Annotated in this window: 53 protein-coding genes (2 of these 53 cut by a window edge); 34 read left to right on the plus strand and 19 right to left on the minus strand. The window is 69.9% G+C overall.

What is annotated here, in order from left to right:
- Both HLB44_RS25600 and HLB44_RS25605 read right to left on the minus strand, forming a co-directional pair.
- Window positions 1-28, minus strand: partial view of a PaaI family thioesterase gene (locus HLB44_RS25600; RefSeq protein ID WP_173129326.1) — the 5' end (the start) only. Its footprint begins 428 nt before the window's first position; 28 of the gene's 456 nt are visible here — the first part of the coding sequence; its start codon is at window positions 26-28; the stop codon falls past the left edge of the window.
- Window positions 25-699 carry a transglutaminase-like domain-containing protein gene (locus HLB44_RS25605; RefSeq protein WP_173129329.1) on the minus strand — a complete coding sequence of 225 codons (675 nt, stop codon included), beginning with the start codon at window positions 697-699 and terminating at the stop codon, window positions 25-27. The genes HLB44_RS25600 and HLB44_RS25605 overlap by 4 nt, the downstream gene beginning before the upstream one ends.
- A gap of 65 nt (window positions 700-764) precedes the next feature.
- Here HLB44_RS25605 and HLB44_RS25610 point away from each other — a divergent pair, with 65 nt between their 5' ends.
- A complete protein-coding gene (locus tag HLB44_RS25610) occupies window positions 765-1469 on the plus strand; it encodes a glutathione S-transferase N-terminal domain-containing protein (protein ID WP_173129331.1) in 705 nt (234 codons plus the stop codon).
- The gene (locus HLB44_RS25615; RefSeq protein ID WP_173129334.1) at window positions 1466-2086 is read left to right on the plus strand and encodes a 2-hydroxychromene-2-carboxylate isomerase; all 621 of its coding nucleotides are present in this window, start codon (window positions 1466-1468) and stop codon (window positions 2084-2086) included. The genes HLB44_RS25610 and HLB44_RS25615 overlap by 4 nt, the downstream gene beginning before the upstream one ends.
- Here the strand turns inward: HLB44_RS25615 and HLB44_RS25620 are convergent.
- Window positions 2074-2742, minus strand: a complete 669-nt coding sequence (locus HLB44_RS25620) for a nitroreductase (protein ID WP_173129337.1) — start codon at window positions 2740-2742, stop codon at window positions 2074-2076. The genes HLB44_RS25615 and HLB44_RS25620 overlap by 13 nt on opposite strands.
- An 87-nt stretch (window positions 2743-2829) precedes the next feature.
- Here HLB44_RS25620 and HLB44_RS25625 point away from each other — a divergent pair, with 87 nt between their 5' ends.
- The 10 genes from HLB44_RS25625 (at window position 2830) to HLB44_RS25670 (ending at window position 12303) form a co-directional block, all read left to right on the plus strand.
- A complete protein-coding gene (locus HLB44_RS25625) occupies window positions 2830-4026 on the plus strand; it encodes an acyl-CoA dehydrogenase family protein (RefSeq protein WP_173129340.1) in 1197 nt (398 codons plus the stop codon).
- A gap of 424 nt (window positions 4027-4450) precedes the next feature.
- Window positions 4451-4840: a DUF2784 domain-containing protein gene (locus HLB44_RS25630; RefSeq protein WP_173129343.1), complete on the plus strand. Its 390-nt coding sequence runs from the start codon at window positions 4451-4453 to the stop codon at window positions 4838-4840.
- Complete coding sequence (locus HLB44_RS25635) at window positions 4837-5379, plus strand: protein tyrosine phosphatase family protein (RefSeq protein WP_173129348.1); 543 nt, start codon at window positions 4837-4839, stop codon at window positions 5377-5379. Before HLB44_RS25630 ends, HLB44_RS25635 begins: the two co-directional genes overlap by 4 nt.
- A gap of 9 nt (window positions 5380-5388) precedes the next feature.
- On the plus strand, window positions 5389-5709 hold the full coding sequence (locus HLB44_RS25640; RefSeq protein ID WP_173129351.1) for a hypothetical protein: 321 nt from the start codon (window positions 5389-5391) through the stop codon (window positions 5707-5709).
- The gene (locus tag HLB44_RS25645) at window positions 5697-6716 is read left to right on the plus strand and encodes an MBL fold metallo-hydrolase (RefSeq protein WP_173129354.1); all 1020 of its coding nucleotides are present in this window, start codon (window positions 5697-5699) and stop codon (window positions 6714-6716) included. Before HLB44_RS25640 ends, HLB44_RS25645 begins: the two co-directional genes overlap by 13 nt.
- A 137-nt stretch (window positions 6717-6853) precedes the next feature.
- Window positions 6854-7729, plus strand: coding sequence for a branched-chain amino acid ABC transporter permease (locus tag HLB44_RS25650; RefSeq protein ID WP_173129357.1), 876 nt, complete (start codon window positions 6854-6856; stop codon window positions 7727-7729).
- 11 nt (window positions 7730-7740) lie between these two features.
- Complete coding sequence (locus HLB44_RS25655) at window positions 7741-8817, plus strand: branched-chain amino acid ABC transporter permease (protein ID WP_173129360.1); 1077 nt, start codon at window positions 7741-7743, stop codon at window positions 8815-8817.
- Window positions 8814-9629 carry an ATP-binding cassette domain-containing protein gene (locus HLB44_RS25660; RefSeq protein ID WP_173129363.1) on the plus strand — a complete coding sequence of 272 codons (816 nt, stop codon included), beginning with the start codon at window positions 8814-8816 and terminating at the stop codon, window positions 9627-9629. The genes HLB44_RS25655 and HLB44_RS25660 overlap by 4 nt, the downstream gene beginning before the upstream one ends.
- On the plus strand, window positions 9626-10411 hold the full coding sequence (locus tag HLB44_RS25665) for an ABC transporter ATP-binding protein (RefSeq protein WP_173129366.1): 786 nt from the start codon (window positions 9626-9628) through the stop codon (window positions 10409-10411). Before HLB44_RS25660 ends, HLB44_RS25665 begins: the two co-directional genes overlap by 4 nt.
- Before the next feature lie 14 nt (window positions 10412-10425).
- Complete coding sequence (locus HLB44_RS25670) at window positions 10426-12303, plus strand: AMP-dependent synthetase/ligase (RefSeq protein ID WP_173129976.1); 1878 nt, start codon at window positions 10426-10428, stop codon at window positions 12301-12303.
- A 3-nt stretch (window positions 12304-12306) separates the two neighbouring features.
- Here the strand turns inward: HLB44_RS25670 and HLB44_RS25675 are convergent, their stop codons facing one another.
- Window positions 12307-13830: an ABC transporter permease/substrate-binding protein gene (locus HLB44_RS25675; RefSeq protein WP_173129369.1), complete on the minus strand. Its 1524-nt coding sequence runs from the start codon at window positions 13828-13830 to the stop codon at window positions 12307-12309.
- Window positions 13831-13996: 166 nt separating this feature from the next.
- On the opposite strand from HLB44_RS25675, the gene HLB44_RS25680 reads away from it, so the two are divergent.
- The 4 genes from HLB44_RS25680 (at window position 13997) to HLB44_RS25695 (ending at window position 18479) form a co-directional block, all read left to right on the plus strand.
- Window positions 13997-15544 (plus strand): 3-hydroxyacyl-CoA dehydrogenase, encoded by a 1548-nt coding sequence (locus tag HLB44_RS25680; RefSeq protein ID WP_173129373.1) that lies wholly within the window; start codon window positions 13997-13999, stop codon window positions 15542-15544.
- 26 nt (window positions 15545-15570) lie between these two features.
- Entirely contained in the window at window positions 15571-16713 is a 1143-nt protein-coding gene (locus tag HLB44_RS25685) for an MBL fold metallo-hydrolase (RefSeq protein WP_173129376.1), read from the plus strand.
- Complete coding sequence (locus HLB44_RS25690; protein ID WP_425500853.1) at window positions 16710-17519, plus strand: enoyl-CoA hydratase/isomerase family protein; 810 nt, start codon at window positions 16710-16712, stop codon at window positions 17517-17519. Before HLB44_RS25685 ends, HLB44_RS25690 begins: the two co-directional genes overlap by 4 nt.
- A gap of 135 nt (window positions 17520-17654) precedes the next feature.
- Window positions 17655-18479 carry an N-acyl amino acid synthase FeeM domain-containing protein gene (locus HLB44_RS25695; protein ID WP_173129382.1) on the plus strand — a complete coding sequence of 275 codons (825 nt, stop codon included), beginning with the start codon at window positions 17655-17657 and terminating at the stop codon, window positions 18477-18479.
- Window positions 18480-18488: 9 nt separating this feature from the next.
- On the opposite strand, the gene acuI is transcribed toward HLB44_RS25695, so the two are convergent.
- Window positions 18489-19475 (minus strand): acrylyl-CoA reductase (NADPH), encoded by a 987-nt coding sequence (gene acuI / locus HLB44_RS25700; RefSeq protein ID WP_173129385.1) that lies wholly within the window; start codon window positions 19473-19475, stop codon window positions 18489-18491.
- Window positions 19476-19512: 37 nt separating this feature from the next.
- A complete protein-coding gene (locus HLB44_RS25705; RefSeq protein ID WP_173129388.1) occupies window positions 19513-20976 on the minus strand; it encodes a M20 family peptidase in 1464 nt (487 codons plus the stop codon).
- Window positions 20977-21084: 108 nt separating this feature from the next.
- Between HLB44_RS25705 and HLB44_RS25710 the strand changes: the two genes are divergently transcribed.
- Window positions 21085-21717, plus strand: a complete 633-nt coding sequence (locus HLB44_RS25710; RefSeq protein ID WP_173129391.1) for a Crp/Fnr family transcriptional regulator — start codon at window positions 21085-21087, stop codon at window positions 21715-21717.
- Here the strand turns inward: HLB44_RS25710 and HLB44_RS25715 are convergent.
- On the minus strand, window positions 21686-22498 hold the full coding sequence (locus tag HLB44_RS25715; protein WP_217283809.1) for an ABC transporter substrate-binding protein: 813 nt from the start codon (window positions 22496-22498) through the stop codon (window positions 21686-21688). The two genes, HLB44_RS25710 and HLB44_RS25715, sit on opposite strands and share 32 nt — an antisense overlap.
- 103 nt (window positions 22499-22601) lie before the next feature.
- Between HLB44_RS25715 and HLB44_RS25720 the strand changes: the two genes are divergently transcribed.
- Window positions 22602-23426, plus strand: a complete 825-nt coding sequence (locus HLB44_RS25720) for a response regulator (protein ID WP_173129394.1) — start codon at window positions 22602-22604, stop codon at window positions 23424-23426.
- On the opposite strand, the gene HLB44_RS25725 is transcribed toward HLB44_RS25720, so the two are convergent.
- A complete protein-coding gene (locus HLB44_RS25725) occupies window positions 23420-24268 on the minus strand; it encodes a 3-hydroxybutyryl-CoA dehydrogenase (protein ID WP_173129397.1) in 849 nt (282 codons plus the stop codon). The two genes, HLB44_RS25720 and HLB44_RS25725, sit on opposite strands and share 7 nt — an antisense overlap.
- Before the next feature lie 93 nt (window positions 24269-24361).
- On the opposite strand from HLB44_RS25725, the gene HLB44_RS25730 reads away from it, so the two are divergent.
- Window positions 24362-25267: an alpha/beta hydrolase gene (locus HLB44_RS25730; protein WP_173129400.1), complete on the plus strand. Its 906-nt coding sequence runs from the start codon at window positions 24362-24364 to the stop codon at window positions 25265-25267.
- Here the strand turns inward: HLB44_RS25730 and HLB44_RS25735 are convergent.
- Window positions 25264-28308, minus strand: a complete 3045-nt coding sequence (locus HLB44_RS25735) for an FAD-binding and (Fe-S)-binding domain-containing protein (protein WP_173129403.1) — start codon at window positions 28306-28308, stop codon at window positions 25264-25266. The two genes, HLB44_RS25730 and HLB44_RS25735, sit on opposite strands and share 4 nt — an antisense overlap.
- Before the next feature lie 10 nt (window positions 28309-28318).
- On the minus strand, window positions 28319-29005 hold the full coding sequence (locus HLB44_RS25740) for a GntR family transcriptional regulator (protein WP_173129406.1): 687 nt from the start codon (window positions 29003-29005) through the stop codon (window positions 28319-28321).
- Between the two features lie 112 nt (window positions 29006-29117).
- Between HLB44_RS25740 and HLB44_RS25745 the strand changes: the two genes are divergently transcribed.
- The 4 genes from HLB44_RS25745 (at window position 29118) to HLB44_RS25760 (ending at window position 34177) form a co-directional block, all read left to right on the plus strand.
- Window positions 29118-30344 carry a pyridoxal-phosphate-dependent aminotransferase family protein gene (locus tag HLB44_RS25745; RefSeq protein WP_173129409.1) on the plus strand — a complete coding sequence of 409 codons (1227 nt, stop codon included), beginning with the start codon at window positions 29118-29120 and terminating at the stop codon, window positions 30342-30344.
- A gap of 26 nt (window positions 30345-30370) precedes the next feature.
- Window positions 30371-31345, plus strand: a complete 975-nt coding sequence (locus tag HLB44_RS25750) for a Bug family tripartite tricarboxylate transporter substrate binding protein (RefSeq protein WP_173129412.1) — start codon at window positions 30371-30373, stop codon at window positions 31343-31345.
- A gap of 372 nt (window positions 31346-31717) precedes the next feature.
- Window positions 31718-32479 (plus strand): hypothetical protein, encoded by a 762-nt coding sequence (locus HLB44_RS25755; RefSeq protein WP_173129415.1) that lies wholly within the window; start codon window positions 31718-31720, stop codon window positions 32477-32479.
- A gap of 468 nt (window positions 32480-32947) precedes the next feature.
- Entirely contained in the window at window positions 32948-34177 is a 1230-nt protein-coding gene (locus HLB44_RS25760; RefSeq protein WP_173129417.1) for an IS110 family RNA-guided transposase, read from the plus strand.
- A gap of 126 nt (window positions 34178-34303) precedes the next feature.
- Here HLB44_RS25760 and HLB44_RS25765 read toward each other — a convergent pair whose 3' ends face one another.
- The gene (locus HLB44_RS25765) at window positions 34304-35494 is read right to left on the minus strand and encodes a M20 aminoacylase family protein (RefSeq protein WP_173129420.1); all 1191 of its coding nucleotides are present in this window, start codon (window positions 35492-35494) and stop codon (window positions 34304-34306) included.
- On the minus strand, window positions 35491-36495 hold the full coding sequence (locus tag HLB44_RS25770) for a GlxA family transcriptional regulator (protein ID WP_173129423.1): 1005 nt from the start codon (window positions 36493-36495) through the stop codon (window positions 35491-35493). The genes HLB44_RS25765 and HLB44_RS25770 overlap by 4 nt, the downstream gene beginning before the upstream one ends.
- A gap of 109 nt (window positions 36496-36604) precedes the next feature.
- Between HLB44_RS25770 and HLB44_RS25775 the strand changes: the two genes are divergently transcribed.
- Window positions 36605-36907: a putative quinol monooxygenase gene (locus HLB44_RS25775; protein ID WP_173129426.1), complete on the plus strand. Its 303-nt coding sequence runs from the start codon at window positions 36605-36607 to the stop codon at window positions 36905-36907.
- 26 nt (window positions 36908-36933) lie between these two features.
- Here HLB44_RS25775 and HLB44_RS25780 read toward each other — a convergent pair whose 3' ends face one another.
- Window positions 36934-37887: an aldo/keto reductase gene (locus tag HLB44_RS25780; RefSeq protein ID WP_173129982.1), complete on the minus strand. Its 954-nt coding sequence runs from the start codon at window positions 37885-37887 to the stop codon at window positions 36934-36936.
- 16 nt (window positions 37888-37903) lie between these two features.
- Entirely contained in the window at window positions 37904-39094 is a 1191-nt protein-coding gene (locus HLB44_RS25785; protein ID WP_173129429.1) for an acetyl-CoA C-acyltransferase family protein, read from the minus strand.
- Between the two features lie 127 nt (window positions 39095-39221).
- On the opposite strand from HLB44_RS25785, the gene HLB44_RS25790 reads away from it, so the two are divergent.
- The 4 genes from HLB44_RS25790 to HLB44_RS25805 all read left to right on the plus strand — a co-directional run bounded on the left by HLB44_RS25790 (window position 39222) and on the right by HLB44_RS25805 (window position 43612).
- A complete protein-coding gene (locus HLB44_RS25790) occupies window positions 39222-39917 on the plus strand; it encodes an SDR family NAD(P)-dependent oxidoreductase (RefSeq protein WP_173129432.1) in 696 nt (231 codons plus the stop codon).
- A 110-nt stretch (window positions 39918-40027) separates the two neighbouring features.
- Entirely contained in the window at window positions 40028-40639 is a 612-nt protein-coding gene (locus HLB44_RS25795; RefSeq protein WP_173129435.1) for a PH domain-containing protein, read from the plus strand.
- Between the two features lie 29 nt (window positions 40640-40668).
- A complete protein-coding gene (locus HLB44_RS25800; protein ID WP_173129437.1) occupies window positions 40669-41658 on the plus strand; it encodes a 2-dehydropantoate 2-reductase in 990 nt (329 codons plus the stop codon).
- A 52-nt stretch (window positions 41659-41710) separates the two neighbouring features.
- Window positions 41711-43612: a PhoX family protein gene (locus HLB44_RS25805; protein WP_173129440.1), complete on the plus strand. Its 1902-nt coding sequence runs from the start codon at window positions 41711-41713 to the stop codon at window positions 43610-43612.
- Here the strand turns inward: HLB44_RS25805 and HLB44_RS25810 are convergent.
- From HLB44_RS25810 to HLB44_RS25830, 5 genes are read right to left on the minus strand one after another with little or no spacing between them, the layout of a single operon-like run.
- Window positions 43609-44013 (minus strand): hypothetical protein, encoded by a 405-nt coding sequence (locus HLB44_RS25810; protein ID WP_173129443.1) that lies wholly within the window; start codon window positions 44011-44013, stop codon window positions 43609-43611. The genes HLB44_RS25805 and HLB44_RS25810 overlap by 4 nt on opposite strands.
- Before the next feature lie 53 nt (window positions 44014-44066).
- Entirely contained in the window at window positions 44067-44894 is an 828-nt protein-coding gene (locus tag HLB44_RS25815) for a MurR/RpiR family transcriptional regulator (protein ID WP_173129446.1), read from the minus strand.
- A 31-nt stretch (window positions 44895-44925) separates the two neighbouring features.
- Window positions 44926-45930 carry a phosphate/phosphite/phosphonate ABC transporter substrate-binding protein gene (gene phnD, locus HLB44_RS25820; RefSeq protein WP_173129449.1) on the minus strand — a complete coding sequence of 335 codons (1005 nt, stop codon included), beginning with the start codon at window positions 45928-45930 and terminating at the stop codon, window positions 44926-44928.
- On the minus strand, window positions 45927-46322 hold the full coding sequence (locus HLB44_RS25825) for a phosphomannose isomerase type II C-terminal cupin domain (RefSeq protein ID WP_173129452.1): 396 nt from the start codon (window positions 46320-46322) through the stop codon (window positions 45927-45929). Before HLB44_RS25825 ends, phnD begins: the two co-directional genes overlap by 4 nt.
- Window positions 46323-46336: 14 nt before the next feature.
- The gene (locus HLB44_RS25830; RefSeq protein WP_173129455.1) at window positions 46337-47440 is read right to left on the minus strand and encodes a porin; all 1104 of its coding nucleotides are present in this window, start codon (window positions 47438-47440) and stop codon (window positions 46337-46339) included.
- Between the two features lie 208 nt (window positions 47441-47648).
- Between HLB44_RS25830 and HLB44_RS25835 the strand changes: the two genes are divergently transcribed.
- The 6 genes from HLB44_RS25835 to HLB44_RS25860 all read left to right on the plus strand — a co-directional run.
- Complete coding sequence (locus HLB44_RS25835; protein ID WP_173129458.1) at window positions 47649-48341, plus strand: response regulator transcription factor; 693 nt, start codon at window positions 47649-47651, stop codon at window positions 48339-48341.
- Window positions 48338-49717 (plus strand): sensor histidine kinase, encoded by a 1380-nt coding sequence (locus HLB44_RS25840; RefSeq protein WP_343051553.1) that lies wholly within the window; start codon window positions 48338-48340, stop codon window positions 49715-49717. Before HLB44_RS25835 ends, HLB44_RS25840 begins: the two co-directional genes overlap by 4 nt.
- A gap of 109 nt (window positions 49718-49826) precedes the next feature.
- Window positions 49827-50864, plus strand: coding sequence for an ABC transporter substrate-binding protein (locus HLB44_RS25845; RefSeq protein ID WP_173129461.1), 1038 nt, complete (start codon window positions 49827-49829; stop codon window positions 50862-50864).
- 36 nt (window positions 50865-50900) lie between these two features.
- Window positions 50901-53105, plus strand: a complete 2205-nt coding sequence (locus HLB44_RS25850; RefSeq protein ID WP_173129464.1) for an ABC transporter permease — start codon at window positions 50901-50903, stop codon at window positions 53103-53105.
- Window positions 53106-53136: 31 nt separating this feature from the next.
- Window positions 53137-54180 (plus strand): ABC transporter ATP-binding protein, encoded by a 1044-nt coding sequence (locus HLB44_RS25855; RefSeq protein WP_173129467.1) that lies wholly within the window; start codon window positions 53137-53139, stop codon window positions 54178-54180.
- A gap of 18 nt (window positions 54181-54198) precedes the next feature.
- Window positions 54199-55297, plus strand: partial view of a methyl-accepting chemotaxis protein gene (locus HLB44_RS25860; protein WP_173129470.1) — the 5' portion only. 458 nt of this gene lie beyond the right edge of the window; only the first 1099 of its 1557 coding nucleotides appear in the window; it begins with the start codon at window positions 54199-54201; its stop codon lies off the right edge, out of view.

The following is a 55297-nucleotide window of genomic DNA, read 5'->3' on the forward strand; positions in this document are numbered from 1 at the left end:
GGTCGAGGGGGAAGGTCTCTTGGGTCATGGGGTGGTCGGGTTCTCGCGCGCCACTTCGGCCAGGAAGTCGGCACGCTGCATCGTCTCGGCCTGCGACATCCAGGCCGGGTACAGGCGCTGGAAGTCGGCGACGATCCGGTCGAGCGGCATGTCGTCGAAGCTGCCGCGCTGGTGCACGTATTCCATGTGCCGGTTGCCGGCGCGGTCGAACGGGTGGTAGATCGAATCATCGCGGCCGTTGAATTCGAGCGGCAGCAGCCCGAAGCGATCGCACAGCGACAGGTTGAAGGCCGGCGTCGCCTTGCGCCAGGCACCGTCGAGCCAGATCTCGGTGTAGCCGTGCCAGTGGAACAGGTCGGTCTGCATGGTCTGGCGCATGCGCTCGGTGGACAGGTGGTTGCGCACGTCGGCGAAGCCCAGCCGCGCCGGAATGTCGAGCGCGCGGCAGCTGGCGGCCAGCAGCGCGGCCTTGGTCACGCACCAGCCGTGGCCGCGCGCGAGAACGCCGCTCGCGCGCATGCCGGCGACGCTCAGGTCGACCTGATACGGGTCGTAGCGGAAGCCGTCGCGCACGGCGTAGTACAGCGCCACCGCGCGCGACGTGTCATCGTTGCCGACGCCGTGGTCGGCGGCGAACGCGGTGACGGCGGGATGATCGCTGTCGATCAGCGCGGTCGCTGTCAGCGTGCTGGGTCTCATTCGTGACTCCTGAAGTCCGAGTTTGCGGCTACCCTGGTCGGCTCGCTGTCACCGGGGTGCCATTCGTGATTCACTTGTACTACTGGCCCACGCCGAACGGCTGGAAGGTCTCCATCGCGCTCGAGGAGCTGGGCCTGCCGTACACATTGAAGGCCGTCAACATCGGCCGCGGCGAGCAGTTCACGCCCGAGTTCACGCGCCTGAGTCCGAACCAGCGCATGCCGGCGATCGTCGACCAGGCGCCGGCCGACGGCGGGGCGCCGCTGTCGCTGTTCGAAAGCGGCGCAATCCTGATCTACCTCGCCGAGAAGAGCGGCCGGCTGCTGCCTGCGGACCTGCGCGGCCGCCATGCGGTGCTGCCGTGGCTGATGTGGCAGATGGGGGGCTTGGGGCCGATGCTCGGTCAACATGGTCACTTCCGACTCTACGCCGCCGAGAAGATTCCATACGCCATCGAACGGTATGAACGCGAGACGCGCCGCCTCTACGACGTGCTCGATGCGCAGCTGGCGCAAGGCGAGTACGTGGCCGGCGACTATTCGATCGCCGACATCGCGATCTTTCCGTGGATCATCACGCACAAGGCGCAGGGCTTGACGCTCGACGACTGGCCGCACGTGAAGCGCTGGTTCGCGCAGGTGCGCGAACGCCCGGCGGTGCAGCGCGGCACGGCGCTCGGCAAGGAAATGCGCAAGAGCGCGATGGACGACGAGGCGCGGCGCCACCTGTTCGGCGCCGCGGGAACGGTGGCCCAGGAGACACGCCAATGATCGAATTCTTCTTCGACTGCTCGAGCCCGTGGACCTGGCTCGCCTTCCACAACCTGCAGCCGCTGGCCGCCGAGCTCGGCGTCAAGGTGCAATGGAAGCCGGTGCTGGTCGGCGGCATCTTCAACGCGGTGAACCCGAGCGTCTACGAGTTCCGCGAGAAGGGCGCGCCCGCCAAGCAGGCCTACCTGAAGAAGGACCTGCAGGACTGGGCGCACCACAGCGGGCTGTCGATCGTCTTTCCGCCGAAGATCTTCCCGGTCAACAGCGTCAAGGCAATGCGCGGCTGCTGCTGGCTGCTGGCCAGCGGCGGCGAGCAGGCGATGCTGCCGTTCGCGCGAGCGGTGTTCGAGGCCTACTGGACGCGTGAGGAAGACATCGCGCAGGACAGCGTGCTCGCTGCGCTGTGCGAGCGCTGCGGCATCGACGCCCCGGCCTTCCTCGAAGCCATCGGCTCGCCGCAGATCAAGGCGCAATTGAAGGCCAACACCGACGAGGTGATCGAGCGCGGCGGCTTCGGCTCGCCGACGATCTTCGTCGGCGGCAACGACATGTACTTCGGCAACGACCGGCTGCCGCTGGTGCGCGAGGCGGTGCTGAGCAAGCTTCAGGCGCCGTGAAAGCGTGCGAATTCTTCCAGCGAGGCGCGACGTGAGACGAGCGCGTTGACCGGATGCGCCGGGTTGCGGCGCCCGATCGCCATGCCGCAGAACAGCATGCGCTCGGGCGGCAGGGCGATGAAATCGCCCACCGTGCGCGGATACGCTGCCCAGCATTCCTGCGGGCAGCTGTCCCAGCCTTCCTCGCGCAGCAGCAGCATCACCGATTGCAGGAACATGCCGAGGTCCGACCACTGCGGCGGCCCCATCCTCCGGTCGACCGAGCAGAACAGCGCCATCGGTGCGCCGAAGAACTGATAGTTGCGCGCAAACCAGGCGCGCCGCGCCGCCTTGTCCTCGCGCGGGATGCCCATCAGCGCGTACATGTCCTCGCCGACCTGGAAGCGGTAGTCGCGGTAGGGCGCGACGAGCTCCTTCGGATAGACGTCGTAGTCGCTCGGCTCGGCCTCGCCGGATTCGAAGCGGCCCTGCATCCGCAGCTTCAATGCCGCCAGCGGCTCGCCGGCCAGCACGTCGACATGCCAGGGCTGCAGGTTGCCGCCCGAGGGCGCGCGCGACGCGGCAGCCAGCACGCGGCGAATCAGCGCCGGTGGCACCGGCTCGGGCAGGAAGTCGCGGATCGAGAGGCGGGTGGCAAGCGCTTCGGCGACGGACATCGGGACTCCTCGGGTCGACCTCGGGTTGGACTCACTCGACGATAACCCGCATGCCGGCGCGCCGGATTCCTTGTCACCATCAGCCCCATGAGCCTGCTCGACGCACCGCCCGCACCCCACTACTTCAGCCCCGAGCACGAGCAGTTCCGCCGCACGATGCGCGACTGGGTGGCGCGCGAGATTTCTCCGCACGTCAATCACTGGGACGAGGCCGAGACATTCCCGCGCGCGCTGTATCGCCAGGCCGCCGAGATCGGCCTGCTCGGCCTCGGCTACCCCGAGGAGCTCGGCGGCACGCCGGCCGACGTCTTCTACTTCCTGATCGCCAGCGAGGAGCTCGCGCGTGCCGGCAGCGGCGGGCTGCAGGCGTCGCTGCTGTCGCATTCGATCGGGCTGCCGCCGGTGCTGGCGCACGGCAGCGAGGCGCTGAAGCGCCGCGTGATCCCGCCGGTGCTGGCGGGCGCGAAGATTGCGGCGCTCGCCGTCACCGAGCCCTCGGGCGGCTCGGACGTCGCGGCGCTGAAGACCACCGCCATCCGTGACGGCGACCACTACGTCGTCGACGGCGAGAAGGTCTTCATCACCTCCGGCATGCGCGCCGACTTCATCACCTGCGCGGTGCGCACCGATCCGGCGAGCAAGGGGCCGAACGGCATCTCGGCACTGCTGGTCGAGGGCGACGCGCCGGGCCTGACACGCACGCCGCTGAAGAAGATGGGCTGGTGGGCCAGCGATACCGCGCACCTGCGCTTCGAGCGCTGCCGCGTGCCGGTCGAGAACCTGATCGGCGAAGAGCACCGCGGCTTCAAGACCTTCATGACCAACTTCAACGCCGAGCGCCTCGGCATGGCCGCTCTGGCGCTGGGTTATGCCGAGGTCTGCCTGGACGAGGCGCTCGACTGGGCGCGTCAGCGGATGACCTTCGGCGCGCCGCTGTCGGAGCGCCAGGTCATCCGCCACAAGCTGGTCGACATGCTGCGCCAGATCGACGCTGCGCGCTGCATGGTCTACGAGCTGGCCTGGCGCACGGAGCGAAGCGACCACGGGCTCGAGCACGGCCGCGACGATCCGGCGCGGCTGGTCGCGCGCATCGCGCTGGCCAAGGTGCAGGCGACGCAGGCAATGCAGTTCTGCGCCGATGCAGCAGTGCAAATCCTCGGCGGCATGGGCTTCATGCGCGGCACCAAGAGCGAGCGCATCTACCGCGAGGTCAAGGTGATGATGATCGGCGGGGGCTCGGAAGAAATCATGAAGGACCTGGCCGCGCGCCAGCTCGGCATCTAGTTGAATACTGCCCACCCAATTCATTCGTTGCACTCCGTCCGAGCGTCGGATCACGGCCCTGAGCGGTCGTCGGCGCCGTACCGCGCATGCACAGACAGAGCGAGCCAAGGCCACGGGGTACCCGCTGCCGCTCGTGTCCCCCGGTCGCTCCGCTCCCTCCTCCTCTTACCTCGCCGCAGCGGGCACCCCGTGTCCTTGGCAACGGCACCGCGGTGGCGTGCGAAGAATCAGTTCCAGGGCGGTGCCGGATCAGGACGGCAGGGTGCCCTGTGGAGCGAGGTAAGAGGAGGAGGGAGCGGAGCGACCGGGGGACACGAGCGCAACAGGGCGCCCTGGCGGCCTGATCTCGCTGAGTCTTCAATCGCATTGGCAGCAATGGGCCGAAAGCTACTGCCACTCGCCAGCGCCGCCCTGGACATCTGACATGTGGCAACGCGCCGCCGCCGATGCCGTGCTGCTGCTGCACGGCGCCTTCATCGTCTTCGCCGTCTTCGGCGGCCTGCTGGTGCTGCGCTGGCGCCGCGCGGCGTGGCTGCACCTGCCGGCGGCGGCGTGGGGCGTCTTCGTCGAGGCCAGCGGCACGCTGTGCCCGCTGACGACGCTGGAGAACCGCCTGCGCATGGCCGCCGGCGATGCGGGCTATGCCGGCGGTTTCGTCGAGCGCTACCTGCTGCCGCTGATCTATCCCGAGGCGCTGACGCGGGAGCTGCAGTGGTGGCTGGCCGGCTTCGTGCTGGTGATCAATCTGCTGGTGTACGGCGCGGTGATCTGCTACGGTCGCCGGCTTTCTCGCCAGCCGCCCGCCGACCGATGATCCAATGCCTTCTTGCCGCGCTGCGCCTGGTGCTGCTGCTGACGCCACTGGGCGCCGCGCTGCCTGCGTCCGCCGCGCCGATCGACGCCCCGAACGTCGTCGAGATCTCGCCGAAGCTGACGACCTCGGGCCAGCCGACGCGCGAATCGCTGGCCGGGCTGGCGGCGCTCGGCTACGAAGCGGTGATCTACCTCGCGCCGCCGACCGTCTCCGACGCGGTGCGCGACGAGCACCTGATCGTCGGCCGCCAGGGCCTGCTGTTCGTCAACCTGCCGATCGACTTCGACAAGCCCACGGCGCGTGATGCCGACACCTTCGCCGCGCTGCTGCGCGCGCTCGGCGAGCGCAAGGTGCTGGTGCATTGCCAGGTCAACATGCGCGCCTCGTCGATGGTCTTCCTGTACCGCGCGATCCATGCCAAGGACGATCCGCGCAGCGCCTACGAAGCGGTGTCGCGGGTGTGGAGCCCAAACCGCGCCTGGCGCCAGCTGATCCGCGAGCAGCTGCGGCAGCACCGGGTCGAATTCGAACCGCTGTAGGCTTCGCGGATGAGAACCAGCCGCCTGGTCGTCGCTGCGCTGATCGCGATCCTGCTCGGTGTGGGGCAGTTCACGCCGGCGCTGTCGAACGCTTGGCGCCTGCTGACCAGCCGCGGCTTCGTGTTGCCGGCGGAATCCTCGATCTGGCGCTTTCGCGTCACGCAGATGAACGAGGGCTCCGGCGGGTGGTGGCTGTACGGCGAGGACGACCGGTACTACTACCGATTCATCGGCCGGGACGAGGCGCCTTACGAGAAGATCACGCGCCGCGAGGCGCTGCGCTGCCAGGGCTTCGATGCGCGGCGCTACGAATCCTGGTGCCGCAAGTGAAGCGGCTCGCGATCCGGCTCGCGCTCGGACTGCTCGGTCTCGCCGCGCTGGCGATCGGCTGGGTCGTCTGGCAGATCAACGATCGGCCGAGCCTCGCGCCGTATGCGGCGCACTGGCTGCCCGCCGCGGCGGCGCCCGCCTCCGGTGCAGCCCCCGCCGCGGCGCCGCTGCGCATCACCTTCCTCGGCGTCGCCACCGTGCTGCTCGACGACGGCGAGACACCGATCCTGATCGACGGCTTCTTCACGCGGCCCTCGATCGGCCGCGTCGCTTTCGGCCGCGTGGCGCCCGAGCCGGACACCATCCGCCGCATGCTCGCCAAGGCCGGGATCAAGCAGCTCGCCGCGGTGATCACCGTGCACTCGCACTACGACCATGCGATGGACACGCCCGAGGTCGCGCAGCAGACCGGCGCGCTGGTCGTCGGCTCGGCCTCCACCGCCAACGTCGCGCGCGGCTGGGGCCTGCCCGAGGCGCGCATCCGCACCGTCGACGACGGCGACCAGCTGCAGTTCGGCCGCTGGCGGCTGACCGTGATCGGCTCGCGCCATGCGCCGACCGGCTTTACCGGCGGCAGCATCGACGAGCCGCTGAAGCCCCCGGTGCGTGCGACCCGATATGCCGAGGGCGGCAGCTACTCGCTGCTGCTGCGCAACGGCGCGCGCTCGCTGCTGGTGCACGGCTCGGCCGGCTTCGTGCAAGGCAAGCTCGCGGGCCGTCGCGCCGATGTCGTGCTGCTCGGCGTCGGCGCCGTCGGCAAGCAGGACGACCGCTACCTCGGCCAGTACTGGGCCGAGGTGATCGCGCAGGTCGGCGCGAAGCGCGTGATCCCGATCCACTGGGACGACTTCACGCTGCCGCTGGACGAGCCGCTGCAGCCCGGTCCGCGCCTGCTCGATGACTTCGACCACACGATGCGCTTCCTGCTCGATGCCGGCCGGCGTGAGCAGGTCGACGTCAAGCTCGCGCCGGCGTGGGTGGCGGTCGATCCCTTCGCGGGCATCTGAATCGGGGGTGAATCGGGAAGGGGCTGTCCCGAAGGCGACACGCCTCTCGGGGCTTTCCCCGGGCGACAGCGCCGCCCGAACACCGCAGCATCGCGGGCACCGGCGCTGCACCCGACGCGCCGCGGGAGTCCCGCACCTTGGCCCTCGTGCAACTGATCATCTCCGGCGTCGCGCTCGGCTGCATCTATGCGTTGATCGCGCTCGGCTTCGTGCTGATCTACAAGGCCACCGAGACGGTGAACTTCGCGCAGGGCGAGCTGATGATGCTGGGCGCCTTCGCCGGGCTGGTGCTGATCCAGACCGTCGGCCTGTCGTTCTGGCTCGCGGTACCGCTGGCGGTGATCGCCACGATGGCGCTGGGCGTGGCGCTCGAGCGCGTGGTGATCCGGCCGATCCTCGGCCAGCCGCAGTTCACGGTCGTGATGCTGACCATCGGCGTCGGCTACCTCGCGCGCGGGCTGATCACGATGATCCCCGACATCGGCTCGACGACCTCGACGCTCGCGGTGCCCTACCAGGGCCAGGTGTGGAACCTGGGCGGCGCGGTGATCAGCATCGACCAGCTCACGGTGATCGGCACCACCGCCGCGCTGTGCGCGCTGCTGTACGCGATGTTCCGCTACACCAAGCTCGGCATCGCGATGCAGGCCGCGTCGCAGAACCAGCTCGCCGCGTACTACATGGGCATCCCGGTGCGGCGCCTGAACGGGCTGGTCTGGGGCCTGTCGGCCGGCGTCGCGGCGCTGGCCGGGCTGCTGCTGGCGCCGATCACCTTCGTGCACGCGAACATGGGCTTCATCGGGCTGAAGGCCTTTCCGGCGGCGGTCGTCGGTGGTTTCGGCAGCCTGCCCGGCGCCATCGTCGGCGGCCTGATCATCGGCCTGGTCGAGGCCTTCGCCGGCTTCTACCTGCCCGAGGGCTTCAAGGACATCGCCGCCTACGTCGTCGTGCTGGCAATGCTGGTGATCAAGCCGAACGGCCTGTTCGGCGGCGCCGCGCGCAAGAAAGTCTGACCCCCTCATCCATGCACTTCATCTTCAAGACCCGCTACGAGCAGGACATCACGCTGGTGCGCCACGGCGGCCAGGTGTTCTGGTACGGCCTGCTGATGGCGCTGATGCTCGCCGCGCCGCTGTGGGCCGGCGACTACGGGCTGTCGCAGCTGAGCTTCGTGCTGATCTATGCGATCGCCGGGCTCGGGCTGATGGTGCTGTCGGGCTACACCGGGCTGGCGTCGATCGGCCATGCCGCGTTCCTCGGCGTCGGTGCCTACGTCGAGGCCTGGTGCGCGGCGCGCGGCTGGCCGTTCCCGTTGTCGATGGCCGCGGCGGCGGCGCTGTCGGCGGCGGTCGGCATCGTCGTCGGGCTGCCGGCGCTGCGCGTCAAGGGCATCTACCTGGCGATCGCCACGCTGGCCTTCGGCTTCATCGTCGAGGAGGTGCTGGCGCGCTGGGAGAGCGTGACCGGCGGCAATGCCGGCGTGTCGGTCAAGCCGCTGCAGTTCTTCGGCATCGAGCTCGGCTCGGCCGAGGGCTTCTACTTCGTGGCGCTCGGGCTGTGCGTGCTGGTGACGCTGGGCGTGATGAACCTCTTGCGCTCGGCCACCGGCCGCGCCTTCATCGCGATCCGCGATTCGGAGATCTCGGCGCAGAGCATGGGCATCCACCTGGCGCGCTACAAGACGCTGTCCTTCGCGCTGTCGGCAGCCATCGTCGGGCTGGCCGGCACGCTCTACGCGCACCAGCTGCGCTTCATCTCGCCGGACCAGTTCGGCATCCTGCAGTCGATCGACCTGCTGCTGCTGGTCGTCGTCGGCGGCCTCGGCTCGATCCACGGTGCCTTCCTCGGCGCCATTTTCCTGATCGCGATGCCGCAGATGATCGCCGTCGCCAAGGACTGGCTGCCGGCGGCGATCGGCCAGGCCAGCGGCCTGCAGGCGGTGGTGTACGGCGCGGTGCTGATGAGCTTCGTGCTGTTCGAGCCGATGGGCCTGTACGGGCGCTGGCTGAAGGTGCGCACCTGGCTGCAGCTGTTCCCGTTCTATCGGCGCGGGATGTTCAAGCGCCAGAAGTCCTACACGAAATCGGAGCGCCTGAAGTGAGCGACATCCTGCTGACCGCCCAGGAAATCAGCGTGCGCTTCGGCGGCGTGCTGGCCGTCAACAAGGTCAGCTTCGACGTCCGACGCGGCGAGGTCTTCACGCTGATCGGCCCGAACGGTGCCGGCAAGACGACGGTGTTCAACCTGATCAGCCGGATCTACACCCCGACGCAAGGCACGCTCACTTTCGAAGGCACTCCGCTGCTGACGCAGCCGCCGCATGCGATCGCGACGATGGGCATCGCGCGCACCTTCCAGAACATCGAGCTGTTCGAGCACGCCACGGTGCTGCAGAACCTGCTGATCGGCCACCACATCCACCGCGGCGCGGGCTTCTGGAGCAACCTGCTGCACACGCCGGCCACGCGCGCCGCCGAGATCGCCGCGCGCCAGCGCGCCGAGGAGGTCATCGAGCTGCTCGATCTGCAGCACCACCGCGACGCCTTCGTCGCCGGGCTGCCGTACGGCGTGCGCAAGGTGGTCGAGCTCGGGCGCGCGCTGGCCACGGGTCCGAAGCTGCTGCTGCTGGACGAACCGTCGTCGGGCCTGAACGTCGAGGAGACCGAGGACATGGCCTGGTGGATCCAGGACATCCGCAGCGAGCTCGGCATCACCGTGCTGATGGTCGAGCACGACATGAGCCTGGTCTCGCGCGTGTCCGACCGCGTGCTGGCGATGAACCAGGGCGAGGTGCTGGCGCTCGGCACGCCGGCCGAGGTGCAGGCCCATCCCGGCGTCATCGAGGCCTACCTCGGCTCGGTCGACGACCTGTCGTCGATGCGCCGGCCGAGCGAAGAGAGGAAAGCCGCATGAGCGCCGCCGACACGCCGCCGCTGCTGGCGCTGGCCAACGTCGAGAGCGCCTACGGCCCGATCAAGGCGATCCGCGGCATCAGCCTGCGCGTGCGCCCGCAGGAGGTCGTCACCGTGCTCGGCAGCAACGGCGCCGGCAAGAGCACCATCCTGAAGACCATCTCCGGCGTGCTCGACCCGACGCGCGGCACCGTGCGCTTCAAGGACGAGGACATCACCGCCCACGATCCGGCCGAGATCGTCAAGCGCGGCCTGGTGCACGTGCCCGAGGGGCGCGAGGTGTTTCCGCTGCTGTCGGTGCACGACAACCTGATGATGGGCGCCTACACGCGCTCCGACCGCGACGGCGTTGCGAAGGACCTGGAGCAGGTCTACCGCTACTTCCCGATCCTGCGCGAGCGCCAGAAGCAGGATGCCGGGCTGCTCTCCGGCGGCCAGCAGCAGATGCTGGCGATCAGCCGCGCGCTGATGGCCGCGCCGACGCTGATGCTGCTGGACGAGCCGAGCCTGGGGCTGAGTCCGAAGCTGACGCGCGAGATCTTCGAGATCGTCGTGCGCATCAACCGCGAGCGCGGCACGACGATCCTGCTGGTCGAGCAGAACGCGCACATGGCGCTGAATGCCGCCGACTTCGGCTACGTGCTGGAGAACGGCCGCATCGTGATGGAAGACACCTGCGACCGCCTGCGCGAGAAGGAAGACATCCGCGAGTTCTACCTCGGGATGAAGGAGGCCGGCGTGCGCGGCGAACGGCGCTGGAAGAAGAAGAAGACATGGAGATGACCGAAGGAGCTCGCATGGCCGCCTCGCGCATCGTCAAGACCGACCGCCCCGGCTGGGTGCCGGCGCAGCTGCCCTTCGACACCGTGCCGAAGATGTTCTGGCACCGCGTCGCCGAGCACGGCGACGCGGTGATGATGCGGCAGAAGGATCTGGGTCTGTGGCGCGCCTACAGCTGGCGTGAGGTGGCGCAGATCGTGCGCGAGATCGGCGCCGGCCTCGTCAGCCTGGGCTTCGCGCCCGGCGAGGTGATCTCGGTGCTCGCCAACACCTGCCGCGAATGGGTCTGGGCCGACCTGGCCGGCCAGAGCATGGGCGGCGTCGTCAACGGCATCTATCCCACCGATGCGCCGGCGCAGGTGGAGTACCTGTGCAGCGATTCCGGCACCGTCTACCTGTTCGTCGAGGACGACGAGCAACTGGACAAGCTGCTCGAGGTGCGCGAGCGGCTGCCCAAGCTGCGCCGCGTCATCGTCTTCGACATGGAAGGCCTGTCGCGGCTGGAGGACCCGATGGTCATCAGCCTCGAGGCGCTGCGCACGCTCGGCCGCGAGCAGCTCGCGCTGCACCCCGAGCTGCTCGAGGAGCGGCTGAAGAGCCGCGGCCCGGACGACCTGGCGGTGCTGGTCTACACCTCGGGCACCACCGGGCGGCCGAAGGGCGCGATGCTGAAGCACCGCAACATCATGGCGTCGATGGCCGCCGCGCAGGGGGCGGCCTTCGAAGGCCTGCCCGAAGGCGGCGAACGTGTCGCTTTCCTGCCGCTGTGCCACATCGCGGAGCGCAACTTCGGCGAGTACCTGGCGATCCTGCGCAGCTCGGTGATCAATTTCGTCGAGAACCCGGAGACGGTGTTCGAGAACCTGCGCGAGGTGCAGCCGCATGCCTTTCTCGCGGTGCCGCGGGTCTGGGAGAAGCTGTATTCGAGCGTCGCGATCACCATCAAGGAAGCCGGCCGCCTGCAGCAGCTGGCCTACGGCTGGGCGATCGGCACCGGCATGGCCGTCGCGCGCCACACCGAGGCCGGCACGCCGCCCGGCGGATGGCTGAAGCTGCAGCACGCGCTCGCGAAGCTGCTGGTACTGAACAACGTGCGGCGCATGGTCGGCCTGTCGCGCGTGCAGCTGGCCTTGACCGGCGCGGCGCCGATCTCGCCCGAGCTGATCCGCTGGTACCACGCGCTCGGCGTGCCGATGCGCGAGGTCTGGGGCATGACCGAGACCACCGGCACCGGCACCGTCTCGCCGCGCGATGCGGTGAAGTTCGGCAGCATCGGCATGCCCGGCCCCGGCATCGAAATGCGCATTTCCGAGCAGGGCGAGATCCTGCTGCGCGGCCCCGGCGTCTTCGCGGGTTATCTGAACCAGCCCGAGAAGACCGCCGAGACGATCGACGCCGACGGCTGGCTGCACACCGGCGACGTCGGCCGCGTCGACGACGCCGGCTACTTCTACATCACCGACCGGATGAAGGACATCATCATCACCGCCGGCGGCAAGAACGTGACGCCCTCGGAATGGGAGAACCAGCTGAAGTTCAGCCCCTACGTCACCGATGCGGTGGTCATCGGCGACAAGCGGCCGTACCTCGCCTGCCTGGTGATGATCGACCAGGAGAACGTCGAGCGCTGGGCGCTCGACCGCAACGTGCAGTTCTCCGACTACAAGAGCCTGACCCGCGCGCCCGAGGTCATCGAGCTGATCTCGGCCGAGATCGAGAAGATCAACAAGCAGTTCGCCCGCGTCGAGCAGATCAAGCAGTTCCGGCTGATCGAGAACCGGCTGACCGTCGAGGACGAGGAGCTGACGCCGACGATGAAGTTGAAGCGCGCACTGGTCAATCGCAAGTACGCGGATTTGATCGAGTCGATGTACGCGGCGAAGGCGGCCGCCTAGGAATCAGGCGCGCCGCGGCGAGACCCAGCGCGCGAGCAACTCGAACAGGCCCTGCGTCAGCAGCGCCAGCGCCGCCGCCGGCAGTGCGCCGGCCAGCAGCGTCGGATGGTCGTTCAGTGCCAGCCCGGTGGCGATGCGCTCGCCATAGCCGCCGGCGCCGATGAAGGCGGCGATCGTCGCGGTGCCGACGGTGATCACCGCGGCGGTCTTGACGCCGGCCAGGATCACCGGCAAGGCCAGCGGCAGGTCGACGAGGCGAAAGCGCTGCCAGCGGCTGAAGCCGAGCGCGGTGCCCGCGGCGCGCAAGCCCGCCGGCACCTGCGTCAGCCCCGTGCAGGTGTTGCGCACGATCGGCAGCAACGCATACAGCGCCAGCGCCACCAGCGCCGGCACGGTGCCGATGCGGCCCAGCAGGGGAATCAGCGCGGCGAAGAGCGCCAACGACGGCACCGTCTGCAGCAGGCCGACCAGCGCCATCACCGCGTGTTCCAGCCGCGGCAGCGCTGCCGCCAGCGCGCCCAGCGGCAGGCCGATCAGACAGGCCACGCCGACGGCGACCAGCACCAGCACGACGTGCTCGCGTGTGAGCCGGCCCAGGTCGTCGGCGAACAGGCGCTCGCCGAAGCCTTGGCTGGCTCTGACGCCTGGTGAAGGCGAGGGCGCCGCCGCGAGGAAGTCGCGCGCGATCGCCGCGAACGACTGCCCGCGCAGCTCGGCATCACCGTTGAGCCGAATCATGGCTGCCTCGTCGATGCGCCCCTCGAGCGCGCTGATCGCCTTCCAGGCCGCCGGCAACCGCTGCGGCAGGTCCAGTCGGTACAGCAGCACCGCGTCATAGCGTGGGAAGTACGCGGCATCATCGGCCAGCACCTTCAGCCCGAGCGCGGCGATCTTCGCGTCGGTCGAGTAGATGTCCATCACGTCGATGCGCCCGGCAGCGAGCGCCTCGTAGGCGATGCCGTGGTCGATGCCGGTGGGCTTGTGCGGCAGCCGGTAGCGCGCGGCCAGGCCCGGCCAGCCGTCGGCGCGGCCGATGAATTCATGCGACAGCCCGAAGGTCAACGCCGGATGGCGCGCCAGGTCGGACAGCTTCGTCAGGCCCAGCCGCTGCGCCGCGTCGCCGCGCAGCGCCAGCGCGTAGCCGTTCTGGAAACCGAAGGGCACGGCGATGCCGAAGCCCTGCGCTTCGAGCGCCTTGCGCATCTTGCCCAAGTCGGTCGGCTTCGGATTCTTCAGGATCTCGGCATCGATCGTGCCGAGGTACTCGGGGTAGACGTCGATCGCGCCGGCCTTCAGCGCACCGAACACCACCGCCGTGTTGCCCAGGCCCTGGCGATGCTCGACCGCGCCGGCATGTGGCCGCGCCGCGTGCGCGACGATCTCGCCGAGGATGTACGACTCGGTGAAGCGCTTCGAGCCGACGACGAGGCGTTCGCCGTCGGCGGCCGCCGCGGGTCCGGCCATCAGCACGACGAGCAGCGCGGCGAGCGCGCGCCGCACCGATCCGATCGTTGGCCTGCTTCGCATGAAGGCTCTTCCCATGTGGCCCCCAAGCCGCCTTCGGCGTCGGCCCCCCGAGGGGGCGCACCCGCCTTGGGGCGGCCCGGCGGCGGGTCTTGAATGCGCGCCGATTCTGCACGAGCTCCGGCTGTGGTCCACTTGGCGGGTCCCGGTTTGATTGAGTTCTGAAGCAATGAGCACCCTGTCCCTCGACACCCCTCTCCTCGTCATCGGCGCCGGCATCATGGGCGCCGGCATCGCACAGGTCGCCGCGCAGGCCGGCCATCCGGTGTGGCTGTACGACCTGCGCGAAGGCGCCGCGGCGCAGGCGCTGGACAAGCTGGCCGGCGGCCTGCAGGCGCTCGAAGCCAAGGGCAAGCTGGCCGCGGGCCAGGCGCAGGCGATCGCTGCGCGCATCCGCGTCGCCGGTACGCTCGAGGACGCTGCCGGCGCCGGGCTGGTGGTCGAGGCGATCGTCGAGAACGTGGGCGCCAAGCGCTCGCTGTTCGCGCAGCTCGAGGGCTTGCTGTCGCCCGACGCGATCCTGGCGACGAACACCTCGTCGATCTCGATCACCGCGATCGCGCAGGGCCTGAAGCGGCCGCGCCAGGTCGTCGGCATGCACTTCTTCAATCCGGTGCCGTTGATGAAGCTGGTCGAAGTGGTGTCGGGGCTGGAAACCGCACCCGCGGTTGCGGAAGCGATCCACGCGCTCGCCAGTGCCTGGGGAAAGACGGCGGTGCACGCCCGCTCGACCCCCGGCTTCATCGTCAACCGCATCGCGCGGCCGTACTACGCCGAGACCTGGGCGCTGCTGCAGGAGCAGGCGGCGACGCCGGCGGCGATCGATGCGGCGCTGCGCGGCGCGGGCTTTCGCATGGGACCGTGCGAGCTGATGGACCTGATCGGCCACGACACCAACCTGGCGGTCACCGAATCGGTGTACCAGGCCAACTACGGCGACAAGCGCTTCCAGCCCTCGCTGCTGCAGCGCGAGCTCGTCGATGGCGGCCTGCTCGGACGCAAGAGCGGGCGCGGCTTCTACGACCACGCGGCCGGTGCCGCGACGCCGGTGCTGAACGCCGCACCGACGGCGCCCGTGACAGGCCCGGTCGAGGTCCATGGCGGCTGCGCCTTCGCGCAGCGCCTGGCCGACGGCCTGCGCGCTGCCGGCATCACCGTCGAGCAGGACATCGGCGCGCCCACCGTCGGCCTGCGCTGGGCCACCGGCCGGCTCGAGGTCACCGACGGCCGGCCGGCGCTGCAGCGCGCAGCGGAGGCCGGCGTCGCCGACAGCGCGGTGTTCGACTGGGTCGTCGCCGACCCGGCCGCCGGCGTGCGCGGCGCATTGGCCTTCGCGGTCGCGCCGAGTGCGTCGGACAGCTTTGCCGCGCAGGCCGCCGGCCTGCTGGCGGCGCTCGGCTGGCAGCCGCTGCGCGTCGCCGATGCGCCGGGGCTGATCGTCGCGCGCACGATTGCCATGCTGATCAACGAAGCCGCCGATGCGGTGCAGCAGGCCGTCTGCGCGCCCGACGCCGCCGACGCGGCGATGAAGCTCGGCGTCGGTTATCCGGCCGGACCGTTCGAGTGGCTGCAGCGGGTCGGCGTCGGGCCGGTCGTCGAGCTGCTCGACCGGCTCGACCAGCACTATCGCGGCGAACGCTACCGCGTCAGCCCGTGGCTGCGCCGGGCGCACTGGCAGGCGCGTGCGCCGCAGTCGCCTGCGCGTCACGCTGGCTGAAGGGCCTGCCCGCAGAATCGAAGCCCATGTCCGCCAACGCTCCCACGATCACTTCGGACGGCCGCGCCGATGCCGCGCCCGACGACAACCGCGGCCTCGTCTACCCCTGCGGCGAACCGCCGGCGCCGGGCCAGGTCACCGAGATCGCGCCCGGCCTGCTGTGGCTGCGCATGCCGCTGCCCTTCGCGCTGAACCACATCAACCTGTGGGCGATCGCCGACGAGGACGAGCAGGGCCCCGGCTGGGCCATCGTCGACACCGGCACCAAGACGCCCGAGGCGCTCGATGCCTGGCGGCAGCTGACGGCGCCTGAAGGTCCGCTCGCCGCATACCTGCCGGGGGGCCGTACGGCCGCGGGCGGCGCACGCCTCACGCGCGTGCTCGTCACCCACATGCACCCCGACCATGTCGGCATGGCTGGCTGGCTGACGCGCAAGTTCCAGTGCCGGTTGTGGATGACGCGGCTCGAATACCTGACCTGCCGCATGCTGGTCGCCGACACCGGCCGCGAGGCGCCTGACGAAGCGATCCGCTTCTACCGCCGCGTCGGCTGGCCGGAGGAGGCGATCGACACCTACCGTGCGCGCTTCGGCGGCTTCGGCAAGTACATGCACGCGCTGCCGGAGAGTTATCGGCGCCTGTCCGACGGCGAGACGCTGCGCATCGGCGCGCACGACTGGCGCGTCGTCGTCGGCCGCGGCCATTCGCCCGAGCATGCCTGCCTGCTGAGCGAGAGCTTGGGTGTGATGATCTCCGGCGACCAGGTGCTGCCGCGGATCTCGTCGAACGTCTCGGTGTTTCCGACCGAGCCGGACGCCGATCCGCTCGCCGACTGGATCGGATCGATCGACCGCCTGCGCGCGACGCTCGGCGACGAGTGGCTGGTGCTGCCGGCGCACGGCGAGCCCTTCCGCGGCCTGCATGCGCGGCTCGACCGGCTCGCCGCCGGCCATCAGCGCGGCCTCGAGCGGCTGCGCCGCAGCCTCGTCGAGCCGAAGCGGGCGATCGACGTCTTCGGTGCGCTGTTCGCGCGGCCGATCGACAGCAAGGGCGAGCTGCTCGGCATGGCCACCGGCGAGAGCCTGGCGCACCTGAACCACCTGCTCGCGCGCGGCGAGGCCGTGCGCGAAGAGGGCGCCGATGGCGTGCTGCGCTTCCGGATGGCATGACGATGGACGCGCCCGTTCTCCATGAGGTCGCCGACGGCATCGCGACGATCACGCTGAACCGCCCGCAGGCGCGCAATGCGCTCGACGCGGCGATGAAGGAGGCGCTCGCTGCGCTGGTGCCGGCGCTGGTCGCCGATGCGTCGGTGCGCGCGGTGATCCTGACCGGTGCCGGCGGTGCCTTCTGCGCCGGCGGCGACCTGCGCGGCATGGCCGAGGTGCGGCCGACGATGGACTTCGAAGGCTGGCGCGCGCGCATGCGCGACGTCCAGCCGTGGCTGGCGCAGCTGATCGAGCTCGACCGGCCGCTGATCGCCGCCGTCGACGGCCCGGCCTTCGGCGCCGGCTTCGGTCTTGCGCTGGCGGCGGACTTCGTGGTTGCGACACCGCGTGCGCGCTTCTGTCTGTCGTTCATGAAGGTCGGCCTGGGGCCGGACTTCGGCGCGATGTACACGCTGCCGCGGGTCGTCGGCGTGCAGCGGGCGAAGGAGCTGATGCTCTCGGCGCGCGAGGTCGGCGCGGACGAGGCGCTGCGCCTCGGACTGGTGCTGGAACTGCAGCCCGAAGACCGATTGCTCGAACGAGCCCGCGCGCTGGCGCGCAGCTTCATCGGCGCCTCGCCGCTGGCCGTCAAGCTGATCAAGCAGGACGTCGCGCGCTCGCTGGCCAGCGACCTGCCGACGATGCTGGCGCTCGAAGCCGAGCACCAGGCGCGGTGTTTCGACACCGCCTACCAGGCCGAAGCCGTGGAGCGCTTTCTCGCCAAGCAGCCGCCGCGTTTCAGTTGGCCGCCGGATGACGGGCGATAGCTCCGATTGCGTATGAACAGTTGGGGCTTCCCCGCACTTTGACGCAAAGGTTCAATTTGTAACCAGGGTTCGGGGCTATCATGCCGCCCTAGTGCCTACCCCGGGCGCGGTACGGATCCCGAGAGCACAGCCCCCTTGAAATCCAGCACCATCATCGCTGCATCGCTGATGTGGCGCCGCAACTCCGGCAACATGCTGGTCGAGAACCCGCGGATCGACCTGCTGCCCGATGGTGCTCCGGGCCCGCGTCGCTTCAAGATCAAGGTGGCCGACCAGAAGAACCGTCGTGGCCTGGTCGAGAGCCTGCTGAAGCACCGTTACGCCTGGCGCGGTTACCAGCAGGTCAGCCTGCCGACCGATCAGTCGGTCCACAAGTTCACGCTGGCGGCGATGGAGAACGACCAGTCGATCGGCACGATCACCGTGTCCTTCGACGGGCCGAACAAGCTCAGCTCCGACGACGCGTTCGCCGAAGAAGTGCAGGCCATGCGCAGCCAGGGCAAGCGCATGTGCGAGTTCACGAAGCTGGCGGTCGATCCGACGACGGCGACCAAGCGCGTGCTCGCCGCGCTGTTCCACGTGGCCTACATCGTCGCCCACCGCATCCGCGGCTTCGACACGCTGCTGATCGAAGTCAATCCGCGCCACGTGCGCTACTACGAGCGCATGCTCGGCCTGAAGGTCGTCGGCAGCGAGCGTCTGAACCGCTCGGTGCGCGCACCGGCGGTGCTGCTGGCATGCGACTTCTCGTACATCCTGCAGCAGATCGGCGAATTCGGCGGCCAGCCCGAACGCGCGGCCACCGAGCGCTCGCTGTTCCCCTTCGCCTTCTCGCTCACCGAAGAAGCCAGCATCATCGCCCGCATGCAATCGGTGCAGCAGCAGCGCGAAGACCAGCTCTCCAAGCCCGTGCACGAGCGCGAAGACGAGCACCTGCCGTCCGACCTGATGCCGGGCTGAGCGCCCGGTTCAGCGATTCACATCGACGATGGTGCGGCCACGCACGTGGCCTTCGATCAGCCGCGGCGCGTAGTCGATCACCTCGCTCAGTCCGATCTCGGTGCTCAGCACCTCGAGCTGCTTCGCATCGAGGTGCTTGGCCATCAGGGCCCAGGCGTCGGCGCGCTGCGCATTCGGCACGAACACGCTGTTGATGCCGTAGAGCGTGACGCCGCGCAGGATGAAGGGCATCACGGTGGTCGGGAAGTCGCCGCCCTGCGCCAGGCCGCACGCAGCGACGGCGCCGTAGAAGCGGGTCTGCGCGCAGGCGTTGGCCAGCGTGTGGCTGCCGACGGTGTCGACCACGCCCGCCCAGGCTTCCTTCTGCAGCGGCTTGGCCGGTTCGCTCAAGGTCGCGCGATCGACGATGCGCCGCGCGCCCAGGCCCTGCAGGTAGTCGGCCTCGTGCGGCCGGCCGGTCGACGCGACGACGGTGTAGCCCAGCGCTGCCAGCAAGGCCACCGCGATCGAGCCGACGCCGCCCGCCGCGCCGGTCACCAGCACCTCGCCGTCACCCGGCTGGAGCCCGTGGCGCTGCAGCGCCTGCACGCAGAGCGCCGCGGTGAAGCCGGCCGTGGCGATGATCATCGCGCTGCGGGCGGTGAAGGGCGCCGGGATCTTCAGCAGCCAGCCGGCGTCGACGCGCTGGCGTTGCGTCAGCCCGCCCCAGTGGTTCTCGCCCAGGCCCCAGCCGGTGACGACGACCGCATCGCCGGCCTGCCAGTCCGGATGCTTGCTGGATGCCACCGTGCCCGCCAGGTCGATGCCCGGCACCAGCGGCCAGCTGCGCACCACCGCGCCGCGGCCGGTGATCGCCAGCGCGTCCTTGTAGTTCAGCGTCGAGTACGCGACGTTCACCGTCACGTCGCGGTCGGGCAGGCGCGCATCGTCCAGCTCGAGCAGTTCGGCGCGGGTCTTCTTGTCCTCGGTCTGCGACAGCAGGATGGCTTTGAACATGCGGATCTCCCAAGTGCGCAGGATGATCGCATGGCCCTCATGCCTGTGAGAGCAGCCGGTGGTAGAAGCGGATCATGTCGGCATAGCCGTCGACCGCGATGCGCTCGTTCGTGCCGTGGAAGCGCGGCAGGTCTTCGGGCCGCGTGCGCAGCGGCGTGAAGCGGTAGATGTCGTCGACCAGGCCGGCGTAATGCCGCGTATCGGTGGCGCCGACCATCAGGCCGGGCGCGACCAGCGCGCCGGGGAAGACCTCGCGCACGGTGCGCTCGATCTGCCGGTATCCCGCGCTGTCGTGGCGTGACACGCGCGAGCCGGCCCAGCCGCCCGGCGTCGCCGCCGCGCGCACGCCGTGCGGATCGACCGCGCGTTGCACATGGTCGAGCGCCGCGTCCGGAGTGTCACCGGGCAGCAGCCGCAGGTTGATCCGCGCCCCGGCATGCGCCGGCAAGGTGTTGTCCTTGGCGCCGGCGCGCAGGCTGACCGGCGCGATCGTCGTGCGCAGCATCGCATTCGCCGACGGCAAACGCTGCAGCTGGCGCTGCACGAGCGGACCGAACAGCCACAGGTTCGACAGCAGCAGGCGGTTGGGTCCGCTGAATTCGGGCGCCAGCGCGTCGAACATGCCGCGCGCGACGCCATCGAGGTCCGCCGGCATCGGCGTTTGCTGCAACGCGTCGAGCGCCGCGGCCAGGCTGCCGATCGCCGTGCGCTGCGGCGGCATCGACGAGTGGCCGTCGTGGGCGTGGGCGGTCAACTCGAGCGTGAGGTAACCCTTCTCGGCGACACCGATCAGCGCCACCGGCGCTTCGAGGCCCGCCATCACGCCCTCGGTGACCAGCAGCCCTTCATCGAGCGCGTAGGCGAAGCGCTGCCCGCGCGAACGCAGCAGCGCGGCGATGGCCGCTGCGCCGTCGCGCCCGGCGCCGCTGCCCATCTCCTCGTCATGGCCGAGGGCGAAGACGACGGTGCGGCGCGGTCGCACGCCGGCAGCGACCAGCCGCTCGACCGCCTCCAGCATCGCCATCAGGTTGCCCTTGTCGTCCCACGCGCCGCGGCCCCAGACGTGGCCGTCGGCCAGCGCGCCGCTGAAGGGCGGCTGCTGCCAGTCGCCTTCGGTCCCGGGCGCGATCGGCACGACGTCCTGGTGCGCCATCAGCAGGATCGGCGCCTGGCGCGGGTCGCTGCCGGTCCAGGTGTAGAGCAGGCTGTGGCGGTTGACCACCTCGCGCTTCAGCGCCTGGTGCACGAGCGGGAAACTGCGCTCCAGATGCGCGTGCAGCTCGATGAACGCGTCGCCGCTCGCGCCGGGCTGCCCGTCGATCGACACGGTGCGGATGCGCACCGCGCCGCCCAGTCGTTCGGCCGCGGCCGCCGTATCGATCGCCAGCGGCGGCAGTGGCACGACCGCCACCTGGCGCGACGGCAGCAGTGCCGTTCGCAGCAGCAGCACCAGCACCAGGCCGCCGGCCAGCAGCAGGCCGAGCTGCAGCAGGCGGCGCATCGCACGGGTCTTGGGGTTCGGAAAGCGCACAGGGGTCCTCGTCGGGTTGCATCGTGCTGGCATGATCCGCAGACGCCGCCGCCGCCGCATTAACCGAGGTTCATTCGCATGTCGTTGGACGCTGCCTGTTCGCCCTGCGGGCCCGGCCTCGCGCAGGCGCTGGCGGCCGATCCGTTGCTGGCGCAGGCCTGGCCCGGCCTGCCGCGCCGGCAATGGCCGGCCGGCGCGATGCTGCTGGCGGCGGGCGAACCGGCGCGCGAGCTGTGGTTCATCGAGTCGGGCCTGGTGCGCCTGTACTGCCTGGCGGCCGACGGCCTGGAGCGCAACAAGTCCTTCCATGCCGAAGGCGCCTGGATCGGCGCCGGCGTGCCGCCGCTCGCGGCGCCGAGCCCGTACTTCATCGAGGCGCTCGAGCCGGTCACCGCGGCGCAGCTGTCGTATGCCGAGCTGCTGCGCTGGTCGGCCGGCTCGCCGGCGGTCGGCCAGCTGCTGGCCGCCGGGCTGGCCCGCGTCTTCGCGCGGCTGGCGGCGCGCGAGGCCGAGCTGCTGCTGCTCGATGCGCCGGCACGTTACCGCGCCTACCTCGCGGAGTACGCGGCCATCGCGGCGCGCGTGCCGCTGCGGCACGTGGCCGGCTACCTCGGCATCACCAACGTCGCGCTGTCGCGCATCCGCCGGCGCCTCGGTGTCGGCGGGCGCACGCGGCCCGTCAGCCCTGGCGCTCGGCCCAGCGGCGAATGATGCGCTGCAGCGCGGCCAGGCCGTCGGTCAGCGCCGCCGGCCCGGGCTGCAGGATGAGCGGCGACTTGACCTCGTGCAGCTCGCCGTCGCGCACCGCCGGCAGCGCCGACCAGCCCGGTCGCGCGGCGACCTGCTCGGGCCGGAACTTCTTGCCGCACCACGAGCCGATGATGATGTCCGGCGCCGCGTCGAGCACCTCCTGCGCATCGGCGACGATGCGGTCGCGGCCGAGGCTGGCGGCGGCGCGCTGCGGAAAGATGTCGTCGCCGCCGGCGATGCCGACCAGCTCGCTGACCCAGCGGATCGCGCTGATGCGCGGTTCGTCCCACTCCTCGAAATACACGCGCGGCCGGCGCGGCAGCGTCGCCGCGGCGCGCCGGGCCGCGTCGACCTGCGCGGCCAGCTCGGCCGCATAGGCATCGGCCTTGCCCGCCGCGCCGACCAGCGCGCCGAGCCGCTGCACGTAGCCCAGGATGCCGTCCACCGAGCGATGGTTCGAGATCCACACCTCGACGCCGGCCTTGATCAAGGCCGCGGCGATGTCGGCCTGCATGTCCGAGAAGCCGATCGCCAGGTCCGGCGCGAGCTCGAGGATGCGATCGATCTTCGCGCTGGTGAAGGCGCTGACCCGCGGCTTCTCCTGCCTCGCGCGAGCAGGGCGCACGGTGAAGCCGGAGATGCCGACGATGCGGTCCTGCTCGCCGAGTGCGTACAGCACTTCGGTCGGCTCTTCCGTCAGACAGATGATGCGTTGGGGACGCATCGCTTGCGAGATATCCATCGGTGGCATTGTGCGGTTCAGGGCCGCCGGCGCCCGTGTAGCATGCGCCGGCACCTGACGAGCCACGATGCCGGACCAGCGCTTCCCTCCCGAACCTCCGCCGGTGGAACGACCGGACTTCAGCGGCGTGCGCGTGCTGCTCGCCGAGGACAACCTGATCAACCAGGAGGTGGCGGTCGAGCTGCTGCAGGTGGTCGGCGCGGTCGTCGACGTCAGCCTCGATGGCCTGGCCGCGGTGGCCTGCGCGACCCGCTCGCCCTACGACCTGGTGCTGATGGACGTGCAGATGCCGGGGCTCGACGGCCTGGAGGCGACGCGCCGCATCCGGCTGCTGCCGGCCCATGCGCGCACGCCGATCCTGGCGATGACGGCCAATGCCTTCGGCGAAGACCGCGCGGCCTGCCTGGCCGCCGGCATGAACGACCACATCGCCAAGCCGGTCGACCCGCAGCAGCTGTATGGGCTGATGCAGCGCTGGCTGAACCTGGCGCCCGGCGACTGGCCTCAACCGACGCCGCCGCCGCCGCGGCCGCCGATCGAAACCGGGCCGCTGGCGGTGATTCCGGGCCTGGTCATGTCGCGCGCCTTGATGTACCTGCCCGGCCGCGACGAGATCTTCATGCGTGTGCTGCAGCGCTTCGCCGACGATTACTACGCCGGCCTGCCGCGCATCACCGCGCTGCTGGCCAGCGGCGAGCACCGGCAGGCGCGGGCGCTGGTGCACACGCTGCGTGGCAGCTGCGGCGCGATCGGCGCGGTGAACCTGAGCGAGCAGGCGCTGGCCTACGAAGAGGCGCTCGAACGTGCCGAGCGCGGCGGCGCTGATGGCAACGCATTGGCCGATGCCGAGCGCTCGCTGCAGCGAGCGCTCGCCGGCCTGACCGGTGCGATCCGCAGCGCGCTGCGGGAACGCCCGCCGGGTCAGTAGCGGTAGACGCCGCGGCCGGTCTTGCGGCCGAGCCAGCCGGCGGCGACCATTTCTTTCAGCAGCGGGGCCGGGCGGTACTTCGAATCGGCGAATTCCTCGACATAGACGTTCATCACCGCGAGGCAGACGTCCAGGCCGATCATGTCGGCCAGCGCCAGCGGGCCGATCGGCTGGTTGCAGCCGAGCTTCATGCCGGCGTCGATGTCCTCGGCCGTCGCCAGGCCCTCGGCCAGCACGAAGAAGGCCTCGTTGATCATCGGCACCAGGATGCGGTTGACGACGAAGCCGGGGGCGTTCTTCACGCTGATCGGTGTCTTGCCCAGCGCTTCGGCCATGGCCTTCACGGCGTCGTGCGTGGCGTCGCTGGTCTGCAGGCCGCGGATGATTTCGACCAGCGCCATCATCGGCACCGGGTTGAAGAAGTGCATGCCGATGAAACGGTCGGCGCGCTGGGTCGATGCGGCGAGCTTGGTGATCGAGATCGAGCTGGTGTTGGTGGCGATGATCGTGTCGGCCGGCAGCAGCGCATCGAGCTGGCCCAGGATCTTCAGCTTCAGCGCCTCGTTCTCGGTCGCCGCCTCGATCACCAGCTGCGCGGCCTTCAGGTCCTCGTAGCTCGTCGTGGCCTGGATGCGTGCCAGTGCGGCGTCCTTGTCGGCGGCGCTCAGCTTGTCCTTCTTGATCAGCCGGTCGAGGCTGCCGGCGACGGTCGTGAGGCCGCGCTGCACGGCGGCCTCGTTGATGTCGACCATCACCACGTTCAGGCCCTTGACCGCGCAGGCTTGCGCGATGCCGTTGCCCATGGTACCGGCGCCGACGATGCCGATGGTGTTGATGCTCATGACGAAAGACTCCGGATCGGATGGAATAGATGCAGTGCGGCGAATTATCGGCGCCGCCGCATCCATCCCTTCGCTCACTGCGTAGCCTGCACGATGAAGCTCAAATACCTGCTGGGCGGCCTGCTGGCCGTGATCGTCGCGACCGGCGCCGTGGTGCTGCTGTCGCCGCTGAAGGCACTGAACGTGCTGGCGGCGGTGGACAGCCGGCGCGCCGCGGTGGGCGAGGCCTACGGCCCGCTGCAACGCCAGCGCTACGACCTGTACCGCCCGGCCGGCGCGCAGCCGGCGGCCGGCTGGCCGCTGGTCGTCTTCTTCTATGGCGGCGCCTGGAACCGCGGCGAACGCGGCGACTACCGCTTCGTCGGCGAGGCGCTGGCCGCACGCGGGTTGATGGTGATGGTGGCCGACTACCGGCTGCATCCCGAGGTGCGCTACCCCGACTTCCTGCACGACTGCGCCCGCGCGCTCGGCTTCGCGCTCGAACGAGCCGCGAGCTGGCAGGCCGATCCGAAGCGCATCTTCGTGATGGGGCACAGCGCCGGCGCCTACAACGCCGCGATGCTGGCGCTCGATCCGCGCTGGCTCGCCGCGGCCGGGCATCGCCCGGGCGAGCTCGCCGGCTGGATCGGCGTCGCCGGGCCGTATGACTTTCTGCCGATCAAGACGCCGGAGGTGCAGCTGGTGTTCCACCACCCGAACGTGCCGGCCGACTCGCAGCCGATCCGCCACGTCATCGGCAGCGGCGTGCCGGCGCTGCTGGCGGTCGGCACCGGTGACCAGCGCGTCAACCCGCTGCGCAATTCCGTCGGCCTGGCGCATGCGCTGCGCGACGCCGGCGCGCCGGTGGCGCTGCGGCAGTACGACGGGGTGAGCCACGACGCCGCGATCGCCGCCTTTGCCTGGCCGCTGCGCCGGCTCGCGCCGGTGCTCGAGGACGTGGTCGGCTTCGTGCAGGCGCCGGCGGCGCCACGCACCATGGCCGCGCTGTCGGAACGTTAGGCCAGCAGGCGTTCGAGCAGCCGCGCGACGTGCAGCGCCTCGCGCTGCGCGCCGTCGGCGATCTGGTGGCGGCAGCTGGTGCCGTCGGCGACGACGATCGCCTCGGGCCGGCGGCGGATCGCCGGCAGCAGCGCGGCCTCGGCCATCTGCATCGACACCGCATGGTGCTTCGCTTCGTAGCCGAAACTGCCGGCCATGCCGCAGCAACTGCTGTCGATCAGCTCGGGCTGCGCGCCGGGGATCAGCCGCAGCACCTCGAGGATCGGCTCGACCGCGCCGAAGGCCTTCTGGTGGCAGTGGCCGTGCAGCAGGATCGGCGCGCCGGCCGGTTTCAGCTCGAGCGCGAAGCGGCCGGCCTTGATTTCGTCGGCGACGAACTCCTCGAACAGCTGCGCGGCGCGGGCGACCCGTTCGGCTGATTCGCCGAAGCCCAGCACCAGCGCCTCGTCGCGCAGCGTCAGCAGGCACGACGGCTCGAGGCCGACGATGGCCAAGTTGGCGCGCGCGAAGGGCAGCAGCGCGCCGAGCAGGGCGCCGAGCTTGACCCTGGCCGCATCCACCTGCCCCGATGCCAGCAGCGTGCGGCCGCAGCAGTGCGCGCCGCCGTCGCCCTTGTGCACGGCGTGCACCAGGTAGCCGGCGGCCTGCAGCACGTGCGCCGCGGCGCGCGCGTTCTCGCTGTCGAAATAGCCGTTGAAGGTGTCGACGAACAGGACCACCGCCTTGCCGCCCGACGCGGCGGCGTCGAGCACCTCGTCCCGCTTCGCGAGGCCCGCGGGGCGCGCGCGCCAGAAGGTGTCGCGGCGCCAGGCCGGCAGCGAACGCGCGGCCGCCAGACCGAGCCAGCGCTCGCCGAGCCGGCGGGCCAGCGGCACGCGGTTGCGCAGGTTTACCAGCCAGGGCACGCGGCTGGCGAAGGGCGCGATGTCCGGCAAGGCGCCGATCAGCCGGTCCTTGACCGAGCGGCCGTGGCGCGCCGTGTAGTGCGCCAGGAACTCGATCTTCATCTTCGCCATGTCGACGCCGGTCGGGCAGTCGCGCCTGCAGCCCTTGCAGCCGACGCACAGGTCCATCGCCTCGGCGACCGCGTCGCTGGTGAACGCATGGGGCCCGAGCTGGCCCGACAGCGCGAGCCGCAGCGTGTTCGCGCGGCCGCGCGTCAGGTGCTGCTCGTCGCGCGTGACGCGGTAGCTGGGGCACATCGTGCCGGCGTCGAACTTGCGGCAGTGGCCGTTGTTGTTGCACATCTCGACCGCCTTGGCGAGGCCGCCGGTCGAGTCGCCGCCGCTGCCGGGCGCGCTCGTCTGCTCGGTCACCGGGTCGGCCTGCACGTTCCAGCTCGACCAGTCGAGCACCGGCTTCAGTTCGATGCGCCGGTACGGCTTGGGCGCTGTGGGCGGCGCAAAGCGGAACAGGGCGCCGTCGTCCATGCGCGGCGGGTCGATCATCTTGCCGGGATTGAAGAGGCCGGCCGGGTCCATCTCGGCCTTGATCGCGCGGAAGGCCTCGTTCAGTGCCGGGCCGAACTGCCACTCGATCCACTCGCCGCGACACAGGCCGTCGCCATGCTCGCCGCTGTAGGCGCCCTTGAACTTCCTGACCAATGCGGCCGCTTCGTCGGCGATCGCACGCATCTTCAACGCGCCGTCACGCCGCATGTCGAGGATCGGCCGCACGTGCAGCGTGCCGACCGAGGCATGCGCGTACCAGGTGCCGCGTGTGCCGTGCCGCGCGAAGACCTCCGTCAAGGCATCGGTGTACTCGGCCAGGTGCTGCAGCGGCACCGCGCAGTCCTCGATGAAGCTGACCGGCTTGCCGTCGCCCTTCAGGCTCATCATGATGTTCAGGCCCGCCTTGCGCACTTCCCACAGCGCCTTCTGCGGTGCGTCGTCAGCCATGGCGACGACGGCGTTGGTCAGTCCGAGATCGCCGATCAGCGCATCGAGATCCTTCAGCTTCGCCTGCAGCGGCGGCTTCGTATCGCCGTTGAACTCGACCAGCAGGATCGCCGCCGGCAGGCCGATCAGGGCCGTCTCGATGACCGTGCGGAAGGCCGGGTTGGCCAGGCTCAGCTCGATCATCGTGCGGTCGACCAGCTCGACCGCCGTCGGCCCCAGCGCGACGATGTGCTGCGCGGCATCCATCGCCGCGTGGAAGCTAGGAAAGTTGACGACGCCCAGCACCTTGGCTTTCGGCAGCGGCGCCAATTGCAGCGTCAGGCTGCGCGTGAAGGCCAGCGTGCCTTCGGAGCCGACCAGCAGGTGCGCGAGGTTGACGCTGCCGTCGCCGGTGTAGGGCCGCTCACTTTGGTTGTTGAAGATGTCGAGGTTGTAGCCGCCGACGCGGCGCAGCAGCTTCGGCCAGCGGGCCGCGATCTCGGCCTGGTGCTCCTGGGCCAGGCTGCGCACGTGCTCGGCGATCTGCGCCGCGCGGCCGTGCAGCCCGGCGACCGGGCCAAAGTCGAGCAGGCTGCCGTCGCCGAGCCAGGCGCTCGCGCCTAGCACGTTGTGCACCATGTTGCCGTAGGCGATCGAGCGCGAGCCGCAGGAGTTGTTGCCGGCCATGCCGCCGAGCGTGGCCTGCGCGCTGGTCGAGACGTCGACCGGAAACCACAAGCCGTGCGGCTTCAATTGCGCGTTCAGGTGATCGAGCACCAGCCCGGGCTCGACGGTGGCGGTGCGCTGCTCAACATCCACCGCCAGCACGCGGCGCAGGTGCTTGCTGCAGTCGATCACAAGCGCGGCGCCGGTGGTCTGGCCGCACTGGCTGGTGCCGCCGCCGCGCGGCAGCACCGGCACCTGCAGCTCGCGGGCGATGGCGAGCGCGGTGGCCACCTCGTCGGCGCTGGTCGGCACGAAGACGCCGGCCGGCATGATCTGGTAGATCGACGCATCGGTGGCATAACGGCCACGTGACGCGGCATCGAACAGCACCTCGCCGCGCGTCTCGGCGCGCAGGCGGCGGGCCAGGGCGGCGCAGATTTCGTTCGGCGGCAGCGCGGTCGGGTCGCGCTTCAATCGGGTCGCGGCATCGATCTGCATGCGCGGGCCTTCAGCGGCGCGTGTCGGCGTAGACCGCGCCGGCGCGCATCAGCGCGAGCACCGTGTCGCGCTTGTGCGCGAGGTGCAGCTGCAGGATCTGCCGCAGCGCGGCGCCGTCGCGGGCGGCCAGCGCCTCGATCATCTGCTCGTGCTCGCCGACAGCGCGTTTCCAGTCGGTCTCGTCCTGGTTGGTGCGAAAGCGCAGCGACTGCACGCGCGCATTGACCGCGCGGTAGGTGTTGCCGAACACCGGGTTCTTCGCCGCGTCGTTGATGCCGGCGTGGATCTGCGCGTTGAGCCGGTAGTAGCCCGAGAGGTCGCGCCGCGCGAAGCAGGCCAGCATCTCGTAATGCTTGGCGCGCAGCTCGGCCAACTCGGGCTCGGTGATGCGCTGCGCGGCGAGCTCGCCGGCGAAGCCTTCGAGCATGCCGAGCAGCTCGAAGCTGTGCATCACGTCGGTCTCGGACAGCTTGACGGCAACCGCGCCGCGGTTCGGCAGCAGGTCGACCAGGCCTTCGATCGCCAGCATCTTGATCGCCTCGCGCAGCGGCGTGCGCGAGACATGCAGCGCCTCCGACAGCTCGCGCTCGTTGAGCTTGGCGCCGGGTGCGATGCGACCCTCGATCAGCATCGTGCGCAGGCGCGCGGCGACCTGAGTGGTCAGGCCGAGGCGGGTGAGGTCGATGATGTCGGCCATGGTGTGCGAGTTTGCATGCAAATTAGAGGCGGCGGCAATCGGGTGTTTTCAGGGTAAACCAGCGCGGTCGCGCTGATTTTGCATGCAAAACTTGACGACCAAAGGAGCACCGATGCTGCAGCTCGATCACCATCCCAGCGGCCGCCATTTCCTGCAGATCCCGGGGCCGAGCCCGGTGCCGGACCGCATCCTGCGGGCGATGAGCCTGCCGACGATCGATCACCGCGGGCCGGAGTTCGGCGCGCTCGGCCTGAAGGTGCTGGCCGGCATCGGGCAGGTGTTCAAGACGCGGCATCCGGTGGTGATCTACCCGTCCTCGGGCACCGGCGCGTGGGAGGCGGCGCTCGCCAACACGATGAGCCCGGGCGACAGCGTGCTGATGGTCGAGACCGGCCAGTTCGCGACGCTGTGGCAGAAGATGGCGGGCAGGCTCGGGCTGGAGCCGGACTTCTTGGCGCTGCCAGGCATCGACGCCGAGACCGGCTTGGCCCTAGCCTGGCGCCACGGCGTCGAGCCACAGCTGATCGAAGACCGCCTGCGCGCCGACGCAGGTCGCCGCATCAAGGCCGTCTGCGTCGTGCACAACGAGACCTCGACCGGCGTCACCAGTGACATCGCCGCGGTGCGCCGCGCGATGGATGCCGCGCACCATCCGGCGCTGCTGATGGTCGACACGATCTCCGGCCTCGCCTCGGCCGACTACCGGCACGACGAGTGGGGCGTCGACGTGACGATCGCCGGCTCGCAGAAAGGCCTGATGCTGCCGCCGGGCATCGGCTTCAACGCGCTGTCGCCGCGGGCGCTCGAGGTCTCGAAGACGGCGCGCCTGCCGCGTTCGTACTGGGCCTGGGACGAGATCGTCGAGATGAACAAGAGCGGCTACTGGCCGTACACGCCGAACACCAACCTGCTGTACGGCCTGTCGGAGTCGCTCGACATGCTGCTCGGCGAGGGGCTGGACCGCGTGTTCCAACGCCACCAGCGCTGGGCCGCGGGCGTGCGCGCCGCGGTGCGGGCCTGGGGGCTGCCGATCCAGTGCGCTGACCCGGCGTTGCACTCGCCGGTGCTGACGGGCGTGATCACGCCGCAAGGCCTCGATGCCGATGCGCTGCGCAAGTCCATCCACGAGCGCTTCGACCTGTCGCTGGGCACGGGCCTGGGCAAGCTGAAGGGCCGCATGTTCCGCATCGGCCACCTCGGCGACAGCAACGACCTGACGCTGATCGCCACCGTCGCCGGCTGCGAGATGGGCCTGCAGCTGGCCGGCGTGCCGCTGCAGGGCAGCGGCGTGCAGGCGGCGATGGAGCACTTCGCGAAGCAGCCGCTGCCCGCGGCCTGAGGCGTTCACTTGTTAGGAGACAAGCCATGCAACGTCGAACCCTGATCCAGGCCGCCGGTGTCGCCGCGGCATCGCTGTCGACCCCGCGGCTGTTGGCGCAGGCCTGGCCGAACGGGCCGGTGCGTATCGTCGTCGGCTTTCCGCCGGGCGGCGGCACCGACGCGCTGGCGCGCGTGCTGTCGGCCAAGCTGTCCGAGCTGTGGAAGCAGCAGGTGCTCGTCGAGACCAAGGCGGGCGTTGCCGGCGTGCTGGCCGCCGAGTACACCGCGCAACAGCCGAGCGACGGATCGACGCTGATGATGGCGCACATCAACAGCCACGCGCTGGCCGCCAGCCTGCAGCCGAAGCTGCGCTACAACATCGAGCGCGACTTCACGCCGATCGTGCTGGTCGGCGTGACGCCGAACCTGCTGATCGCCAACCCGAACCAGCCGAAGACGCTGCCGGAGATCGTCGCGCTGTGCAAGGCCAACCCGGGCGGGGTCAGCTTCGGTTCGGCGGGCCTCGGCTCGGCGCAGCACCTGGCGCTGGAGCTCTTCAAGCAGCAGGCCAAGGTCGATGCGCTGCACGTACCGTACAAAGGCAGCGGCCCGCTGCTGACCGACCTGATGGGCGGCCAGATCCAGTACTGCTTCGAGACCATGACCGCGGCGACGCCGCACGTGAAGAGCGGCAAGGTGATCGCCATCGCGCAGACGCGCACCAAGCGCGCCAAGGGCCACCCGACGGTGCCGACGATGCAGGAGCTCGGCTACGAGGGCTTCGAGGCGACGACCTGGTACGGCCTGGCGGGGCCCGGCAAGCTGCCGGCGGCGATCGCCGACAAGGTCAATGCCGACGTCAACACCGTGCTGGCGATGCCCGACGTGCAGGAGAAGCTCGACACCTACGGCGCCGAGGACGGCGGCGGCACGCGCGAGAAGTTCCGCGAGTTCATTGCCAGCGAGACGGCGAAGTGGGCGCGGGTGGTCAAGGCGGGGAACGTGAAGGTGGAGAGTTAGAGCGGAGCGGTCCTCAATGACCGCATTGCGTTTCAATGAAGTCGGCGTACTCTACTGCGCGGCCGAGATACTGATCGACGCTTGCGAGAGATTCCCGAGTTTCTGCCGTGTGCGCTCAGCCTTTCCTCGGGAGGCTCAGGATTTTGAGCCAGTGCGAAAGGAAGATCCTCCATCACAGATGGAGCTAAGCGCTCCAGAGGACAGCGACTTCGGTGAGTTCGCTGTCAGTGTTCTATCGTCCAAGGTACTCCTCACGTGATAAAGCCTTTCGTTCTTGCCTGCTCACTTCTTGCCGTCACCATCAACGTTCACGGCCAGACCGCTGGGGTGGCCCTTGCTTCTGACGCATCTGCTTCCGCTCCCGCTCCGACCGTGAAGCCCCTCGACCCGGTTTTCGGCTTTCTGGTTGAAGGCGTCGACGCGGGCGGACGAGTGTCGGAGTTTTGCGGACTCGAGATGGTTTCCAAGCTCCCGCCGGGGGCGATGCTTGTCGTCGTGAAGAAGATGGACTGCAGGTCCAAGTACGGGACGTCGTATGCTGCCTCGCATCTTCGAGTGCTGCATCGCGGGAAAGAGTACTTCGTATCGCCGGAGCATGTGCGCATCACGCCGCAGGCCACGCTGAAGCTGTCAGGACGCGACGACGCAGCCACCGACTCCAGCTTGGATGCTTGGCGTCAAACTTCAAACTCGCTGCACAAACTCGCGCAGCGCGAGGCACTCAAAGCATTGGACGCCACGGGCAAGCGCGGTGTTGCCATTCTCAAGACGCGAATTTTCGATGCTAGCGAACACACAGAAGGTACCGGATTTTCGGTGTCGGTTTACAACTCGGGCAAGAAGGCCATCAAGTACATCACCTTCAGCGTGACGGGGTTCAATGCAGTGAACGACGCGGTACGGGACCGTTTGCGCGGCAGCACGGTGGTCACCCTACGGGGCATCGGCCCCATCGAGCCGGAAGCGACCGCGTCCTACCGAAACGAGTACATGTGGTCCACTGACTTGGTCCAGAGCCATCGTGTGACGCAGGTGCGGCTAGAGTTCATGGACGGCACGAGGCGCGTTCTTGCCGACGTGCCCAAGCTGCGGCTCAGTCCGGCGGACTACGCGGCGCTGAACGACGAAGAGTGACCGGGCTCTTCAGGCCCGCTGCCGAACGCACCCAATGAGCAGCAAGGCAAGGCGATGACGCACTGTGCACACTGCCATAGGGCCTCATAAGGCAACCTCTCGGTTGACGACAGCCCGCATGCCGCCGCGCAGGGTTGTCCACGGCGGCGGTCGGACGGCGCTTGCGACGTACCGGCCGACCGCCGCGGTGGACAACCCGTGTTCGATGCGGCTGCCGGCGCGAGGCGTCTTGACGAATTGCTGGAGAACGACCGAAGGTTTCAACCGACTTCCGTGCCCCTGCGGTGACTGCCCGTGGCGCTTGCCTTTCGAAGGCCCAAGTGAGACCTGCAGCCCGCGGTGGGTCGGAAGGCCACGACGGGCCCCAAGATGTAGCGCCAGGCCGAGCAAGCTGGAGCGCCTGTTTATGAGCTCCCCGCCGCGCCTTCCGACACGGACAGTCATACCGCAACGACCAGGACTCTGTCCATGAGTAGCGATGCTTGTGCGGGCGTGTTCGTCGGTCTGGACTGGGCCGTCTACGTCCATGCGGTGTGCGTCATCGACACTGCAGGCAAGGTGCTCGATCGCTTCGAGATCGCGCACGACCGCGAGGGGTTGACCGAGCTGGTGCGACGCTTGTCGCGCTTCGGCTCGAGGCTTCGTATCGCGATCGAGCGGCCTTCGGGCTTGATCGTCGATGCGCTGGTCGAGGCCGGTCACCAGGTCTTCCCGATCCGCCCCAACGCCGTCAAGGCCAGCCGGCCGCGCTATCGCAGCCACGGTGCCAAGAGCGATGCGTCCGATGCGTACCTGCTGGCCGACCTGCTGCGCACCGACGGCCACCGCTGGTCCGCCTTGTCGCCGCAGTCCGATGCCATCCGGGCTTTGCGCGCGCTGGTACGTGCTCGCGACGATCTGATCGGTGCCCGTGTAGCGCTGGGCAATCAGCTGCTCGCAACGCTGCAGTCCTTCTGGCCAGGTGCGGCTTGCGTCTTCGCCGACATCACCTCGCCCATCGGCTTGGCATTCCTCAAGCGCTTCCCCTCGCCGGCAGCAGCGGCACGGCTGACCGAAGCTCGCATGGCTCGCTTCTGCTGCGTCACGCATTACAGCGGTCGTCGCAGCCCGGCTGAGCTGTTGACTCGGCTGCACTCGGCGGCCCCGGGGCGCACTCCTGTGCAGACCCAGGACGCCCTGGCTCAGGTCGTGCGTTCGCTGGTTGCGGTGCTCACCCCGTTGGTCAACCAGATCACCGAGCTGACTCGGCGCATCGAACGCTTCATCGAATCGCTGCCCGACGGCCAGATCATCATGTCCTTCCCGCGAGCTGGCCACGTCTGTGCCGCGCAGATCCTGGCCGAGTTGGGCGACGTGCGCGAACGATTTCCCACCCTCGACCGGCTCGCCGCCGAGGCCGGCGCAGTGCCCGTGACCTACCAGTCCGGCAAGTCCAAGAGCGTGGCGTTCCGCTGGGCCTGCAATCACCGTCTGCGGCAAGCCATCACCTGCCTTGCTGACAACTCGCGCCATGCCAACGCTTGGGCGCGCAGCCTCTACACCGCCGCTCGTGCTCGCGGCTGCGACCACCCGCATGCCATTCGCATCCTCGCGCGTGCCTGGCTCCGCGTCATCTGGCGCGCATGGATGGACCGCAAACCCTACGACCCCGAACTCCATCTCGGGGCCCTCAAGCTCGCTTCGGCGCAGGGAGGTTGACCCAAGATGTCTCACTTGGTGCCGTTGATCGTATTTCGGTTCGGCTCTCATTCGAACAATGCTCGACTCAAGGTGCCTCTCTCTGCGAGACTCAGCTCGTGCGCCGCTGAGTCAGTGCATTCACTTTCAGACCTTCGAGAGGTATCTCTCCGCCAGCCGCACCCAGTAGCTCGCCCCGGTGCCCAGCGCCCGGTCGTTGAAGTCGTAGGCCGGGTTGTGCACGTCGCAGCCGCCGGCGTCGCCTTCGCCGTTGCCGAGCAGGAAATAGCAGCCAGGCACCCGCTCGAGGAAGAACGCGAAGTCTTCGCTGCCGGTCAGCGGTTGCAGGTCCTGGATCAAGCCCGCTTCGCCGACCCAGTCGAGCGCGACCTGGCGCGCGAACGCGGTCTGTTCGGCGTGGTTGATGACCATCGGATAGCGGCGCTGGTAGTCGATCTCGGCTGTGGCGCCGTAGACCGCGGCCTGCGTGGAGATGACCGCGGTGATGCGCTCTTCGAGCAGGTCGCGCACCTCGGGGCGGTAGGCACGCACGGTGATGCGCAGCGTCGCGGTCTCGGGGATCACGTTCGGCGCATTGCCGGCGAGAAACGCGCCGACGGTGACGATGCCCATCTCCAGCGGCGGCACGTTGCGCGAGACCACCGTCTGCAGCGCCATCACGATGCTCGATGCGGCGACCACCGGATCGACGGTGCGATGCGGCTTCGCGCCGTGGCCGCCCTTGCCGCGCACGGTGACGATCACGCTGTCGGAGCTGGCCATCATCGGGCCGGCCCGGAAGCCGAGCTGGCCGACCGGATGGCCCGGCATGTTGTGCAGGCCGAACATCGCGTCGCACGGGAACAGCTCGAAGAAGCCGTCCTCGATCATCTTGCGGGCGCCGCCCAAACCTTCTTCGGCGGGCTGGAAGACGAGGTGCAGGATGCCGTCGAAATGGCGCGTCGCGGCCAGGTGGCGGGCGGCCGCCAGCAGCATCGCCGTGTGCCCGTCGTGGCCGCAGGCGTGCATCTTGCCGAGCACCTGGCTCGCCCACGGCTTGCCGCTGGTCTCCTGGATCGGCAGCGCATCCATGTCGGCGCGCAGCCCGAGGCGCCTGGTCGACGTGCCGGCCTTCAGCGTGCCGACGACACCGGTGCCGCCGAGGCCGCGGTGCACCTCGAAGCCCCAGCGTTCGAGCCGCTCGGCGACCAGCGCCGAGGTGGCGTGCTCTTCGTAGGCCAGCTCGGGGCGGGCGTGGATCTGGCGCCGGATGGCGATCATCTCGTCCTCGTGGGCGCGGATCGAATCGAGCGCGGGCAGGGGCAGCGGTGCGTTCATCGTCGTCGGGCGGCAGGTGAGGGACTGGCCGATTCTTGCACCGGCACCGAGCGCAGCTCGCGCACGCCGCGGCCGAGCTTGCGCCGCAGCAGCGCGCGCAGCGTCACGCCGTCGGCATAACCGACCTGGGTGGCGATGCGCTCGATGTCGTCGCGCGTCGTGCGCAGCAGGTGCAGCGCACGCTCGACGCGCAGGTCCTGCACGTAGGACAGCGGCGACTTGCCGAGCACCGCCTCGATGCGCCGCTGCAGCGTGCGCTTGCTGGTGGCCAGCGCGGCCGCGGCGTCGTCGAGCGAGAAGCCTTCGTGCAGCCGCGCGCGCGCCCAACGCTCGAAGCGGCCGACCAGCGGATCGGCATGCGCCAGGTGATCGGGGATCACGTAAGGCGCCTGCGACGCGCGGTGGTCGACGATCAGGTACTTCGCGGTGACCGCGGCGAGCTCGGGGCTGGCCTGGCGCACCAGCCAGAGCGCCAGGTCCATGTGGCCGAGCGCGGCGCCGCTGGTGACGAAGCTGCCCGAGGGCACCAGCATGCGCGATTCGTCGAGCCGCACCTCGGGGTAACGCTGGCGAAAGAGGGGCCCGAGCCACCACGAGGTCGTCGCGTCCTGGCCCGCGAGCAGGCCGGACTCGGCGAGCACGAAGCTGCCGATGCAGGCCGACGCGATGCGTGCGCCGCCGGCATGCCCGTCGCGCAACCACGCCGCGGCCTGCTGCACGTCGCGCCGGTCGAGCGCGGCGCACAAGGCCTCGGGCATCTTGGTGCCGATCGCCGGCACGACGATCCAGTCGGGCTGCTCGTCACCGCGCAGCGGCTGCACCGGCACGCCGAAACCGAGCGCGGTGTGCACGCGCCGCCGCAGGCCGATCACCTGCACGTCGAACGGCGGCACGTCGAGCTGCTGGAGCGCGGCCAGCTCGTTCGCGGTGCCCAGCGTGTCGAGCACCGCGGCCAGGCCGGTATCGAACACACCGTCGAGCGCCAGCACCAGCAGCTTCATGGCGCGAACGATATCAAAGTTGTCATTCGCGGCAATGGTGGCGAACCCGGTGCCTGCCTACAGTCCACTCCCGTCGAATCCCCGACGAGACCCGTTCCAGGAGACCTTCATGATCAAGCTCGCACTGTTCGCCCGCCTCGAAGCCAAGCCCGGCAAGGAAGCCGAGGTCGCGCAATTCCTGCAGGCCGGCCTGGCGATGGCCAACGACGAGCCGACGACGCCGATCTGGTTCGCGCTGCGCCTGTCGCCGACGACCTTCGGCGTCTTCGACGCGTTCCACGACGAAGCCGGCCGGCAGGCACACCTGAGCGGCCCGATCGCGCAGGCGCTGATGGCCCAGGCGCCGGCGCTCTTCGCCAGCCCGCCGTCGATCGAGCCGATCGAGGTGCTGGGGCTGAAGAACAAGGGCTGACTTCCTCGTTCTTCAGGCCGCGTCGTTCAGGTGTTACTGGCTTCGGTCAGGCCGTGCAGCGCCGCGGCGTCCAGCTGCAGCGTTGCGGCCGGTGCCAGCTCGGCCCACTGCGCCAGCGAGGTGGCGCTGGCGATTGGCGCGGTGATGCCGGGCTGCGCCAGTTGCCAGGCCAGCGCCACTTGCGCCGGCGTCGCGTCGAGCCGCTCGGCTGCTTGATCCAGCGCGGCCAGGATGCGCCAGCCGCGTTCGTTGAAGTAGGCCGCCTTGACACCGGCGCCGCGCGGGCTCTTCGCGAGGTCCGTTTCACTGCGGTATTTGCCGGTCAGGAAGCCGCGCGCCAGCCCGAAGAAGTTGATCACGCCGATCTCGTGCTGCACGCACAGCGGCCGCAACTCGGCTTCGAATGCCGCGCGGTCGCACAGGTTGTACAGCGGCTGCAGCGTCTCGTAGCGCGGCAGGCCGTGGTGCTCGCTGAGCGCCAGCGCCTCGGCCAGGCGTGCGGCCGTGTAGTTCGAGGCACCGATCGCGCGCACCTTGCCCTCGGCGATCAGCTCGGCATAGGCGGTCAGCGTTTCCTCCAGCGGCGTCGCGGTATCGTCGTCGTGCGACTGGTACAGGTCGATGCGCTCGGTCTGCAGCCGGCGCAGCGAATCGTCGACCGCCTGCCGGATGTACTTGCGCGACAGCCCGATCTTGCCGTCGCCCATGTCCTTGCCGACCTTGGTGGCGATCAGCACCTTGTCACGCTTGCCGGACTGCTTCAGCCATCGGCCGATCACGGCTTCCGATTCACCGCCGGTGTGCCCTGGCGCCCAGCGCGAATAGACGTCGGCCGTGTCGATCAGGTTGAAGCCCGCGTCGACGAAGGCATCGAGCAGCCAGAACGAGGTCGCTTCGTCGGCGGTCCAGCCGAAGACGTTGCCGCCGAAAGCCAGCGGGGCGGTGTGCAGCCCGGAGCGGCCGAGCGGGCGCATCTGCATCGTCATCGTGCTCCGATCAGCAGCGCTCGAAGATCGCCGCGATGCCTTGCCCGCCGCCGATGCACATCGTCACCAGCGCGTAGCGGCCGCCGATGCGCTGCAGCTCGTACAGCGCCTTGGTCGTGATGATCGCGCCGGTGGCGCCGACCGGGTGGCCGAGCGAGATGCCCGAGCCGTTCGGGTTGACCTTCGCCGGGTCGAGATCGAGCCCCTTGCTGACGGCGCAGGCCTGCGCCGCGAAGGCTTCGTTGGCCTCGATCACGTCGAGGTCGCTGACCTTCAGGCCGGTGCGCTTGAGCACCTCCCGAGTTGCCGGCACCGGGCCGATGCCCATGATCGTCGGCTCGACGCCGGCGTGCGCGTAGCCGATCAGCCGGGCCATCGGCTTCAGATCCTGTGCCGCGACGACATCGCCGCTGGCCAGCACCACCGCCGCGGCGCCGTCGTTCAGGCCCGAGGCATTGCCGGCGGTCACCGTGCCGCCGTCCTTCTTGAACGCCGGCTTCATCTTCGCCAGCGTCTCGAGCGTGGTGTCGGCCTTCACGTGCTCGTCGGTGATGAACTGGATCGCGCCCTTGCGGCTCGGAATCTCGATCGGCACGATCTGCTCGGTGAAGCGGCCGGCGGCGATCGCCGCGGCGGCGCGGCGGTGGCTCTCGACCGCCAGCTCGTCCATCTGCTGCCGCGTGATGCCGAACTGCTCGGCCACGTTCTCCGCGGTGATGCCCATGTGGATCTTGTGGAAGGGGTCGTGCAGGATGCCGATCATGTAGTCGAGCAGCTGCGCATCGCCCATGCGCTGGCCCCAGCGCGCCGCCGGCACCAGGTAGGGCCCGCGCGACATCGATTCGGCACCGGCGCCGAGCGCGAACTCGCAATCCCCGAGCATCACCGCCTGGGCCGCCGAGATGATCGCCTGCAGGCCCGAGCCACAGAGCCGGTTGACGTTGAAGGCCGGTGTCTCCTTCGGCACGCCCGCATTGACCGCGGCGACGCGGCCGAGGTAGGCGTCGCGCGTCTCGGTCGGGATCACGTTGCCCATCGCGACATGGCCGATGCGGTCCGGCGTGATGCCGGCGCGCTCGATCGCCGCCTTGATCGTCGCCGTCGCCAGGTCGATCGGCGGGATGTCCTTCAAGGTGCCGCCGAAGCTGCCGATGGCCGTTCGGGCGGCGCCGAGGACGAAGACTTCTCTGGTGCTGGGCATGGTGGGACTCCTGATGTTGCGGTGCAATGCGGCGATCATCGCGCATCGCCGCGGCCGCGTCTGTCAGCGCCCTGACAGGGCTGGGGCATCATCGTCGCCTTCGATTTCCCTCCTTTCAGGATCTGACATGAGTTCCCCCACCATCATCGTCACCGGCGGCTTCGGCGCGCTCGGGCAGGGTTTGGCGCGCACGCTGGCCGACCAGGGCGCGCGGCTCGCGCTGCTGGATGCGGCGCCGGCCATTCCGCCCGCGGTGGCCCAGGCCTTCGGCGACCAGTTGCTGTTGCCCGGCGTCGACCTGAGTCAACCCGACGCGACGCGCGCCGCGGTGAATGCGGTCGCCGAGCGCTACGGCTCCTTCAACGGCCTGGTCAACGTCGCCGGCGGCTTCCGCTGGGAAACCATCGACGGCGGCGATCCTGCCACCTGGCAATCGATGTTCTCGATCAACCTGCTGACGGCGCTGCACGCCTGCCAGGCGGTGCTGCCGCACCTGGCGAAGGCGGGCGGCGGGCGCATCGTCAACGTCGGCGCCGGCGCGGCGGCCAAGGCCGGGCTCGGCATGGGCGCCTATGCCGCATCGAAGGCCGGCGTGCTGCGGCTGACCGAGGCGCTGGCCGAGGAGGTCAAGGACAAGGGCATCACCGTCAACGCGGTGCTGCCGTCGATCATCGACACCCCGGCGAACCGCCGCGACATGCCGCAGGCCGACTTCAGCCGCTGGGTCACCGCCGAAGCGCTGGCCGACGTGATCGCCTTCCTGCTGTCCGACGCCGCCCGCGCGATCACCGGCGCCGGCATCCCCGTCAACGGAAGGGTGTAGCAGCCGCGTTTCGATCGTTTCGATCGTTCCGCCGACGTCGCAAGGGATCGCGCCGGGCGCTGCGAAGCGCTATCGTCGCGATCCCTTCCTCGTTCACGGGAACCCACATCATGTTCAAGAAGTTCGCCTCCGAAGCCCTGGGCCTGAGCGACATCGGCGTCATCGTGCCGGCGTCGGACTACGACAAGGTCGATGCCGACGACTACCTCTTCAACGAGGACGGGGAGAAGATCTTCTTCCTGATCAAGTCGAAGAAGGACGAGTACTGCTTCACCAACTACGGCCTGATCCACGTCGACGGCGATTCGGCGGTGTCGTCCAAGCGCACCATCAAGCGCTACGACTACGTGACGCACCACTTCAGCAACGTGATGATCGAGACCGCCGGCACGATCGACATGGACGTCGAGCTGAAGTTCACGATCGGCGACGGCACGGTGTTCAGCATCGACGTGCGCAAGAACTTCATCGAGTCGGTGAAGGACATCTACAAGGCGCTGATCACGATCGGCAAGATGCAGCGCCGCGACGAGATGGCGCGCGAGAACGCGATGCACAGCCTGAATGCGGTGGCATCGATGTACAAGATCAACACAGTGACCAGCGAGGACGCGCTGACGCAGCACTACAACGCGATCCTCAACACGCTGAACACGACCATGCTCGAGCGCTTCCACCGCCGCGACTTCAGCCCGGTGTTCGAGCGCTATATCCACAACTGAGCGGCCGCGCGACACCGGCGGCCGGAGCCATGAGAGTCTGCATCGTCGGTGCGGGGGCGATCGGCGGCTTCATCGGCGCGAAGCTCGCGGCGACCGGCGCGCACCGCGTGTCCGCGCTGGCGCGCGGTGCAACCCTCACCGCGCTGCGGCGCCACGGCTGGCGCCTGCGTGAAGGCGGCGAGCTGCAGCAGGCGCAGGTGCTGGCCGCCGACGAGGCGCGGCAGCTCGGCGAGCAGGACCTGGTGATCGTCGCGGTGAAAGCGCCGGCGATGGCCGCGGTCGCCGCGTCGATCGGGCCGCTGCTCGGCAGCACGACGATCGTGATGCCGGCGATGAACGGCGTGCCGTGGTGGTTCGGACCGGCGACGCCGGCGCTGGGATCGCAGCCGCTGGAAACCGTCGATGCGGGTGGTGAGATCGCCAAGGCCATCCCGATCGAACGCGTCATCGGCTGCGTCGTGCACGCCAGTGCGCTGGTCGCCGAGCCAGGGCTCGTCGTCCACAAGATGGGCCGCGGCCTGCTGATCGGCGAGCCGCAGGGCGGCATGAGCGAGCGTGTCGAGACGCTGCGCGCCGCGCTCGAGATGGCCGGCTTCGAGACCACCGCGTCGGCCGATATCCGGCGCGGCGCCTGGTACAAGCTGTGGGGCAACCTGGTGATGAACCCGGTCTCGGCGATGACCGGCGCCACCGCCGACCGCATCCTCGACGATCCGCTGGTGCGCAGCTTCTGCAATGCGGCGATGGCCGAGGCCGCCGCCGTCGGCGCGCGCATCGGCTGCGCGATCGAGCAGAGCCCGGACGATCGCAATGCGGTGACGCGCAAGCTCGGCGCCTTCAAGACCTCGATGCTGCAGGACGCCGAGGCGAAGCGGCCGATCGAGCTCGACGCGATCGTCGGCGCGGTGGCCGAAATCGGCCAGCGCGTCGGCATCCCGACGCCGAACATCGACGCGCTGCTCGGGCTGACGCGGCTCTTCGGTCGCGCGCATGGGTTGTATCCCGATCCACCGACTTGAGCGCGTCTGGCACGATGCCGGGTTCCCCGCCACCCCCTTCGGATCACCCGCCATGGCCAAGGACTTCGAGACGATGGAGGACAGCAACCGCTCCTCCAATCCCAGCATTCACGACCTGTCCGACCCCGCGCGCCGCCGCGTGCTGCAGGGCGGCCTCGGGCTGCTGTCCGGCGGCCTGCTGGCATCGCTCGGCGGCTGCGCCAGCCCGGGCAGCGAAGGCGGACCGCTGCTCGGTTTCAAGAGCGTGCCGCTGTCGTCGGCCGATGCGATCCAGGTGCCCGAGGGGTACGCGAGCCAGGTGCTGATGCCTTGGGGCGAGCCGGTCGGCATCGCCGGCGCGATGCCGGCCTTCAAGCCCGACGCCAGCAACTCCGGCGCCGAGCAGGAGCTGCAGATGGGCATGCACCACGACGGCCTGCACTACTACGCGCTCGACGGCGCGCGGCGCGGGCTGCTGGTGATGAACCACGAATACGTCGACAACGGCCTGCTGTTCGCTGACGGCGAAAAGACGTGGAACGCCGACAAGGTGCGCAAGGCGCAGGCCGCGCACGGCGTCTCGGTGACCGAGATCACGCAGCAGGCCGACGGCCAGTGGCAGGCGGTGCGGCCCTCGCGCCATGCGCGGCGCTTCACCGCAGCGACGCCGATGGCGGTGCAGGGGCCCGCTGCCGGCCATGCGCTGATGAAGACTGCCGCCGACCCGGCCGGCCGCCGCGTGCTCGGCACGCTGAACAACTGCGCCAGCGGCAAGACGCCGTGGGGCACCTACCTGACCGGCGAGGAGAACTGGGCCTACTACTTCGCCCTCGACGGCGACCCGGACAATGCGCACCACAAGCGCTGGGGCCTGCGCAAGGGTAAGGGCACGCGCTGGCACGAGCACGACGAGCGCTTCGATGCCGGCAAGCATCCGAACGAGCCGAACCGCTTCGGCTGGATCGTCGAGATCGATCCCTTCGATCCGGCGTCGACGCCGGTCAAGCGCACCGCCGTCGGCCGCGCCGCGCACGAAGGCGCGACCGTTGCGTTGACGAAGGACGGCCGCGCGGTCGTCTACTCGGGCGAGGACGCGCGCTTCGAGTACCTCTACAAGTTCGTCAGCAAGGAGCGCATGAAGCCGGGCGGCGGCGCGGCCAATGCGACGCTGCTCGACGAGGGCGTACTGCATGTCGCGCGCTTCGACGCCGACGGCCGCGGCCGCTGGTTGCCGCTGGTGCACGGCCAGGGCCCGCTGACGGCGGCCAACGGCTTCGCCGACCAGGGCGAGGTGGTGATCAAGGCGCGCCAGGCGTCGGACGCGCTCGGTGCGACCAAGCTCGACCGGCCGGAGTGGGTGGCGCTGGACCAGAACACGCGCGAGGTCTATTGCGCGCTGACCAACAACAGCCGGCGCGGCGGCGACAAGGACCCCGGCACCGATGCCGCGAACCCGCGCGCCAACAACACGATGGGCCACGTGCTGCGCTGGAAGGAAGCCGGTGACTTCGACGGCGAGACCTTCGAATGGACCCACTTCGTGCTCGCCGGCGATCCGGCCAACGAACGCGCCGAGGCCAAGGGCAACGTGCGCGGCGACATCTTCGGCTGCCCCGACGGGCTGTGGGTCGATGCGCGCGGCGTGCTGTGGATCGGCACCGACATGTCCTCGTCGGTGATGGGCAAGGGCGAGTTCGCGCGCCTGGGCAACAACATGCTGCTCGCCGCCGACCCGCGCTCGGGCGAAGTGCGCCGCTTCCTGACCGGACCGGTCGGCTGCGAGATCACCGGCAGCACGATGACGCCCGATGGCCGCACGCTGTTCATCAACATCCAGCACCCGGGCGAGACGCCGTCGGAGATCAGCGATCCGGCGAATCCGATGCGCTTCTCGCGCTGGCCCGATGGCGTCGGCCGGCCGAGGTCGGCGACGGTGGTGATCCGCAAGCGCGATGGCGGCGTGATCGGCACCTAAGCGCCAACTGCCAGCCTCTCCAGCGCCAGCAGGTGCACGAGCGACAGCCCGCGCACGGCGCGCCAGGCGCAGCCGGCGGCGCGGTGCGGCGGCGGGCCGGCGAGTGCTGCCAGCATCGCTTCGTCGGCGCCGCGCATGGGCGTCAGCAGGTACGACGGCGGGCCGTGCTCGCAAATCCACAAGCGATGCAGCGCGCGCAATGCCGGTGCATCGAGCACCTCGGCCGCCAGCAGGATCGCGCGCGTGCCTGCCGCCGCGGGCCACCAGCGGCCGCCGGCGAGCTGCGCCTCGCTGGCGAGGCGCAGCCGATCGCCCGCCGGCAGCGCGCTGCGCACGCTGCGCGCCAGCGAGCGGCCCCGATCGACCAGCACGACATCCATGCGGCCGATGATCGGGAGCACCGCCGCTGCGTGCCAGCGTGGAAGCGCGTGCTTGGCGCGACAGCGATTTGAAATCAGCGCTGTTTGCGGACACGGGCTGCCCGGCGCGTCGCCTTCGCCGCCCGCGTGCTGGCCAGCGCCAGCGTCAGCAGGTCGAGCAGCGCCAGCTGGGCCAGCTGCGCGGTGCCCGGCGTCAGCGCATCGCCGCTGTCGGGCACGTCCAGGCACAGCGCGACGTCGACCAGCCGCACCAGCGGCGCGGCACTGCTCGTCAGCGCGATCACCGCGACGCCTCGGCCGCGTACTTCGGACGTCATCTCGGATAGCCCCGGCGCCTGGCCGCTGTGCGAGATCACCAGCAGCACGTCGCCGGTGCCGAGCTGCGCCGCGGCCAGCGCCTGCAGCGACGGCTCGGCGGCTGCCGAGACCTGCAGCTGCAGCCGCAGCAGCCGGCGCCGCGCATCGTCGGCCACCGACGCGGCGTTGCCGTAGCCGAAGCACAGCACCTGGCGCCCGCCGTCGAGCAGCGCCACCGCGCGCGCCAGCGCCGCGCGATCGAGCTGCTCGCGCACCTGGGCCAGCGCGGCGATCGAGAAGTCGAACAGCCCGCGGGTCAGCGCATCCAGGTCGGCGCTGGCGGCCAGCGTCGCCAGCGTCACCGGTGGGCGGCTCGCGGGGCGCTGCGCGATCTCCTGCGCCAGCTTGAGCCGGAAGTGGTCGTAGCCGGCGCAGCCGAGCGAGCGTGCGAAGCGCACCAGCGTCGGCTGGCTGACGCCGATCTGCCGCGCCAGCGTGCGCGTGTCCTGCTCGAGCGCCTGCGTGGGGTGCGCGATCACCCAGTCGCCGACCGCGCGTTCGGCGGTCGACAGCTGCGCGAGCTGGGTCTGGATGCGGTTCAGCATCGACCCATTGTGAGGCCGATGTGAGGCTGATTCAGCGCAGGCTCGGTTCCTGTTTCAAGCGCAACTCCAGCCGCGACGCGCGCTGGCTGATGTCGGCGATGCGCGCGAGCTTGTCGGCCGGGGCCAGCGCGGCATCGTTGTTGACCCGCTGCCAGGCGGCGAACATCTCGATGTCGGCGACGGTGATCAGCTGCCGGTTGCGCGACTTGCGAAAGCCCGACAGGTCGTTGACGCCGCGCAGGATCGCGCGCTCGGCGGCATCACGCTGGCCGAACTCGACCACCGCCTGCTGGATGCGCTGGCGCAGCGGCGCCGGCAGCGCCAGGCGCCAGACCAGCGGCGAATGCGGGATGTCGGGCGAATGCCAGATCACGCGCAGCGCGCGGCCGAGCGCCGGCTGCTCGGCGGTGAAGAAGTGAAGCTCGACGTCGTTGGCGGTCGCGATGTCGACCTCGCGCAGCGCCGCCATGCGCAGGTTCGCGCGGTGGCTGCCGTGGCGCACTTCGCGGTACAGCGTGCGCGGGTCGTTGATGCCACGCTTGACGAAGGCGTAGTACAGCGGCACCAGGTGGCCCGAGGTGCTCTTCGGGTCGCCGTCGCCGAAGATCAGCCTGCGTTCGGGTTGCTGCGCATGGTCGAGCGACTCGATGCCGCTGTCTTTGTGCGTCACGAGGATCGAGCGGTAGCCGGTGCGCCCGTCGCCGGTCAGCATCTGCGCGAAGACCTCGCCGCTGCCGTTCTCGACGATCTCCAGCGCCGTCGTGTTGCCGACCCAGGCCAGGTCGAGGCGGCCCGCGCGCAGGCCGTCGATGACCTCCTGCGGGCGGTTCGCGATCCACGGCTTGATGGCCCGGCCGAGATGGCGCGACAGCGCCTGCAGGAAGGGGTTCCACGCGGCGAGCACCTTGTCGGGCTCGCGCGGCGTGATCAGGCCGAAGGTCAGCGCGTCCGGTGCTGCCGGCTGTGCACGCGGCACGCGCGGCGCGAGCGCCGCCGCGGCCAGCAGCGCCAGCGCAGCGCGCCGCTGCGGCGTCATGACGCCGCCCCGGGCAGGTGGCGGCCGTAGTCGTCCGCGGCGCGTTCGATGTCGTCCTCGCGCAGTCCGCTGCCGGTCTGGATCTCGATCAGCGTCAGCGGCCCTTGGCCGATGTTCGCCAGCCGGTGCCAGGCGCCGAGCGGCACGTTGATCGAGTCTCCCGGGCCCAGCGTGCACGGCGTGCCGTCGACCTCGACCTCGGCCAGGCCGTCGATCACGAACCAGTGCTCGTGGCGCAAGCGGTGGCGCTGCAGCGACAGCCGGGCGCCGGGCTGCACATCGAGCCGCTTGAGCTTGATCGCCGGCCGTTCGGCCAGGACTTCGAAACTTCCCCAGGGCCGCTGTTCGGCTTCGTCGAGGTGGGCAGCGGCCGGCAGATCGGTCGGCGACATGATGAGCTCCTTGCTCAGAAGTCGATGCACAGTCCGACGACGACGCCGGAGGGGTCGGCGCCGCGATCCGCGGCGGCGACGGTCAGCGGATTGACGCCGAAGCGGTAGTTGGCGTTGGCCTGGTTGCGCACTTGCGTCCAGTAGGCGTAGACCTGCGCGCCCTTGAACACGGTGTGCTCGTAGCCGACGGTGAACTGCGTCGCGCCGGTGTGGCGGCCGACCACCAGCGTCGTGCCGTCGGCGCCGGCGATGCTGGCGCTGGCGGGGGCCGTGCCGCTGACGTCGGCGGCGCGGCCGTAGCGCAGGTTGATCACGCCGTTGCCTACGGGCAAGCCGGCGGTGACGGTGGCGTAGTGGCGTTTCAGCCGGCCGGTGGGCAGCTTGAACTCGAGCCGGTTGAAGCCGGCGCCGACATTGACAACGCCGAAGTCGTGATTGAGGCCGATCCGCCAGCCGCGGTCGTCGTGACCGATGACGTTGAAGTTGCGGTGCTGTTCATGGGCCAGCGCGGCCTTGAACTTGCCGGCTTCGTATTGGGCCGACAGGCTCAGCAGCTTGCGCTGCTCGCCCGAGCGGCGGTCCTCGTTGTCGAGGCCGTACTGCAGCGCGCCGCGCAGGCCGTTGAAGCGCGGCGAGTCGTAGCGCAGCGAATTGTTCTGGCGCCGGCCGAAGCCATTGTTCGAGCCGCCGAGCACGGCGATCGAGCCGTCGTCCTGGATGCCGGTGCCCTTGAAGCGGTCAGTCAGGCCGCCCAGGTCCTTGAACGGCGTGTCCATCTTGCCGATGCGCAGCTTGCCGAGGCCGCCCTCGACACCGGCGAAGGTGTCGCGGCCGGCCAGCGTGTCGCCGCCGGCGTCCCAGCTGACGCCGGACTCGAGCTGCACGAACCAGGTCAGCCCCTGGTGCTCCTTCGCGTAGCGGATGCCGAAGCGCGACGAGTTGCTCGAGGCGCGCTGGTTGCCACCGAAGACGTCGGCGGCGGGCGTGCCGCCAAGGCTGATCTTCTCGAAATCGATGTTCGCTCTGCCGTACAGCGTGACCTGCGCCTGGGCGGCGCCGGCCAGCAGGCCGAGCGGCAGCAGCCAGGGCAGGCAGCGGCGGGCGGGAATCGGATTCATCGTGTCTCCTGGGTGTGTTGGGGGCGCCCTCAATGTATCTGTGATACATATAAATATTCAACGACGTATCAACCCGGTCTGATCGCGACATCGAACTGAAAGGCGGCACGCGCGTGCCGTGCGCCGCCGCTGCCTGTCAGCTCGCTTTCGATCCCGCGTGGTGCTTGTCCCCTGGTGGCGGCCGCGGCCCGCTGGCACGATGACCGGCATGAAATTGCTGCTGGTCGAGGACGATTTCGATCTGTCCGGCGTGTTGAGCCGCAGCCTGCTGCAGCGCGGCTACGAGGTGCTGTGCTGCGCCGACGGCATCGAAGCGCTGGCGCTGCTGCGCAAGCGGCCGTTCGACGTCGTCGTGCTCGACCTGACGCTGCCGAACCTCGATGGCCTGGAGTTGCTGCGCCGCCTGCGCGACGACGGCAAGCGCACGCCGGTGCTGGTGCTGACGGCGCGCGGCGCGGTCGGCGAGCGCATCGTCGGGCTGAATGCCGGCGCCGACGACTACCTCGCGAAGCCCTTCGACCTCGACGAGCTGTTCGCCCGCCTGCAGGCGCTGACGCGCCGCCTCGGCCACGACGGCGACCTGCGCTGCGGCCTGCTGCGCTACGAAGCCGCCAGTGGCGCCTTCTATTGCCAGGCCTGCCCGCTGGAGCTGTCACCGCGCGAGGCGGAGCTGTTGAAGTCGCTGATGGCCTCGGTCGACCGCGTGGTGCCGAAGGAAGACCTGCGCACCGCCGTCTTCGGCGGCGATGACGCGGTGCAGGCCGATGCGGTCGAGGTGCTGGTGCACCGGCTGCGCAAGAAGCTGGTGGCGACCAAGGTCGAGATCCTGACGCTGCGCGGTGTCGGCTACCTGTTGTGCGACGACGCGAGCCAGGCCGTCGCGCAACGAGGGTCGAGGTGAGGCGATGGGCCGCACGATGGCTGTTCGCCGGCTCCTTGCGCCGCTTCCTGATGCTGTGGCTGCTGGGCGGCCTGGCGCTGGTGGTCGCGGCGGTCACGTTGTGGCAGGCGCTGCAGCTGCAGGACAGGCTTGCGCTGGCGCAGGACGAGCAACTCGCGGTGGCCCTCGCGGCGCTGACCCAATCGGTGATCGATCAGCGCACCTTGCTGATCGATGCGCCGGCCTACCTGGCCGCGCAACCCGCCGAGGGGCTGCGTCGCGTCACCTTCCGGGTCAGTGCGATGAACGGTGACTGGCTCGCCGGCGACCAGGGCCTGCCCGCCTGCCCGTGGGCCACATCACTGCCCGGCAGCGGCACGCCCGAGCGCTACGTCGCGCAGCTGCGCGGCACGCTGATGCGCGTCGCCGCGGCGCAGCGCCACGTCAGCGGCGAGCGCGGCGGGACGCCGGTGGTCGTGCAGGCGGCCGCGCCGATGGCCGAGCGCTGGCCCGGCTGGCCCTTGTTGTGGGACACGCTGAAGCCGCTGTACGCAGCCGCCGCGGCGATGGTGGTGGTGGTGTGGATGGGCGTCGGCATGGCACTGGCCTGGATCAACCGCGCCCGTGCCGCGCTCGACCAGCCGGCCGAAACGCCGTCGTCCGGCTACGACGGCCCGGCCGAGCTCGCGCCGCTGGTCGAACGCGTGCAGGTGCTGTACCGCGCCGAGCACCAGTGGGTCGACGAGCAGCGCCGCTTCCTCGCCGATGCCTCGCACCAGCTGCGCACGCCGATGGCGGTGCTGCGCACGCAGCTGCAGGCGGCAATGGCCGGCGACACGCCGGCCGCCGAGGTGCTGCCGCAGATGCTGCACACCGTCGATCGCGCCGCCGGCCTGGCCGATCAGTTGCTGAGCCTGACCAAGCTCGAGCAGTTGAAGCGCCGCGGCGAGCTGCAGCCGGTGGACCTGCGCCAGGTCGCGCGCGATGTCGTGCTGGAGGTCGCGCCGCTGATCGCCGCCAAGCGCATCGACTTCACGCTCGACGAGGCCGGCTTCCATGTGCCGGGCGACGCCACGATGCTGGGCGAGCTGGTCCGCAACCTGCTGGCCAATGCGATCCACCATGCGCCGGCCGGTGGCCGCGTCGGTATCGTGTTACGACAGGGCGCGCAGCGGCTCGAGCTGATCGTCTGGGACGAGGGCCCGGGCATCGACGATGCGGTGATGCCGCGCCTGTTCCACCCTTTTGCCGCGACGCGCGGCGGCATCGGACTCGGGCTGTCGATCTGCCGGCAGATCGCCGGCTCGATGGACGCCAGCGTCGAGCTCTACAACCGCACCGAGGCCGGCAAGGTCATCGGCGTCGATGCGGTGGTCGCCTGGGGCCAGGGGCCCTGAGGCCGCCGATCTTCGCCCGTCTTTCCCGGCCAGCAGTTCCCGCCAGCCGGCGGCCGCTTCGATGGCCGCCCAGCACCGCCTTTTCCCGCTCTCACTGGAGACAAGCACGATGAGAACCCTTCCAGCCCTTGGCGCCGCGGCGCTGGCCGTTTCACTGGCCATTCATGCCGCACCGGCCGCCGCGCAGGACGCCGGCTCGCTGAACCTCATCTGCTCGGTGCAGGACGAGTGGTGCACGCTGCTCAGCACCACCTTCTCGAAGACCTCCGGCATCAAGGTCAACATGGTCAAGCGCGGCAGCGGCGAGGCGCTGGCGCAGCTGATTGCCGAGCGTGCCAATCCGAAGCTCGATGTCTGGTTCGGCGGCACCGGCGACCCGCACCTGCAGGCCGCCGAGCTGGATCTGACGGTCGAGTACAAGTCACCGTCGTTGCCGCAGCTGCACGGCTGGGCGCAGGCGCAGGCCGAGCAGGCGGGCTGGCGCACGGTCGGCGTCTATTCGGGGCCGCTCGGCTTCGGCTACAACACGGAGCTGCTGGCCAAGCGCAAGCTCACTGCGCCCAAGTGCTGGAAGGACTTGCTCGATGCGTCGCTGAAGGGCGAGATCCAGGTCGCCAACCCGAACAGCTCCGGCACCGCGTACACGATGGTCGCGACGCTGGTGCAGCTGATGGGCGAGGACAAGGCCTTCGAGTACATGAAGGGGCTGCACCGCAACGTCAGCCAGTACACACGCTCGGGCACCGGGCCGATCAAGGCGGTGGCGCGCGGCGAGACCACGGTGTCGATCAGCTTCGTGCACGACGCGCCGGGCGAGCAGATGCAGGGTTTCCCGATCGCCACCGCGACGCCCTGCGAGGGCACCGGCGCCGAGATCGGCTCGATGTCGATCGTCAAGGGCTCGCGCAACCTGGCCAATGCGAAGAAGTTCTATGAATGGGCGCTGACGCCAGGCGCGCAGCAGTTCGCCGCCGCCGCCAAGTCGTTCCAGCTGCCGTCGAACAAGACCACCGCGCTGGACAGCCGCATCCCCGACTTCAAGAAGATCAAGTTCATCGCCTACGACTACGCGAAGTACGGCAAGACGGCCGAGCGCAAGCGGTTGATCGAGCGCTGGGAGCGTGATGTCAATTCGATGCCGCGCTGAAGGGTTCCGCACTGACCGAAAACGAGTGATCGTGTGATGAACCTGAAGACCTCTCTTCCCGACAACCTGCCGAAGAACCTGCCGATCGCCGCGTGGGCGCTGTTCGGCCTGGCCGGCTTCGTGCTGCTGCCCTGGCACGCGATGCCGGACGGCGTGTTCGCGCTGCGCGGTGTCGGCGAGCTGATCGGCGGGCATGACAGCTCGTCGGCGCTGGCGCAGGCGCTGCTGCACCACCGGCCCTGGCTGCTGGTCGCGGCGCTGGCCTTGGCGCTGGCGCTGGTCAACGCGGCCCGTGTGCCGTCGCGCACGCAAGGACGCTGGCTGATGGCCGCCGGCTTCGGCGGCGCCGCCTGGCTGCTGGTGCAGGGCTTCGTGATCGGCAGCGGCGCACCGGTGCTCGACACCGGCGCGCTGCGGCCGGCGCAGCCGGGTTTCGGCCTGGGCGCGACGCTGGTGCTGGCGGCGCTGCTGGTTCTCGGCGCTTTCGGCGTCGCGCGGCGCGGCGCCTTCCGCGGTGACCTCTTCGTGGCCGCGGTCGTCGTCGGCGCGGGCGGGCTGCTCCTGCTGTTCGTCGCCTACCCGGTGCTGAAGGCGCTGCTCGGCGCCTTCCTCGACGATGCCGGGCGCTTGAGCCTGCAGGCCGCCTGGCAGCGCGTGGCCACCGAGCGCATCTGGAGCCTGGCGTGCCTTGCCGGTGGCTCGCGCTGCGGCGTGGCTTGGAACACGCTGTTGCTGGCGCTGCTGACCGGTGCCGGGACCACCGTGCTCGGCACGCTGATGGCGCTGATCGAGGACCGCAGCGAATCCCGCTGGCGCCGCGTCCTTCGCGTGTTGGCACCGCTGCCGATCATCACGCCGCCCTTCGTCGTCGGCCTCGGGCTGATCCTGCTGTTCGGCCGCGCGGGCCTCGTCAACCAGTTCCTCGAGTGGGCGTTCGGCATCCCGCCGGGCCGCTGGTTCTACGGACCCTTCGGCGTCTGGCTGGCGCAGATGTTCGCCTTCACGCCGATCGCGTTCATGATCATGCGCGGCGTCGTGCAGGGCGTCAGCCCTTCGCTCGAGGAAGCCTCGCTGACCTTGCGCGCCGACACCTCGCGCACCTTCTGGCAGGTCACCTTCCCGCTGATCCGGCCCGGGCTGGCGAATGCATTCCTGGTCGGCTTCATCGAGAGCATCGCCGACTTCGGCAACCCGATCGTCGTCGGCGGGCAGTTCTCGGTGCTGTCGACCGAGATCTTCTTCGCCATCGTCGGCGCGCAGTACGACCAGGGCCGCGCCGCGACGCTGGCCTGGGTGCTGACGCTGTTCGCGCTCGGCGTCTTCGCGCTGCAGCGCGGGGTGCTCGGCCGCAAGCAGTACACGACGGTTTCCGGCAAGGGCGACGCCGGCGTGCCGATGCCGCTGCCCGCGCGGCTGCGCCGCGTGGCGCTGGCGGTCTCGGTGCCGTGGCTCACGTTCACGCTGGTGGTCTACCTGTTCGCCTTCAGCGGCGGCTTCGTCAAGACCTGGGGCCGCGACTACACGGTGACGCTGGCGCACTTCCAGTCGGCCTTCGGCTGGAGCTTCGCGCAGGGCGCACTGCAGCTCGACGGCGTGGCGTGGCAATCGATGTGGAACACCGTGCGCCTGGCCGCCGCTGCCGCGCCGATGACCGCCGCGATCGGCCTGCTGATCGCCTGGGTGCTCGCGCGCACGCAGTTCCGCGGCCAGGGCCTCTTCGAGTTCTCGGCGCTGCTGGCCTTCGCGATCCCCGGCACGGTGCTCGGCGTCAGCTACATCCTGGCCTTCAACGTGCCGCCCTTCGAGCTCACCGGCACCGGGCTGATCATCGTGATGTGCTTCATGTTCCGCAACCTGCCGGTGGGCGTGCGCGCCGGCGCGGCGGCCTTCAAGCAGCTCGACAAGTCGCTCGACGAGGCCTCGCTGATGCTCAAGGCCAGCACGGCGCGCACGCTGTGGAACGTGGTGCTGCCGCTGCTCAAGCCGGCGGTCGCCGCGTCGCTGGTCTACAGCTTCGTGCGCAGCATGACCACCGTGTCGGCGGTGATCTTCCTCGTCACCGCCGAAACCGAGCTGGCGACGACTTTCATCATCGGCCGCGTCGGCCAGGGGGACTACGGCGTCGCGCTGGCCTACAGCACGGTGCTGATCGTGCTGATGGCGCTGGCCACTGCGCTGATCCAGTGGGTCGTCGGCGATCGGCAGCTCGGCCGGCGCGGCATGGCCGTGGCCGCCGCATGACATTCATGACCACAAGACAAGGACGCTCACGATGAACGGTATCGAGTTCCACGCGGTCAGCAAGCGCTATGGCGTGGCCGCCGATGCACCGCTGGTTGTCGACCACGTCAGCTTCGCCGTGCCGCGCGGCACGCTGACGACGATCCTCGGCCCGTCGGGCTGCGGCAAGACGACCACCTTGCGGCTGATCGCCGGGCTGGAAAGCCCGAGCGGTGGCCGCATCCTGATCGACGGCCAGGACGTCACGACGCTGGGCCCGGCCGAGCGCAACGTCAGCCTGGTGTTCCAGAGCTACGCGCTGTTCCCGCACATGAACGTGGTGGCCAACGTCAGCTACGGGCTGCGCATGTCGGGCCTGGCGGCGGCGGAGGCGCGCACGCGGGCCCGCGCGATGCTCGACACGGTGGGCCTGAGCGGCCTCGACGAGCGCATGCCCAGCGAGCTGTCCGGCGGCCAGCAGCAGCGCGTGGCGCTGGCGCGGGCGCTGGCGCTGGAGCCGGCGGTGCTGTTGTTCGACGAGCCGCTGTCGAACCTGGATGCGCGGCTGCGGCGCTCGATGCGCGAGGAGATCCGCGCGCTGCAGCAGCGGCTGAAACTCACGGTGGCCTACGTGACGCACGACCAGAGCGAGGCGCTGGCGGTCAGCGACCAGATCATCGTGATGAATCGCGGCGTCATCGCACAGGCCGGCTCGCCGGCCGAGCTGTACGAGGCGCCGGCCTCGGAGTTCGTCGCCGGCTTCATGGGCGAGGCCATGCTGTTCGACGGCGAGTGCGACGGCGGCGGCTGCACGCGGCTGGGGCCGCTGGCGCTCGACGCCGCACCGGCGCTGGCGGCCGGCAAGGTGAAGGTGGCCGTGCGGCCGGAAGCCTGGGCGATCGCCCCGGCGAGCCAGGCCGGGCTGCCGGCGCGGCTGCTCAAGCGCACCTACCTCGGCAGCATCATGGAATACACCTTCGCGACGACGCTGGGCGAGATCTTCGTGATCTCGCCGGAGGTGCGCGAGCCGCTGGCGCTCGGCGCCCCGGTCAGCCTCGGTCTGACCGGGCATGGCGTCTCGGTGGTGCCGGCATAGCGTTTTAAAGGAGCGGCCATGGAATCACTGCGCAGGATCTCGATCCGCAGCCGCGTCAACGCGGCGATGGGGTTGACGGCGTTGACGCTGGGCCTGCTGGGCGGCGGCGGCTGGCTGGCCGTCAGCCGCGCGCAGCAGGATTTCGCCGGCTTCGCGCAGCGCCACCTGCCGCTGGTGGTGGCGGTGAACCAGGCGCGCGAGGCGCTGGGGCAGCTGCATGCCTTCGACGAGACCGACGTCGCGATCAACTACTCGATGCCCGACCTGGCGCAGCGCTCGGCCGAGCAGGGTCTGGCGCTGCTGGCGCGTGCCGAGGCGCCACTGCGCGCGCTGACGGCGGCCGACCAGGCTGAAGCCGTCGAGCGGGCGCGCCAGCTGCTGGCCGCGTACCGCGCCCAGGTCGAGCCGGTGTTCAAGGCCGCCGGCGCCGGCCAGTTGCCGTCGACCGCGGCTGGCAAGCGCGCGCTCGAAGGGGCCAAGCAGCGCATCGCCGAGGCCGAAACGCTGCTCGGTGCGCTCGGCCAGCAGCTCGACGGAGCGACACATGCGCTGGCCGACGGCATCGCCGCGCGCAACGCGGCGAGCAGCCGCGCGCTGGCGGTGCTGGCGCTGCTGGCCTTGGCGCTGCTGCTGCCGCTGATGTGGGCGACGCTGCGCTCGATCCTGCAGCCACTGGTGCGCTCGCGCGAGGTCGCGGCGCGCATCGCGCGTGGCGAGCTGTCGGTCGACATCCACGACAGCGGCCGCGACGAGACCGCCGCGCTGATGCGCACGCTCGGCGAGATGCAGCAGAGCCTGCGCGACATGGTCAGCGGCATCCGCGCGACGGCCGGCTTCGTCGCCAGTGCGTCCAATGAAATCGCCGCCGGCAACCTCGACCTGTCGCAGCGCACCGAGACCACCGCCGCCGGCCTGGAAGCGGCGGCCAGCGGCATGGCCGTATTGAACGGCCAGCTGATGGACAGCGCGCGCAACGCGCAGCAGGCCGGGCAACTGGCGGTGCAAGCGGCCGAGGCGACGGCCAGCGGGGGCCAGCGCGTGCTGGCGGTGGCCGAGCTGATGGGCGGCATCGCGACGTCGTCCAGGCGCATTGCCGAGATCGTCGACGTCGTCGACG

Origin of the sequence: Pseudaquabacterium terrae (genome assembly GCF_013266755.1) — a bacterium.
GTDB classification, from domain to species: Bacteria; Pseudomonadota; Gammaproteobacteria; order Burkholderiales; family Burkholderiaceae_C; genus Pseudaquabacterium; species Pseudaquabacterium terrae.

What these genes read in the sequence shown, in the direction of transcription:
- HLB44_RS25605 (WP_173129329.1), bottom strand. Translation starts at nt 699, where the DNA reads ATGAGACCCAGCACGCTGACAGCGACCGCGCTGATCGACAGCGATCAT.
- HLB44_RS25615 (WP_173129334.1), top strand. Translation starts at nt 1,466, where the DNA reads ATGATCGAATTCTTCTTCGACTGCTCGAGCCCGTGGACCTGGCTCGCC.
- HLB44_RS25620 (WP_173129337.1), bottom strand. Translation starts at nt 2,742, where the DNA reads ATGTCCGTCGCCGAAGCGCTTGCCACCCGCCTCTCGATCCGCGACTTC.
- HLB44_RS25625 (WP_173129340.1), top strand. Translation starts at nt 2,830, where the DNA reads ATGAGCCTGCTCGACGCACCGCCCGCACCCCACTACTTCAGCCCCGAG.
- HLB44_RS25630 (WP_173129343.1), top strand. Translation starts at nt 4,451, where the DNA reads ATGTGGCAACGCGCCGCCGCCGATGCCGTGCTGCTGCTGCACGGCGCC.
- HLB44_RS25635 (WP_173129348.1), top strand. Translation starts at nt 4,837, where the DNA reads ATGATCCAATGCCTTCTTGCCGCGCTGCGCCTGGTGCTGCTGCTGACG.
- HLB44_RS25640 (WP_173129351.1), top strand. Translation starts at nt 5,389, where the DNA reads ATGAGAACCAGCCGCCTGGTCGTCGCTGCGCTGATCGCGATCCTGCTC.
- HLB44_RS25655 (WP_173129360.1), top strand. Translation starts at nt 7,741, where the DNA reads ATGCACTTCATCTTCAAGACCCGCTACGAGCAGGACATCACGCTGGTG.
- HLB44_RS25665 (WP_173129366.1), top strand. Translation starts at nt 9,626, where the DNA reads ATGAGCGCCGCCGACACGCCGCCGCTGCTGGCGCTGGCCAACGTCGAG.
- HLB44_RS25670 (WP_173129976.1), top strand. Translation starts at nt 10,426, where the DNA reads ATGGCCGCCTCGCGCATCGTCAAGACCGACCGCCCCGGCTGGGTGCCG.
- HLB44_RS25675 (WP_173129369.1), bottom strand. Translation starts at nt 13,830, where the DNA reads ATGCGAAGCAGGCCAACGATCGGATCGGTGCGGCGCGCGCTCGCCGCG.
- HLB44_RS25680 (WP_173129373.1), top strand. Translation starts at nt 13,997, where the DNA reads ATGAGCACCCTGTCCCTCGACACCCCTCTCCTCGTCATCGGCGCCGGC.
- HLB44_RS25685 (WP_173129376.1), top strand. Translation starts at nt 15,571, where the DNA reads ATGTCCGCCAACGCTCCCACGATCACTTCGGACGGCCGCGCCGATGCC.
- HLB44_RS25690 (WP_425500853.1), top strand. Translation starts at nt 16,710, where the DNA reads ATGACGATGGACGCGCCCGTTCTCCATGAGGTCGCCGACGGCATCGCG.
- acuI (WP_173129385.1), bottom strand. Translation starts at nt 19,475, where the DNA reads ATGTTCAAAGCCATCCTGCTGTCGCAGACCGAGGACAAGAAGACCCGC.
- HLB44_RS25705 (WP_173129388.1), bottom strand. Translation starts at nt 20,976, where the DNA reads ATGCGCCGCCTGCTGCAGCTCGGCCTGCTGCTGGCCGGCGGCCTGGTG.
- HLB44_RS25710 (WP_173129391.1), top strand. Translation starts at nt 21,085, where the DNA reads ATGTCGTTGGACGCTGCCTGTTCGCCCTGCGGGCCCGGCCTCGCGCAG.
- HLB44_RS25715 (WP_217283809.1), bottom strand. Translation starts at nt 22,498, where the DNA reads ATGGATATCTCGCAAGCGATGCGTCCCCAACGCATCATCTGTCTGACG.
- HLB44_RS25725 (WP_173129397.1), bottom strand. Translation starts at nt 24,268, where the DNA reads ATGAGCATCAACACCATCGGCATCGTCGGCGCCGGTACCATGGGCAAC.
- HLB44_RS25730 (WP_173129400.1), top strand. Translation starts at nt 24,362, where the DNA reads ATGAAGCTCAAATACCTGCTGGGCGGCCTGCTGGCCGTGATCGTCGCG.
- HLB44_RS25735 (WP_173129403.1), bottom strand. Translation starts at nt 28,308, where the DNA reads ATGCAGATCGATGCCGCGACCCGATTGAAGCGCGACCCGACCGCGCTG.
- HLB44_RS25740 (WP_173129406.1), bottom strand. Translation starts at nt 29,005, where the DNA reads ATGGCCGACATCATCGACCTCACCCGCCTCGGCCTGACCACTCAGGTC.
- HLB44_RS25745 (WP_173129409.1), top strand. Translation starts at nt 29,118, where the DNA reads ATGCTGCAGCTCGATCACCATCCCAGCGGCCGCCATTTCCTGCAGATC.
- HLB44_RS25750 (WP_173129412.1), top strand. Translation starts at nt 30,371, where the DNA reads ATGCAACGTCGAACCCTGATCCAGGCCGCCGGTGTCGCCGCGGCATCG.
- HLB44_RS25760 (WP_173129417.1), top strand. Translation starts at nt 32,948, where the DNA reads ATGAGTAGCGATGCTTGTGCGGGCGTGTTCGTCGGTCTGGACTGGGCC.
- HLB44_RS25765 (WP_173129420.1), bottom strand. Translation starts at nt 35,494, where the DNA reads ATGAACGCACCGCTGCCCCTGCCCGCGCTCGATTCGATCCGCGCCCAC.
- HLB44_RS25770 (WP_173129423.1), bottom strand. Translation starts at nt 36,495, where the DNA reads ATGAAGCTGCTGGTGCTGGCGCTCGACGGTGTGTTCGATACCGGCCTG.
- HLB44_RS25775 (WP_173129426.1), top strand. Translation starts at nt 36,605, where the DNA reads ATGATCAAGCTCGCACTGTTCGCCCGCCTCGAAGCCAAGCCCGGCAAG.
- HLB44_RS25780 (WP_173129982.1), bottom strand. Translation starts at nt 37,887, where the DNA reads ATGCAGATGCGCCCGCTCGGCCGCTCCGGGCTGCACACCGCCCCGCTG.
- HLB44_RS25785 (WP_173129429.1), bottom strand. Translation starts at nt 39,094, where the DNA reads ATGCCCAGCACCAGAGAAGTCTTCGTCCTCGGCGCCGCCCGAACGGCC.
- HLB44_RS25790 (WP_173129432.1), top strand. Translation starts at nt 39,222, where the DNA reads ATGAGTTCCCCCACCATCATCGTCACCGGCGGCTTCGGCGCGCTCGGG.
- HLB44_RS25795 (WP_173129435.1), top strand. Translation starts at nt 40,028, where the DNA reads ATGTTCAAGAAGTTCGCCTCCGAAGCCCTGGGCCTGAGCGACATCGGC.
- HLB44_RS25800 (WP_173129437.1), top strand. Translation starts at nt 40,669, where the DNA reads ATGAGAGTCTGCATCGTCGGTGCGGGGGCGATCGGCGGCTTCATCGGC.
- HLB44_RS25805 (WP_173129440.1), top strand. Translation starts at nt 41,711, where the DNA reads ATGGCCAAGGACTTCGAGACGATGGAGGACAGCAACCGCTCCTCCAAT.
- HLB44_RS25815 (WP_173129446.1), bottom strand. Translation starts at nt 44,894, where the DNA reads ATGCTGAACCGCATCCAGACCCAGCTCGCGCAGCTGTCGACCGCCGAA.
- phnD (WP_173129449.1), bottom strand. Translation starts at nt 45,930, where the DNA reads ATGACGCCGCAGCGGCGCGCTGCGCTGGCGCTGCTGGCCGCGGCGGCG.
- HLB44_RS25825 (WP_173129452.1), bottom strand. Translation starts at nt 46,322, where the DNA reads ATGTCGCCGACCGATCTGCCGGCCGCTGCCCACCTCGACGAAGCCGAA.
- HLB44_RS25830 (WP_173129455.1), bottom strand. Translation starts at nt 47,440, where the DNA reads ATGAATCCGATTCCCGCCCGCCGCTGCCTGCCCTGGCTGCTGCCGCTC.
- HLB44_RS25835 (WP_173129458.1), top strand. Translation starts at nt 47,649, where the DNA reads ATGAAATTGCTGCTGGTCGAGGACGATTTCGATCTGTCCGGCGTGTTG.
- HLB44_RS25845 (WP_173129461.1), top strand. Translation starts at nt 49,827, where the DNA reads ATGAGAACCCTTCCAGCCCTTGGCGCCGCGGCGCTGGCCGTTTCACTG.
- HLB44_RS25850 (WP_173129464.1), top strand. Translation starts at nt 50,901, where the DNA reads ATGAACCTGAAGACCTCTCTTCCCGACAACCTGCCGAAGAACCTGCCG.
- HLB44_RS25855 (WP_173129467.1), top strand. Translation starts at nt 53,137, where the DNA reads ATGAACGGTATCGAGTTCCACGCGGTCAGCAAGCGCTATGGCGTGGCC.